The organism is Corynebacterium sp. HMSC069E04 (genome assembly GCF_001813175.1).
In the GTDB taxonomy this organism is placed as follows: domain Bacteria; phylum Actinomycetota; class Actinomycetes; order Mycobacteriales; family Mycobacteriaceae; genus Corynebacterium; species Corynebacterium aurimucosum.
Genome location: NZ_KV811624.1, coordinates 112,205 through 168,892 on the forward strand (window position 1 = coordinate 112,205; position 56,688 = coordinate 168,892).

At 60.7% G+C, this 56,688-nt stretch carries 53 protein-coding genes (2 of these 53 only partly in view); 27 read left to right on the top strand and 26 right to left on the bottom strand.

The annotated features are described in order from the left end of the window. The 7 genes from HMPREF2896_RS00555 to leuS form a co-directional block, all read left to right on the top strand. A protein-coding gene (locus HMPREF2896_RS00555; RefSeq protein WP_070716861.1) for a restriction endonuclease subunit S crosses the window boundary here: on the top strand, positions 1–679 show its 3' portion. 425 nt of this gene lie to the left of the window's left edge; 679 of the gene's 1,104 nt are visible here — the last part of the coding sequence; its start codon lies beyond the left edge, outside the window; the stop codon is at positions 677–679. After that, positions 679–1,620 (top strand): restriction endonuclease, encoded by a 942-nt coding sequence (locus HMPREF2896_RS00560; protein ID WP_070716865.1) that lies wholly within the window; start codon positions 679–681, stop codon positions 1,618–1,620. Before HMPREF2896_RS00555 ends, HMPREF2896_RS00560 begins: the two co-directional genes overlap by 1 nt. Before the next feature lie 15 nt (positions 1,621–1,635). Further along, positions 1,636–3,075 carry an ApeA N-terminal domain 1-containing protein gene (locus tag HMPREF2896_RS00565; RefSeq protein ID WP_070716869.1) on the top strand — a complete coding sequence of 480 codons (1,440 nt, stop codon included), beginning with the start codon at positions 1,636–1,638 and terminating at the stop codon, positions 3,073–3,075. Between the two features lie 76 nt (positions 3,076–3,151). After that, positions 3,152–3,679: an excisionase family DNA-binding protein gene (locus HMPREF2896_RS00570; RefSeq protein ID WP_070716945.1), complete on the top strand. Its 528-nt coding sequence runs from the start codon at positions 3,152–3,154 to the stop codon at positions 3,677–3,679. Next, positions 3,672–4,244: a PIN domain-containing protein gene (locus HMPREF2896_RS12255; RefSeq protein ID WP_210388726.1), complete on the top strand. Its 573-nt coding sequence runs from the start codon at positions 3,672–3,674 to the stop codon at positions 4,242–4,244. The genes HMPREF2896_RS00570 and HMPREF2896_RS12255 overlap by 8 nt, the downstream gene beginning before the upstream one ends. 151 nt (positions 4,245–4,395) lie before the next feature. Further along, a complete protein-coding gene (locus HMPREF2896_RS00580; RefSeq protein WP_246823945.1) occupies positions 4,396–8,112 on the top strand; it encodes a type I restriction endonuclease subunit R in 3,717 nt (1,238 codons plus the stop codon). 83 nt (positions 8,113–8,195) lie between these two features. Then, positions 8,196–11,045 (top strand): leucine--tRNA ligase, encoded by a 2,850-nt coding sequence (leuS, locus tag HMPREF2896_RS00585; RefSeq protein ID WP_070716877.1) that lies wholly within the window; start codon positions 8,196–8,198, stop codon positions 11,043–11,045. Between the two features lie 168 nt (positions 11,046–11,213). Here leuS and HMPREF2896_RS00590 read toward each other — a convergent pair whose 3' ends face one another. The 4 genes from HMPREF2896_RS00590 to paaZ all read right to left on the bottom strand — a co-directional run bounded on the left by HMPREF2896_RS00590 (position 11,214) and on the right by paaZ (position 17,127). Beyond that, positions 11,214–11,507, bottom strand: a complete 294-nt coding sequence (locus HMPREF2896_RS00590; protein ID WP_246823947.1) for a type I restriction-modification enzyme R subunit C-terminal domain-containing protein — start codon at positions 11,505–11,507, stop codon at positions 11,214–11,216. A gap of 469 nt (positions 11,508–11,976) precedes the next feature. Further along, the gene (locus HMPREF2896_RS00595) at positions 11,977–13,260 is read right to left on the bottom strand and encodes a hypothetical protein (RefSeq protein WP_070716879.1); all 1,284 of its coding nucleotides are present in this window, start codon (positions 13,258–13,260) and stop codon (positions 11,977–11,979) included. Between the two features lie 27 nt (positions 13,261–13,287). Further along, positions 13,288–14,988 carry an FAD-binding dehydrogenase gene (locus tag HMPREF2896_RS00600; RefSeq protein WP_070716881.1) on the bottom strand — a complete coding sequence of 567 codons (1,701 nt, stop codon included), beginning with the start codon at positions 14,986–14,988 and terminating at the stop codon, positions 13,288–13,290. Between the two features lie 60 nt (positions 14,989–15,048). After that, complete coding sequence (gene paaZ / locus HMPREF2896_RS00605; protein WP_070716886.1) at positions 15,049–17,127, bottom strand: phenylacetic acid degradation bifunctional protein PaaZ; 2,079 nt, start codon at positions 17,125–17,127, stop codon at positions 15,049–15,051. A gap of 102 nt (positions 17,128–17,229) precedes the next feature. Here paaZ and HMPREF2896_RS00610 point away from each other — a divergent pair, with 102 nt between their 5' ends. Then, positions 17,230–17,637, top strand: coding sequence for a PaaI family thioesterase (locus tag HMPREF2896_RS00610; RefSeq protein WP_070444647.1), 408 nt, complete (start codon positions 17,230–17,232; stop codon positions 17,635–17,637). A 33-nt stretch (positions 17,638–17,670) separates the two neighbouring features. On the opposite strand, the gene HMPREF2896_RS00615 is transcribed toward HMPREF2896_RS00610, so the two are convergent. The 10 genes from HMPREF2896_RS00615 to HMPREF2896_RS00660 all read right to left on the bottom strand — a co-directional run bounded on the left by HMPREF2896_RS00615 (position 17,671) and on the right by HMPREF2896_RS00660 (position 25,812). Next, a complete protein-coding gene (locus HMPREF2896_RS00615) occupies positions 17,671–18,522 on the bottom strand; it encodes a 3-hydroxyacyl-CoA dehydrogenase family protein (RefSeq protein ID WP_070716893.1) in 852 nt (283 codons plus the stop codon). A 28-nt stretch (positions 18,523–18,550) separates the two neighbouring features. Beyond that, positions 18,551–19,318, bottom strand: a complete 768-nt coding sequence (locus tag HMPREF2896_RS12920) for an enoyl-CoA hydratase/isomerase family protein (RefSeq protein ID WP_070716896.1) — start codon at positions 19,316–19,318, stop codon at positions 18,551–18,553. After that, positions 19,319–20,515, bottom strand: a complete 1,197-nt coding sequence (locus HMPREF2896_RS12925; RefSeq protein ID WP_070444653.1) for a thiolase family protein — start codon at positions 20,513–20,515, stop codon at positions 19,319–19,321. Positions 20,516–20,571: 56 nt separating this feature from the next. Continuing rightward, complete coding sequence (locus tag HMPREF2896_RS00630; protein ID WP_070711350.1) at positions 20,572–21,348, bottom strand: enoyl-CoA hydratase/isomerase family protein; 777 nt, start codon at positions 21,346–21,348, stop codon at positions 20,572–20,574. An 11-nt stretch (positions 21,349–21,359) separates the two neighbouring features. Next, a complete protein-coding gene (gene paaE, locus HMPREF2896_RS00635; RefSeq protein ID WP_070444657.1) occupies positions 21,360–22,520 on the bottom strand; it encodes a 1,2-phenylacetyl-CoA epoxidase subunit PaaE in 1,161 nt (386 codons plus the stop codon). Continuing rightward, positions 22,520–23,059, bottom strand: a complete 540-nt coding sequence (gene paaD, locus HMPREF2896_RS00640) for a 1,2-phenylacetyl-CoA epoxidase subunit PaaD (RefSeq protein ID WP_070444659.1) — start codon at positions 23,057–23,059, stop codon at positions 22,520–22,522. Before paaD ends, paaE begins: the two co-directional genes overlap by 1 nt. A 27-nt stretch (positions 23,060–23,086) precedes the next feature. Continuing rightward, positions 23,087–23,923 carry a 1,2-phenylacetyl-CoA epoxidase subunit PaaC gene (gene paaC, locus HMPREF2896_RS00645; protein WP_070444661.1) on the bottom strand — a complete coding sequence of 279 codons (837 nt, stop codon included), beginning with the start codon at positions 23,921–23,923 and terminating at the stop codon, positions 23,087–23,089. Continuing rightward, positions 23,920–24,207: a 1,2-phenylacetyl-CoA epoxidase subunit PaaB gene (paaB, locus tag HMPREF2896_RS00650; protein ID WP_039672784.1), complete on the bottom strand. Its 288-nt coding sequence runs from the start codon at positions 24,205–24,207 to the stop codon at positions 23,920–23,922. Before paaB ends, paaC begins: the two co-directional genes overlap by 4 nt. Before the next feature lie 48 nt (positions 24,208–24,255). Further along, on the bottom strand, positions 24,256–25,242 hold the full coding sequence (gene paaA / locus HMPREF2896_RS00655; RefSeq protein ID WP_070444663.1) for a 1,2-phenylacetyl-CoA epoxidase subunit PaaA: 987 nt from the start codon (positions 25,240–25,242) through the stop codon (positions 24,256–24,258). Positions 25,243–25,353: 111 nt separating this feature from the next. Then, on the bottom strand, positions 25,354–25,812 hold the full coding sequence (locus HMPREF2896_RS00660; RefSeq protein WP_070716897.1) for a hotdog domain-containing protein: 459 nt from the start codon (positions 25,810–25,812) through the stop codon (positions 25,354–25,356). A gap of 110 nt (positions 25,813–25,922) precedes the next feature. Between HMPREF2896_RS00660 and HMPREF2896_RS00665 the strand changes: the two genes are divergently transcribed. The 5 genes from HMPREF2896_RS00665 to metS all read left to right on the top strand — a co-directional run bounded on the left by HMPREF2896_RS00665 (position 25,923) and on the right by metS (position 31,702). Further along, a complete protein-coding gene (locus HMPREF2896_RS00665; RefSeq protein WP_246822960.1) occupies positions 25,923–26,543 on the top strand; it encodes a TetR/AcrR family transcriptional regulator in 621 nt (206 codons plus the stop codon). A gap of 367 nt (positions 26,544–26,910) precedes the next feature. Further along, entirely contained in the window at positions 26,911–28,176 is a 1,266-nt protein-coding gene (locus HMPREF2896_RS00670) for an AMP-binding protein (protein WP_253287237.1), read from the top strand. A 108-nt stretch (positions 28,177–28,284) separates the two neighbouring features. After that, entirely contained in the window at positions 28,285–29,610 is a 1,326-nt protein-coding gene (locus tag HMPREF2896_RS00675) for an MFS transporter (protein ID WP_070716901.1), read from the top strand. A 279-nt stretch (positions 29,611–29,889) separates the two neighbouring features. Then, positions 29,890–31,509 (top strand): sodium-dependent transporter, encoded by a 1,620-nt coding sequence (locus HMPREF2896_RS00680; RefSeq protein ID WP_070716903.1) that lies wholly within the window; start codon positions 29,890–29,892, stop codon positions 31,507–31,509. A 25-nt stretch (positions 31,510–31,534) separates the two neighbouring features. After that, complete coding sequence (gene metS, locus HMPREF2896_RS00685; RefSeq protein ID WP_070444675.1) at positions 31,535–31,702, top strand: methionine/alanine import NSS transporter subunit MetS; 168 nt, start codon at positions 31,535–31,537, stop codon at positions 31,700–31,702. Between the two features lie 46 nt (positions 31,703–31,748). Here the strand turns inward: metS and HMPREF2896_RS00690 are convergent, their stop codons facing one another. After that, on the bottom strand, positions 31,749–32,714 hold the full coding sequence (locus HMPREF2896_RS00690) for an MDR family oxidoreductase (protein WP_070716905.1): 966 nt from the start codon (positions 32,712–32,714) through the stop codon (positions 31,749–31,751). An 86-nt stretch (positions 32,715–32,800) separates the two neighbouring features. Here HMPREF2896_RS00690 and HMPREF2896_RS00695 point away from each other — a divergent pair, with 86 nt between their 5' ends. After that, on the top strand, positions 32,801–33,373 hold the full coding sequence (locus HMPREF2896_RS00695) for a VanZ family protein (protein ID WP_070444679.1): 573 nt from the start codon (positions 32,801–32,803) through the stop codon (positions 33,371–33,373). 3 nt (positions 33,374–33,376) lie between these two features. Here HMPREF2896_RS00695 and HMPREF2896_RS00700 read toward each other — a convergent pair whose 3' ends face one another. The 3 genes from HMPREF2896_RS00700 to HMPREF2896_RS00710 are packed head-to-tail and all read right to left on the bottom strand — an operon-like array spanning position 33,377 to position 36,155. Beyond that, a complete protein-coding gene (locus tag HMPREF2896_RS00700) occupies positions 33,377–34,393 on the bottom strand; it encodes an NAD(P)-binding domain-containing protein (RefSeq protein WP_070716906.1) in 1,017 nt (338 codons plus the stop codon). Beyond that, complete coding sequence (locus HMPREF2896_RS00705) at positions 34,394–35,014, bottom strand: response regulator (protein ID WP_070444682.1); 621 nt, start codon at positions 35,012–35,014, stop codon at positions 34,394–34,396. Then, entirely contained in the window at positions 34,989–36,155 is a 1,167-nt protein-coding gene (locus HMPREF2896_RS00710) for a histidine kinase (RefSeq protein WP_070444684.1), read from the bottom strand. Before HMPREF2896_RS00710 ends, HMPREF2896_RS00705 begins: the two co-directional genes overlap by 26 nt. A 115-nt stretch (positions 36,156–36,270) precedes the next feature. Here HMPREF2896_RS00710 and HMPREF2896_RS00715 point away from each other — a divergent pair, with 115 nt between their 5' ends. The 3 genes from HMPREF2896_RS00715 to HMPREF2896_RS00725 are packed head-to-tail and all read left to right on the top strand — an operon-like array spanning position 36,271 to position 38,794. Continuing rightward, positions 36,271–37,266, top strand: coding sequence for an ABC transporter permease (locus HMPREF2896_RS00715; RefSeq protein WP_070716909.1), 996 nt, complete (start codon positions 36,271–36,273; stop codon positions 37,264–37,266). Beyond that, positions 37,266–37,916, top strand: coding sequence for an ABC transporter ATP-binding protein (locus tag HMPREF2896_RS00720; RefSeq protein ID WP_070711345.1), 651 nt, complete (start codon positions 37,266–37,268; stop codon positions 37,914–37,916). Before HMPREF2896_RS00715 ends, HMPREF2896_RS00720 begins: the two co-directional genes overlap by 1 nt. A 53-nt stretch (positions 37,917–37,969) precedes the next feature. Then, complete coding sequence (locus tag HMPREF2896_RS00725) at positions 37,970–38,794, top strand: YwaF family protein (protein ID WP_070716911.1); 825 nt, start codon at positions 37,970–37,972, stop codon at positions 38,792–38,794. Positions 38,795–38,933: 139 nt separating this feature from the next. On the opposite strand, the gene HMPREF2896_RS00730 is transcribed toward HMPREF2896_RS00725, so the two are convergent. Beyond that, a complete protein-coding gene (locus HMPREF2896_RS00730; protein ID WP_070716914.1) occupies positions 38,934–40,535 on the bottom strand; it encodes an NAD(P)H-hydrate epimerase in 1,602 nt (533 codons plus the stop codon). Positions 40,536–40,545: 10 nt separating this feature from the next. Next, positions 40,546–41,361 (bottom strand): Fpg/Nei family DNA glycosylase, encoded by an 816-nt coding sequence (locus tag HMPREF2896_RS00735; RefSeq protein ID WP_070716917.1) that lies wholly within the window; start codon positions 41,359–41,361, stop codon positions 40,546–40,548. A gap of 77 nt (positions 41,362–41,438) precedes the next feature. Here HMPREF2896_RS00735 and HMPREF2896_RS00740 point away from each other — a divergent pair, with 77 nt between their 5' ends. After that, positions 41,439–42,935: a DUF1846 domain-containing protein gene (locus tag HMPREF2896_RS00740; RefSeq protein ID WP_070444695.1), complete on the top strand. Its 1,497-nt coding sequence runs from the start codon at positions 41,439–41,441 to the stop codon at positions 42,933–42,935. A 221-nt stretch (positions 42,936–43,156) separates the two neighbouring features. Then, positions 43,157–44,086 (top strand): oxygen-dependent tRNA uridine(34) hydroxylase TrhO, encoded by a 930-nt coding sequence (locus HMPREF2896_RS00745; RefSeq protein WP_070444696.1) that lies wholly within the window; start codon positions 43,157–43,159, stop codon positions 44,084–44,086. On the opposite strand, the gene HMPREF2896_RS00750 is transcribed toward HMPREF2896_RS00745, so the two are convergent. The 3 genes from HMPREF2896_RS00750 to HMPREF2896_RS00760 form a co-directional block, all read right to left on the bottom strand. After that, positions 44,083–44,565 carry a hypothetical protein gene (locus HMPREF2896_RS00750; RefSeq protein WP_070444698.1) on the bottom strand — a complete coding sequence of 161 codons (483 nt, stop codon included), beginning with the start codon at positions 44,563–44,565 and terminating at the stop codon, positions 44,083–44,085. The two genes, HMPREF2896_RS00745 and HMPREF2896_RS00750, sit on opposite strands and share 4 nt — an antisense overlap. Before the next feature lie 11 nt (positions 44,566–44,576). Then, complete coding sequence (locus tag HMPREF2896_RS00755; protein ID WP_070444700.1) at positions 44,577–45,560, bottom strand: universal stress protein; 984 nt, start codon at positions 45,558–45,560, stop codon at positions 44,577–44,579. Positions 45,561–45,643: 83 nt separating this feature from the next. Continuing rightward, complete coding sequence (locus tag HMPREF2896_RS00760; RefSeq protein ID WP_070444702.1) at positions 45,644–46,123, bottom strand: MarR family winged helix-turn-helix transcriptional regulator; 480 nt, start codon at positions 46,121–46,123, stop codon at positions 45,644–45,646. A gap of 170 nt (positions 46,124–46,293) precedes the next feature. On the opposite strand from HMPREF2896_RS00760, the gene HMPREF2896_RS00765 reads away from it, so the two are divergent. The 8 genes from HMPREF2896_RS00765 (at position 46,294) to dnaB (ending at position 54,189) form a co-directional block, all read left to right on the top strand. Beyond that, positions 46,294–46,653, top strand: coding sequence for a DUF5318 family protein (locus HMPREF2896_RS00765; protein WP_070525641.1), 360 nt, complete (start codon positions 46,294–46,296; stop codon positions 46,651–46,653). A gap of 76 nt (positions 46,654–46,729) precedes the next feature. Then, the gene (locus HMPREF2896_RS00770; protein WP_070716921.1) at positions 46,730–48,946 is read left to right on the top strand and encodes a transglycosylase domain-containing protein; all 2,217 of its coding nucleotides are present in this window, start codon (positions 46,730–46,732) and stop codon (positions 48,944–48,946) included. Positions 48,947–49,009: 63 nt separating this feature from the next. After that, positions 49,010–50,365 (top strand): glycosyltransferase family 87 protein, encoded by a 1,356-nt coding sequence (locus tag HMPREF2896_RS00775; protein ID WP_141754742.1) that lies wholly within the window; start codon positions 49,010–49,012, stop codon positions 50,363–50,365. Continuing rightward, entirely contained in the window at positions 50,362–50,544 is a 183-nt protein-coding gene (locus tag HMPREF2896_RS00780) for a hypothetical protein (protein ID WP_070644733.1), read from the top strand. The genes HMPREF2896_RS00775 and HMPREF2896_RS00780 overlap by 4 nt, the downstream gene beginning before the upstream one ends. Before the next feature lie 147 nt (positions 50,545–50,691). After that, positions 50,692–50,982 carry a 30S ribosomal protein S6 gene (gene rpsF, locus HMPREF2896_RS00785; RefSeq protein WP_210384564.1) on the top strand — a complete coding sequence of 97 codons (291 nt, stop codon included), beginning with the start codon at positions 50,692–50,694 and terminating at the stop codon, positions 50,980–50,982. Between the two features lie 51 nt (positions 50,983–51,033). Beyond that, positions 51,034–51,621, top strand: a complete 588-nt coding sequence (locus HMPREF2896_RS00790; protein ID WP_070444711.1) for a single-stranded DNA-binding protein — start codon at positions 51,034–51,036, stop codon at positions 51,619–51,621. 46 nt (positions 51,622–51,667) lie between these two features. Continuing rightward, positions 51,668–52,120, top strand: a complete 453-nt coding sequence (rplI, locus tag HMPREF2896_RS00795; protein ID WP_010187895.1) for a 50S ribosomal protein L9 — start codon at positions 51,668–51,670, stop codon at positions 52,118–52,120. Between the two features lie 644 nt (positions 52,121–52,764). Further along, a complete protein-coding gene (gene dnaB / locus HMPREF2896_RS00800; protein ID WP_010187892.1) occupies positions 52,765–54,189 on the top strand; it encodes a replicative DNA helicase in 1,425 nt (474 codons plus the stop codon). 1 nt (position 54,190) lies between these two features. Here dnaB and HMPREF2896_RS00805 read toward each other — a convergent pair whose 3' ends face one another. The 3 genes in view from HMPREF2896_RS00805 to HMPREF2896_RS00815 are tightly spaced (at most 28 nt apart) and all read right to left on the bottom strand, a layout consistent with a single transcriptional unit that may run on beyond the window. Beyond that, on the bottom strand, positions 54,191–54,655 hold the full coding sequence (locus tag HMPREF2896_RS00805) for a VanZ family protein (protein ID WP_070716925.1): 465 nt from the start codon (positions 54,653–54,655) through the stop codon (positions 54,191–54,193). Positions 54,656–54,683: 28 nt separating this feature from the next. Further along, positions 54,684–56,018: an MFS transporter gene (locus tag HMPREF2896_RS00810; RefSeq protein WP_010187889.1), complete on the bottom strand. Its 1,335-nt coding sequence runs from the start codon at positions 56,016–56,018 to the stop codon at positions 54,684–54,686. Between the two features lie 11 nt (positions 56,019–56,029). After that, positions 56,030–56,688 carry the 3' end of a heavy metal translocating P-type ATPase gene (locus HMPREF2896_RS00815; RefSeq protein ID WP_070716930.1) on the bottom strand. The gene runs 1,513 nt beyond the window's last position, so only the last 659 of its 2,172 coding nucleotides appear in the window; its start codon lies beyond the right edge, outside the window; the stop codon is at positions 56,030–56,032.

A 56,688-nucleotide genomic window follows, 5' to 3' on the forward strand; every position in this document is an offset into this window, starting at 1 on the left:
TTTGGATGAGGCGAGGGTACAGACTAATCAGTCCGACGAAGCAGGAACTCTCTTGAGCACGATGACTTCCAGTTGGTTGTCGACACGCTCGCAGAGTGTTCCGGGGGTGAAGCTTTCGGAATTGGGTACCTTCCGAGGCGGAATGACGCCTTCTAAGAAGAATCCTGAATTCTGGGGCGGTGGCGTTTACTGGTTTACAACGAAGGACTTGAAGTTTGGGGAAGTTGACGAGTCTGAAGAGCGGATAACCGATCGTGCGCTTGAGGAAACATCGGCATCGCTAATTGGAGAGCCATCCATTGCCTTTTCTCTAAGAGGAATGTCTCTTGCACACCGCTTACCAATGAGCTGCATTCCTGGCGAGGCGACAGTCAATCAAGATTTGAAGGCATTTGTACCTAACCAAAGTATGGATCGTGACGTCATTTTCCATCTGGTCAAACTTAAAGAAATGGAACTACTTTCCAAAGTTTCAACTTCGGCCCACGGCACCAAGAAATTGGACTTTCGTCACTTAAAGGAACTTGAGATTCCTGATCCTAGCGGTGAATTCGGTTTCGAAGTACGACGAGTGTTGGAACAGATTAGAGACATGCAGGAGCAGATTCGCAGAAGGCAAGCGGCTTCGGCAAAGCTCTTTCAAGTTCTATCGACCCGCGCATTCCAAGGAGAACTCTAATGGCTGTCGAAAGATGGGAAGCTTACTTGACCTCGGTGTTGGAAGCTCTTAATGCGAATGGAGCTGAGCTTCGACGTCGGGAGCTCATCGAGTTAACTGCGTCTTATGCGGGCATTACTGACGACGAGCGGCTTGAGACCATTGCGTCGGGGCAGTCGCGCTTTGAAAACCGTGTTGGGTGGGCGTTGACATTCCTTAAGAAAGCGAACGCCATTACTTCACCGGCACGGGCGCGCTTTCAAATTACAGACTTTGGCCGTGACCTTTTAAAGCGCTATCCATCCGGCTTAACGGAAAAGCAGCTGTTGGGAGAGATTGCGGGTACGGAAGCGGCGCTAACGTGGCGGGGCCGGAATCCTGGGCGTAAGGCTGGGGACGAGGTAAGCGCTGATAAGCAAAGCGTACTTCCAGAGGCTGAGAGCGAGTTAGACCCGGTAGAGCAAGTGGAAACCGGCGTGTCACGCAACAACGAATTCGTGGCTGGTGAGCTGCTGACTCGGTTGCACGACAATGAGCCGGCGTTCTTTGAACAGGCAGTGCTGGACTTGCTCATGGCCATGGGATATGGCGGAACGCAGGGCAAGGCCACGCGTACGCAGTTATCCAATGATGGTGGAATCGACGGAATTATTGACCAGGATGCGCTGGGGCTGTCTCGCATTTACGTGCAGGCTAAGCGGTATGCGTTGGATAAGAGCATCGGCCGACCGGCTATTCAGGGATTCGTGGGTGCGCTGCAGGGGGCGCAGGCGGATCGAGGGGTGTTCCTAACTACAGCGACTTTTTCAGATAAGGCGCAAGAGTATGCGGATGCGGTGTCGTCACGCGTCGTTTTAATCGACGGTGACAGGTTGGCGGAACTGATGATCCGCTACGGCGTGGGCGTGCAGGTCAAGAGGACTGTGGCGCTGGTTGAGGTGGATGAGGATTACTTCGAGTAGGTAAGGGAACTAGATATGGCTGAACCGAATGGCGAAGCAGCCGATATTTGGTCGGGTGTGTGGACGATAGGGCCTGACGCTGAGGAAATTCCAGGGGTACTGAAATATGCCCCGCTTGAGGGGTTTGAGCTGCTTTTGCCTGGGGGTGCATTTCGGGAAATGTACGAACACAAAGGGTTCGGTGAATCCAAATTCACGCCAGGAGTTGAGGTAGCCATGATCGGTCCTGCTGATGGTCATTTCCCGGCAATTTGGGGCGTAGTTGAGGGGCGCAAGGTGACCCTCTTTGATTTTGAGCTCAAAAGACAGGCAACCTACGGATTAAGGTATCAAGAGGCAGCCTATAAAGGTGATCTTCTGGTTTGGGGCGCTCACGTGAAGAGCAAAGATGAGCTTTGCATCTGTGAAGCATCTTTCGCGGCGGAGTACTTGCACCTGCTGGTTGAAGATAGTCGACGCCTTGAAGTGACGAGAGAATCTGACTCTGAGGGAAAGCGAAGCTTTACTGTTATCGGTGAGTGGGGCCCTGCGTCGGCTGTTTTAGGGAAGATTCAACTTAATGATTCGGACGCCTCGCTCAAGGTAGTGACGCACGCCCCAGTACTCGAGCACTCAAGAAAAGAATACTTTGCAACTGCCACTAACTCGGTAGCTCTTAGTCATTCTTTTTCGGAAAAAGCTAGTATTCGGCGAGTGCTCGAGATTAGTCGAGATCTGTCTCGGATTTTGACGTTAGTTCGAGGGAAAAATGCTGAAGTTTACTCAATATACTGCGCTTTGGAAGGGGAAGGTAAGACAAAAGAGTCGGTCGAGCTTATTCAATCGAGGAGGACAGCAGCGGAAATTCGAGCCAGCGGACGGCTCAGTGATGAATTCGCTTTTTTCCTCGGAATCGACGAATTTCTAACGGTTTGGAGCAAGTGGCTAGAGTTCGCCGCAGATGGCTCACGTCTGCTCGGTCTACTTATCGAGTTGAAGACTGGCCAGTCGTTTTTGGAATCAAAAATCCTGCTTAGCGGAGTTCTTGCGGAGGCTTTCCATACCCAAGTTTTTGGCACTTGCTCACCAGAATCCGAATCTAAGTTTGAGGCGCTGTTTCCCCAGGGTGAGGCCTATGAACTTAGGAAGGATAAAACAAAGCGGCCAACTTTTAAGCTCCGATTGCTCGACCTTTACATGCGTCTGCCAGAGGAGCTGAGAAATCACCTTTTGCCGGAAGGGCTTAAGCAGTGGCTCCGTTACCAAACAACAATGAGGAACAGTGTCGCGCACGCTGCACAAATAAAGGATAATGAATGGCAGGCGGCATTTGACGCACATACGTTGACCATCGCAGTGGTTGAAGCGCATGTATGGCTTATGTCAGGAGTACCTCTATCGCGCTTGCTTATGGAGTCGGGCGTGAAAGCGCAAAGCGCTGCGACCAGGATGTCACGGTTAAAGCTCTCTGAATAGTTCTCTTTGAGGTCCCGTTGTAACGTTTGGCGGGAAGATGCCTTTCGAATATTTCGAATTGCTATATGATGGTCTCATGACTGACGTACGGAATCGCCCTCATACGACACTCCCGCCGCACGACCTAGAAGCAATGCTCGACGTGAGCAGGTTCTTGGACCAGCTGGAGGGACCTGCTGCGCTTGTGGGGCCTGACGGACAGACGGTAAATCTGCCCGAAGAAGCATTTAGCGTGCTGGCAGACGTTGTCCGGGCGATGAGACAAGGAAAGGCCATTACCCTTGCGCCCGTAGACCAGTTGCTCACGACGCAGGAAGCAGCAGATTTTCTGGGCATTAGTAGGCCGACTCTGGTGAAAAAACTTGAGGACGGGTCGATAGCGTTCGAGCGTCCCTCAGGAGGCAGGCATAGGAGAGTTCGGCTCGTTGACTTACTGCAGTACCGGGATGAGCAGCGGACTGAACGTCGTAAAGCACTGCGAGAGCTAGCGTCTGAGGCCCAAGCTGCCGGGGCCTATGACGTAAATGCCGCAGACGCAGCTGACATTGCGCAGATCCTCAAGGATGCCCGTAAGGAAGTGGCAAAGAAGGCGCGGCGTGGCTAAATTTTCAGCGCTTCTTGATGCGTGCACGTTGGTGCCGATATCGCTTGCAGATACCTTCCTGTCGTTAGCGGAAGCTGGGCTTTATCGCCCACTATGGAGCGACCGGATTCTGGAGGAAACGCAGCTTGCGGTGAAAAGGATTCACCCAGAACTTTCGCCGGAGTCCGTCGAGCGGCGAATAGCCGTGATGCGAGACTTCTTTGAAGACGCCAATATCACCGACTGGGAAGTACTCGAAAGCGTAGTTTCCTTGCCAGATCCTGATGACGCGCATGTCCTGGCAGCTGCCATCCAAGGTCGGGCGGATGTCATTGTCACGTTCAACGTCAAAGACTTTCCGCGGGATGAGCTCCAGCGATTTGGCATTGATGTGCAGACACCGGATGAATTCCTGCTCAACCAACTAGATCTCGATCCAGATGAAGTCTTAGATTGCCTTGTCCGACAAGCTCATGCCTTGCGTTATCCACCCGTACAACTAAAGGAACTTCTAGGCAGTCTCGAGCGATTGAATCTCCCAGGGTTCACGTCTGAGGCTCGAAGGCATTTGTGGCGAGTGCGATAAGTGAAGCCCGATGATGGCTTTCCCGGTGTGGTGAAAGTGTTATTTTGGCATTGATGAGGCGGAATTAACCTTTAAGCTAGACGTGATGTCGGCCCGTGTTGTCAGCACCCTGTGATGTTAAAGATTTACCTAATAAAGTCGGAACACCAAAATGAATGCTCCTACTCCACCCCATGATTCCCGCGGTGCCGCTTCAGGCGGACCTACCCGCAGCAGCAATTTCGGTTTTGTGCGCTACGTCTGGCCCACGGCGTATGAGGAGTGTCTGAAGGTAGAGCGGTTCGTGGATGCGGATCCGGTGATTTCCTGCTTCTATGCGCGCAAGGTACTGGAGCGGGTGGTGAACCACATCTGGGCATTCCGGAGCTTAGGTGATACTCGGTATCTCAGCTTGGCGGAGATGACCAGGGACCGTGGTTTCCTTCAGTGCGTGAAGAACGAGACCATTCTGCGCAAGATGACCATCTTGCGTAAGAGCGGTAATGACGCCGCGCACGCCGATGACATGGAGGGCAAGCAAGCGCCGGCCACCCCGCAGAAGGCGCGGGCAGTGGTAGCGCATTTGTATGACCTTATGGCGTGGGCGGTGCGTTATCACTCGGCTAACCCGAAGGCCGCGCCGGGCCCGCAAGCGACTTTTGATACCAGCCTGCTGGGCCAGAGCGCAGCTGATGCTTCTGGCATCCACGTTGCTGGGCGCTCCCAAGCGCAGACCGCCGCGTACCTCAAGAAGCTGGCGCAGCAGGATGAGGAGCTAAAGAAAAACCGGCTGCTGCTCGATGAGGCGCGGGAAGCTGCCCGCGATGCGGAGGAGAAGCGTCTTCGTGAGGCGGCCCAGTTCGAGCTCAAGCGGCGGAGTGCGGAGGTTCGCGCGAAGGCGGATCTCGCCGATGCGCAGGAACAAGCCGAAGCAGAGCGTGCGGCTGCACAGCAGGTAGAAGAGAAGCTTGCTGCCAAAATTGAGGCGCTTGAGGCGAAGCTAGCCGAGCAGGAAGCGGCCGCGGCTGAGCGCGCCGGGGCGGGAGCACAGCCTGATGCGCCTTTGGCGATCGGTGAAGCCGAGACTCGCCGACAGCTCATTGACCCGATGCTGGAAGTGGCCGGTTTTAGTGGTGACTCCGTCACCCGGGAGCTTGAGCTACACGGCATGCCTAACACGTCCGGTGTCGGTTATGCGGACTATGTCCTGTGGGATGATGACCGCACACCGTTGGCCGTCATCGAGGCGAAGAAGTCCATGGAGTCCATGAGCGTGGGCTCCCACCAGGTGAAGCTGTACGCGGACTGCATCGAGCGCGAATACGGAATACGGCCTGTCATGTTGTGCACTAATGGTTATCACATCGACCTGATCGATGATGCGGCCAACCTTCCTGGTTCTGGTGCGGGCTATCCCGCCCGCGAGGTGGAGGGCTTCCCCACCGCGCAGCAATTGCGCCGCATGATTGGCCGGCGCACCATGCGCACCCTGTTGAGCGAGACGCCGGTAGACACGGACATTGCTGGCGGCGGCGCCCGTGCGTACCAACTCGAGGCCATCCGTGCGGTGACGGAGACGTTGGAGGCGCGGAGGCGTCGCCAAGCATTGCTGGTCATGGCAACAGGAACTGGTAAGACGCGTGTGGCCGTGGCCACCGCCAAGCTGTTGCGTCAGGCCGGCTGGGTGGGCAAGGTGCTGTTCCTGGCGGACCGCACTGCCTTGGTCAACCAGGCGCACAAGGCCTTTGTGAGCATGTACGCGGAGTCCACGCCCGTGAACCTCATCAAGAATCCTGAGCAGGTGGGTGATGTGTATGTCACCACCTACAACACGATGATGAATCTCATCGGGGATGACGGTGACAAGCCGGCAAGGTTCGGGCCTTTCGACTTTGACCTCATCATCGTGGACGAGGCTCACCGCTCCGTGTACAACCGCTTCAAGCGGATCTTGGAGTACTTCGATGCCTACGTAGTGGGGTTGACGGCGACGCCGAAGAGCGAGATTGACCATGACACGTATGCACTCTTTGAGATGGAGGATAAGACTCCGTCCTTTGAGTACGGACTTGATGAGGCCGTGGCAGACGGAAATCTTGTTCCCTTCAAGACGGCTCGGCAGGACTCGCTTTTCCTGCGGCGGGGCATGTCCTATGACGAGCTTTCCCCGGAGGAACAGCTGGCATGGGACACGTCCGACTGGGGTACCGATGAGGACGGCGGGCGCTTGGATCCGCCTGGTCAGGTTTCTTCGGCGGAGATTAACCGCTACCTGTTCAACAAGGACACCATACGCAAGGTCCTGAAAACCGTGGTGGAGAACGGGATCCGCGTGGGCGGCGACCAACTGGGCAAGACCATCATCTTCGCCCGGACTCAACGTCACGCGGAGCTCATCAAGCAAGTCTTTGACGCTACGTTCCCGGAGTATTCGCGCACTGGAGCCTCCGTGATTACCACGCACACGAAGTATGCGCAGTCGGCATTGGACGACTTCGCAGATCCGGACGGGGACGTCAACATCGCGATTTCGGTGGACATGCTTGACACCGGCGTGGACGTGCCCGAGGTGGTCAATCTTGTGTTCTTCAAACCTGTCTACTCCCCCACCAAGTTCTGGCAGATGGTGGGCCGAGGGACGCGACTGCGCCCGGACCTCTTCGGCCCGGGGATGGACAAGACGCACTTCCTCATCTTCGACTTCTGCGGCAACGTGGACGAGTTCTTTAAGGGTGAAGCCCGTGAATCGGCCACGGGCCGACCACGGTCGCTGTCGGAAAAGCTCTTTGATGCCCGCGTGGGGTTGCTTGCTCAGTTGGATAAGCACGCTACGGCCCCAGAGATGCGCGCCGAGCTTGCTGATTCCCTTCACGGCTCGGCGGCGTCTATACCGCTAGGCCACATCATGGTCCGCCCCAGCGACAAGGAACCCTTGTTGCGATACCGCGAACGCTCTGCGTGGGATGAGCTAAGTGAAGAGAAGGCTGAGCAGCTGCGCCGCCATATTGCGCACTTGCCGCTGGACACGATGAAGGACTCTGAGACAGCTAAGCGCTTTGACCTGGTGATTTTGAAGCTCCAGGTGGGGCTGCTCGACCACAGCCCGGAGTTCGCGGCACTGCGCGAACGAGTCGAGAGGATGGCGAATGACCTCATGGCCGTGAGTTCCACCATCCCCATGGTGGCCGAACGGCGGTCCTTCCTCGAGCGCGCGCTCGATCCGGAGTGGTGGAATAACGTGACGGTCGAGGACCTCGAGACCATCCGCATCGGCATGCGTTCGCTCATTCAGTTTGTGCCCAAGGGAAAGCGCAACGCCGTCACCCTCGACATCCAAGATGAGATGGGTGAGCTCACGATTGATGATGAGATGCCGGCGCGGCTGCCCGGCACCGGTTCCTACCCCACCCAACTGGAGCAACGCCTGCGCGAATTGCTGCAGGAGCATGCCAACGACCTGGCGATGATCAAATTGCGCAGTGCACGGACGCTTAACGCAGAGGACGTCGCAGCGCTGGAGGCGATGGTAGCCCAGGCAGGCGGGGGAAGTGGGGGCTCCACGGAAAGCGTCGACAAGCTGCGGGAACGCATGGGTGGAGACAGTATTCCTGCCTTCATCCGCCGCTTGGTGGGCCTTGACGAGGCGGCAGTCCGGGAGCAGTTTGCAGACCTGCTCAGTAATACGTCTTTCAATGCTGCCCAAATACGCTTTATCAAGATGCTGGTAGATGTGCTGGTTCACAACGGTGGTGTGGCCTACGAGGAGATCTTCCAGCCGCCCTTTGATGAAGAGGGTTCCGTCATCGACATTTTTCACAACAAAACCGACGTCATTGTCGATCTACGCAAGCGCCTTGAACGGATTGAAGCGACGGCGCAGGCTACCTAGTTACTACCATGCCTCAGAACAGGAATACGGTCCGGCTGGGTCTAACTGGGGAGATGTCCGTGCGGTGACTACACTGTCTAACCATGACTAACCCGAGCGATAACACCACCCACCGCTACACGCCGGAGCTCGCCGCGCAGATTGAAAGTGCCTGGCAGCAGTACTGGAAGGATAACGGCACCTTTAATGCGCCGAACCCAGTTGGGCCGCTCGCGGAGGAGGGCAAGGCGCTCCCCGCGGAGAAGATGAACATTCAGGACATGTTCCCCTACCCCTCCGGCGCGGGCCTTCACGTGGGCCACCCACTGGGCTATATCGCTACGGATACCTACGCGCGTTATCAACGCATGCTGGGTAAGAACGTCCTGCACACGCTGGGCTATGACGCCTTTGGTCTGCCGGCAGAACAGTACGCCATCCAGACGGGTACGCACCCGCGCACCACGACGGAGGCGAATATCAAGAATATGCGCCGCCAGCTGGGTCTTCTCGGCCTAGGTCATGATCCACGCCGCTCGGTGGCCTCGACTGACCCGGAGTTTTATAAGTGGACGCAGTGGATCTTCCTGCAGATTTATAACTCCTGGTTCGATGAGGAGCAGCAGAAGGCGCGCCCGATTTCTGAGCTCATCAAGGAGCTTGAGGTGGGCAAGCGCACTACCAAGGACGGCCGCTACTACGCAGATCTGAGTAAGGAAGAGCAGCGCAAGGCACTCGATGAGTTCCGCCTGGTCTACCTGTCCAACTCCACCGTGAACTGGTGCCCGGGCCTGGGCACGGTGCTGGCCAATGAGGAGGTCACCGCAGAGGGCAAGTCTGAGCGCGGTAACTTCCCGGTTTTCCGCAAGAACTTGTCGCAGTGGATGATGCGCATTACTGCCTACTCCGACCGTCTTCTCGATGACCTGGAGCTTCTGGACTGGCCGGAGAAGGTCAAGTCCATGCAGCGCAACTGGATTGGCCGCTCCCGTGGTGCGGAGGTCAGCTTCCACGCCGAGGGCTACAACATCGACGTCTTCACCACCCGCCCGGATACTCTCTTCGGCGCGGAGTACGTGGTGCTGGCTCCGGAGCACGAGCTTGTCGACGCCCTCCTCTCCCCCATCCCCTACGAGGATGATGTGGATGAGCGCTGGACCTTCGGCCACGATGATCCGAAGGAGGCCGTAGAGGCCTACCGCGCCTCCATTGCCGCGAAGTCCGACCTGGAGCGCCAGGAGAACAAGGAAAAGACGGGTGTCTTCCTGGGTACCTATGCCACCAACCCGGTCAACGGCAAGCAGGTCCCGATCTTCATCGCGGACTACGTTCTGACCGGCTATGGCACCGGTGCCATCATGGCGGTCCCAGCGCACGATACCCGTGACTACGAGTTTGCTACCGTCTTTGGCCTGCCGATTACTGAGGTAGTCGCTGGCGGCGACATCACCAAGGAGGCCTACACGGAGTCCGGCAAGGCCGTAAACTCCGCCAACGATTCCCTGGACATCAACGGCATGCCCAGGGATGAGGCCATCGCCGCCATCATCCCGTGGCTAGAGGAACAAGGAGTGGGCCACGAGAAGATCCAGTACAAGCTGCGTGATTGGCTGTTTGCCCGCCAGCGCTACTGGGGCGAGCCCTTCCCCATCGTCTATGACGAGGCCGGCCAGGCCTACCCGCTGCCGGAGTCGATGCTGCCTATCGAGCTGCCGGAGGTAGAAGACTACAAGCCGGTCTCCTTCGACCCGGATGATGCTGATTCCTCCCCGCAGCCGCCGCTGGCCAAGGCTCGCGAGTGGGTCGAGGTGGAGCTGGACCTGGGTCTTGGGGATGGCCCGCAGACCTACTACCGCGATACCAACGTCATGCCGCAGTGGGCAGGTTCTTCCTGGTATCAGCTGCGCTACATCGATCCGACGAATGACGAGATCTTCTGCGACTTGGAAAACGAGCGCTACTGGACGGGCCCGCGCCCAGAAGAGCACGGCGCTAACGACCCGGGTGGCGTTGACCTCTACGTCGGTGGCGTTGAACACGCCGTGCTGCACCTGCTCTACGCCCGCTTCTGGCACAAGGTCCTCTTCGATCTGGGCTACGTGAGCTCCAAGGAGCCCTACCGCCGCCTGTACAACCAGGGCTACATCCAGGCCTATGCGTATACCGATTCCCGCGGCGTCTACGTCCCGGCCGCGGAGGTAGTAGAACGCGATGGCGCGTTCTACTACGGGGATGAAAAGGTCAACCAGGAGTACGGCAAGATGGGCAAGTCCCTGAAGAACTCCGTGGCCCCGGATGATATTTGCCGCGACTATGGTGCCGATACCCTGCGTGTCTACGAGATGTCGATGGGCCCGCTGGATACCTCCCGCCCGTGGGCCACCAAGGACGTCGTCGGTGCGCAGCGTTTCCTGCAGCGCCTGTGGCGCCTAGCCGTCGACGAGAACTCTGGCGAGCTGTGCACGACGGACGCAGAGCTTTCCGAGGATGACTTGAAGCACCTCAACCGCACCATCGCCGGTGTGCGCGATGACTATGAGAACCTGCGCCTGAACACCGTGGTGGCCAAGCTCATTGAGTACGTGAACTACCTGACCAAGGCCTATCCGAAGGGCGCGCCGCGCGCGGCGGTGGAGCCTTTGGTCCAGCTGGTCTCCCCCGTTGCCCCGCACATCGCGGAGGAGCTGTGGAAGCGCTTCGGCCATGAGGAGACCATCACCTATGAGGCCTTCCCGGAGTTCGAAGAAAAGTACCTCGTCGACGACGAGATTGAGGTTCCGGTGCAGATCAACGGCAAGGTCAAGGCCCGCGTCATGGTGCCTGCCGACGCCGACCAAGCCACCGTCGTGGGCGTGGCAAAGAGCGATGAGCGCATCGCCGAGCTGACCGCGGGTAAGAACGTGGTCAAGGAGATTTACGTTCCGGGCCGCATGGTCAACCTCGTTGTGAAGTAACTCGCCCCAAGAAAGCGCCGTTCCTGCGGTTACTCCGGCACCGCCTCTGAGGTGCCTCAGGAACGGCCTTAGGGGCACCTCATTCACGCTGTGTTCAATCCGCGCTCTAGGCGCTCCTTGATGCCATGGATGGTGGCCACGTTGCCGTCAAAGGCGTCGAAGGGGGAACTATAGTTGTCGTAAGGTGCTCTCAAAGAGCTCCGCGACAGTGACGATTCCGTTGTGGACTAACCCGCCGATGATCTGGTTCATGAAGACCAGCTGCACCGAGTTCAGGCGTGCGCCGTCCATCATGTCCGCAAACGCGGAACGCGCCGCGGATTCGTCCAACCCGATGATGGTGCGGACTAAGCGGGGAAGGCCCACGCCGAGCTGTTCCTCCAGGGCGGGGGAGGCCGCGACTAAATTCCCCAGCTCATCGGCTAAATCCATGACCACGGCCTTGCGCGTGTCACGGTCCATGCCATTAGTAAAAGCTATCTTCTATTAAGTAGCCATATGTAATTTTCGGGGCGGCGCGACTTTTAGGGTTTAAGGCGCAAATGACGGTACGTCCAATTCTGCAGGTGGAATTCATACTCATTCCTTCTTTCAAAATTGCTGGTTGTATGCGGTTGGCGCTCCTTCTTTGAGTCCCAAACATGGACGTGCGCATTCCCTCGAGCGTGAATTTTCAAAAAATCCCTTGCCTGGTTCACCTCTCTTCGATATCCATTTCCCAGGAAGTTGTTTTTCTGAGGCTTGAGTGTCGTGAAAAACAACTCTGAAACAACTTTGCCAACAACTGTGTCTAGTTTAGAGCTCCCCTTTGTTGTGAAAAAGCAGGTCAGACAGGTTGTTGCTGGTTGTTTGCAGTTGTTTCGAGGTTGTTGTGAGTTGTTCGCGGTAGTTGTAGGCAGCGGCATGCGGCCTGGAGGGGGCTGAACCAGGGCTAATCCAGCTCTTGGTTCAGCTCCTGGCGCACCTTGGCGATGATCTCGCCGAGGAAGCCCTCGCACCCATCGGTGATGTCAGGGAACGTGGAGTCATCCTCGATGACGCCGAGCGTGAATAACAGATCGCGGGTGATGGCGTGTGTGTAGTCGTATTCCGGGTTGAACTCCCACTCCCCCCGGAATAAATGGACTAGTTCAAAGGAGAGCTGAGGAATCCCCTCCGGCTCGGCGTAGGCATAAGGGATGTTGTGCATGATGACCTGCGTGGCCCAGAGCGGATCGCTCATCGCCTTGCGGCCATATTTGGTGAGCTTGATCTGCGTCGTTGTGGTCTTGAGCCAATCCAGGTCCGTGAGGAATCCCCGCAAGTTCAGCAGCGGTTGGTGGTAGTCCTCGCGCTTGACATCATCAAAATCATTGGGGCTGTTGAGGCCCTCCTTGAGGCGGGCGACGGCCGCCTGCTTCAGGTAGCCGGCCCCGGTGAGGCGCGGAAATTCTTCGATGACCTCGAGGTATTCGCGCACCCGCTGGCCCACGTGGGCGGCGATGGCGTCATCAAGCGCCGGCAGCTCGTAGTCGGGGCGCAGCTCCGGGTAGGCCTCGTGGATTTCCGCGCGCCATTCCTCCAGCATCTCCGAGGACGGCACCGGGATGTCTTCGAAAGGAGTGGAGCGGAAAGGATCGAGGGGGAGATCCCCAGGCAGCGCGGGCTTGGTGCCGCCTTCCAGATTGGCGGCCTCCGTGCCCATGGTGGCCAGGCGCTGCGCCACGGCCGGCGGGAAGAACGTGGTGAGGCGCTGATGGATTTGGTCCAGTGTGTAGTTGGGGAAGAGCGCGAAGATGCGCTCCATGCTGTCCGTGGGTACGGCCATGTAGGCCATGGTCGCCTGGACATCGAGGCCCACCTTGAACATCGCCTCGGCGCTGCCCAGCTCACTCATGAGATCGGGGCCTTCACCGGCGATGAGGGCTGGCAGCCCCATGACCACGCGTGAGGTGTCCGCCACGCTGATGCTGATATTCCATGCGCCGTCTGAGGGGTGGTAGTGCGCTACTTCCCGGAATGTTTCGAAAAAGTCCTGGTCAATGATGGTGAGGACGTCGATCGGTGTGCCTTCTTCACCCACGAGGATGCCCGGATGGGAGGGCTCGAGGCCGAGCGCGGCGTGGACGATGATCATCATTTCGCCCACGGTGAGTTCGGCGGGGGCGGCGACGAAGCGGGACGTGGTGAAGAAGGGATTCTCCACGTCGATGCGGACGTTCCTGGCGAGGTTCATAGTGCCCGACAGTATTAGAAAACCGTGCTATTCGCGCGCCAAAGCTTCGCCCACGCGCTTGCCAGAATGGATGCAACCGCCCAGGAAGGTGCCTTCCAGCGCATTTTTGCCGTGCATGCCGCCACCGCCGAATCCGGAGGCCTCGCCGCAGGCGTAAAGACCGGGGAGGACTGAGCCATCGGGGTTGAGGCACTGGCCATCCAGGTTGGTCTCCAGCCCGCCCAGGGTCTTGCGGGTGAGGAACTTCAGGCGCACCGCGATGAGTGGGCCCTTGGTTTCATCCAGGATGCGGTGTGGGGGAGCAACGCGGATAAGCTTGTCGCCCAGGAAGCCGCGGGCAACGCGGAGGTAGTTGACCTGGGCGTCTTTGCTGAAGGGATTATCCAGCTGGGAATCACGATCTTCCAGGACTTTTCTAAGTTGGGTTACATCAATGGTGGGGGAACCCTCTGGTGCAATGCGGTTCATTCCGGCGACAAGATCCTCCAGGTTGTCTTCCACGACCCAGTCGATTCCGTTGTCCATGAAGGCTTTGACTGCCACGTGTGTGCCAGGACCTAGTTTGCCGGCGAGCTTCTTGAACTCCTTGTCCGTCAGGTCTGGGTTCTGCTCCGAGCCGGAGAAGATGAACTCCTTGTCCACGATGGCCTGGTTGAGCACGAACCAGGAGTAACCGTGCCCGGTCTGGCCAATGTGGGCCAAGGCCGCAAGGTTATCGGTGCCGGGGAAAAGGTTGGTGGGCAGGCGGTTGCCTTCGGCGTCGAGCCATAGTGCTGACGGTCCGGGGATAATACGGATGCCGTGGCCGGGCCAGATGGAATTCCAGTTGGTCATGCCCTCGGTGTATGCCCACATGCGGTCCGTGTTGACCACCGAGGCGCCCGCCTGCTGGGCGATGTCTATGCCACGGCCGTCGACATGCGCGGGAACGCCCGTGACCAGTTCCTCCGGGCATTCGCCCCAGCGCTGCGTCGGCCACATGCGGCGGACCTTGTCCAGGTTGCCGCCGATGCCGCCGGTGGCGATGACGACAGCAGAGCCGCGCAGCTCGAAGTGCTTGACCACTTCTCTCGAGCTCGCCTCACCGCGTGGCTGGCTGGTGGGGGAGAGGACGCTGCCGCGCACGCCGACGACGCGCGGGCTGCCAGCGTCGTCGTTTTCGACGACGAGCTCGTCCACGCGGTGGCGGAAATGGAATTCGACCTGGCCTTGTTCTTCTGCTTTAAGGAGCGGCTCGCGGAAGACGCGCACGACCTCCGGGCCCGTGCCCCAGGTGAGGTGGAAACGCGGGACGGAGTTGCCGTGGCCGGAGGCATCGCCCGAACCGCGCTCGGCCCAGCCGATGGTGGGTAGGACGTTGAGGCCTAGCCCTTTGAGGTACGTGCGTTTCTCATTAGCGGCAAAGCGTACGTATTCGCGGCCCCATTTCGCGCCCCAAAAATCGTGCCGGTCATCCTCGGTCACTGGGTCATAGTCGGCAGAGTTGGCCCAGTCGCGCCAGGCCAATTCTTCGGCGTCCTTGACCCGCATCATCTTCTGCTCGGGGGAGTCGACATAAAACAGCCCGCCGAGGGACCAGAAGGCCTGGCCGCCTAGGTTATTGCGGTTTTCTTGTTCGAGGAAGATGACGTGCTTTCCGCCCTTGAGGGCCTCATAGCCGGCGACCATGCCGGCGAGGCCGCTGCCGACGATGATGACGGAGCCAGTGACCAAGTTAGTTTCTTTCATGACAGTAATGATAAAAGAAACCGGACTCGATTGTGTGACTTGGCTCGCACATTATCATCTTTACGCCGAGGCTGTGCCCTCGGCGTAGGTCGTGTTCACCTTCTCCACGAGGGTCAACACATCGTAGGTCGCCACAATCTCATCCTCCTGGTTGTAGAGCACGGCATCCCAGCAGACCTCGCCGTAGTCATCGGTCACGCGCGGGGTGATGCGTTTGGCGGTCAGTTCCACGCGGATGGAATCGTCATAGGTGACCGGCGTAATGAAGCGCAGGTTCTCCAGGCCATAGTTGGCCAGGACCGGGCCCGGCGCAGGCTCCACGAAGAGGCCCGCAGCCCAGGAGACCAGCAGGTAACCGTGTGCGACGCGGCGCGGGAAGAAGGGATTGGCCGTTGCGGCCTCCTCGTCAGTGTGGGCGTAGAAGGTATCGCCGGTCTTCTCCGCGAACTCGAGGATTTCCTCGAGGGAGACGTGGCGCAGGTCGGAGGCGAACTGGTCACCGATCTGTAGCGTAGCCAGGTCCTTGCGGAAGGGGTGGGTGCCCTGGCCATTCTCCACGTCGGCGCGGGTCACGCGCTGCACGGCCGCGCCGCGGTGCCACTGGCCCGTGATGGCGGTGAGGTGATCCGGGGTGCCCTGAATAGCGGTGCGCTGCATGTAGTGCAGGATGCCACGCACACCACCCAGTTCTTCGCCGCCGCCGGCGCGACCCGGTCCGCCGTGGACGAGGTGCGGGAGGGGAGAGCCGTGGCCGGTCGAGGTCTTCGCATCATCACGGTCAAGGAAATGCAGGCGGCCGTGGTGGGCAGCAATGCCGAGTGCGTACTCGCGTGCCAGCTGCGGGTCATGCGTAATAACGGAGGCAACCAGCGAACCAGAGCCCAGGGCGGCGAGCTCGATGGCCTCGGCGGGGGAGTCGTAACCCAGGAAGGAGACGACGGGGCCGAAGGCTTCGGTGTCGTGGACCGCTGGGGTGCGATTATCGGCAAAGCGCAGGATAGTGGGGTTGAAGAACGCGCCCTCGGCCTCCTCGCCGCCGTAGACTACCTCGCCGCCGCCGGCCTTGAGCTTCTCGACGGCCTCCGCGACGTCCTGCTTCTGATCCGCGGAGACCAACGGACCCATGGTGGCGGAGGCATCGCGCGGATCGCCCACGACGACCTTGTCGCGCAGGCGTGCGCTGAGGGCTTCAATGGTGGCGTCGACAAGCGCATGCGGGACGATGGCGCGGCGGATGGCGGTACACTTCTGACCCGCCTTCGAGGTCATCTCGCCGAAGACTGCCTTGACGAAGGCCTCGAACTCCGGGGAGTCCGCGGTGACATCGGTACCCAGAATGGCAGCGTTGAGGGAGTCAGCCTCCGCGCTGAACTGGATGCCGCCCTCGATGACGTTGTGGTGTGCGCGCAGGGTATTCGCGGTATCGGCAGAGCCGGTAAAGGCCACGTGATCGCGGTAGTCCAGGTGATCCAACATGTCGCGGGCGGAGCCGGAGATGAGCTGCAGGCTGCCTTCCGGCAGGATCCCGGAATCGATCATGAGGCGAACACAAGCCGCGGTGATGTAGCCGGTCGGCGTAGCGGGCTTAACAATCGAGGGCACGCCCGCGATGAAGGCCGGGGCAAATTTCTCCAGCATGCCCCAGACGGGGAAGTTGAAGGCGTTGATCTGTACGGCTACGCCAGGGATGGAGGTGTAGATGTGGCGGCCGATGAAGGAGCCGTCCTTGGAAAAGACCTCTGCCTCGCCGTCCGGCATGACGGTGGAATTAGGCATCTCGCGGCGGCCCTTCGAGGAGAAGGTGAACATGGTGGAAATGCCGCCGTCGATATCGACGAAATTATCGCGCTTGTTGGCGCCGGCCTTGTTGGCCAGTTCGTAGAGCTCTTCGCGGTGATCCTGGAGGTAGATCGCCAGCTCCTTGAGTTTGAGGGCGCGCTCGTGGAAGGTGAGCTTCTGGAGGCCTTCGCGCCCGGTGCTGCGGGCGTAGTCGATGGCGCCGGCGATGTCGAGGCCTTCGGCGCTGACTCGAGCGATGACTTCTCCAGTGGAAGCATCGTGCACGTCAGCGACGCGTGAGGGGTTGTCCGGGGTGAGCCACTGGCCGGAGAGGTAGCTGGGGACGAGGGCTTCAGTCATAGCGAAAAGTTTGGCCTTTCCATTAGTTTCCGAACGGTTGGTCAGTAAATACAGGCTAGTATAGGCTGCGTCACATTTCTAGGATTAAGTAAGGAGTACGGCATGACCGCAGAGGTATGGAAGATTCAGTTGGGTGAGCTGGACAAGAAGATGGGTGTTGAAATCCTGGAAGAGTCGGCCCAGCGAGTGGTGGCCACCATGCCGGTCGAGGGCAATACCCAGTCCTTCGGGCTGCTCCACGGTGGGGCCATGGCGTGCCTAGCGGAGGCCGTTGGTAGCTGGGCGGCGGTGATTCACGCTTCGACGCTGGGCAAGGTCGCCGTCGGCGTGGACATCAACGCAACGCACCACGCTTCCGGGCGCGCGGGTCTGGTCACGGCGACGGCCACCGCCATCAAGCTGGGCAAGACGCTGTGCTCCCACGAGATCATCATTACAGATGACGAGGGGAGGAGGCTGTGTACGGCGCGCATCACTAACGCGCTCGTGGCGTCGAAGGACAAGAAGTAGGAGCGCTAGGAAATAGTGGAGGGGGAGTGCGGCTTATTCGGAGTAGTCGTAGAAGCCCTTGCCGGACTTGCGGCCCAGCTCCCCGCGGGCGACCATGTCGCGCATGAGCTGCGGCGGGCTAAAACGCTCACCTAGCTGGGATTCGAGGTATTCGGCGATGCCGAGGCGCACATCAAGGCCTACGATATCGGTCAGCTCCAGCGGGCCGATGGGGAACTTGTAGCCCAGCACCATGGCGTTGTCGATATCGCGCGGTGAGGCCACGCCTTCCTCCACCATGCGGATGGCCTCCAGCGCGATGGCCACGCCGAGGCGGGAGGAAGCGAAGCCGGGGGCATCCTTGACCACCACCGCGGTCTTGCCCAAGCCCTCGACCCAGTCCTTGGCGGTGTCCACGAGCGCCTCCGGCGTGGACTCGGCAACAACCACTTCCACCAGTTTGGAAGCTGGGACCGGGTTGAAGAAGTGCAGACCAATGACGTCGTTGGGGATGCTTTCTGCCAGCTGCGATACCGACAGTGAGGAGGTATTGGTGGCGACGACAGCCTCTGGGGCCGCTTCGGCGATATCCCGGAAGGCGGCCACCTTGAGATCCATCGATTCTGGAACTGCCTCAACCACGAGGTCGAAGCCGGCGAAGGCGGAGGCGGTGGTGGAAAAGCTGAGACGCTCATCCCAGGATTCGAAGGTGCCGTCCGCCCCGCGGTCGAGGGAGCCGCGGATGGCCTTGTGCACGCGCTCGCGAGCGGCGGCCACGGCGTCGTCGTTGATATCCACTACGGTCACGGACGCGCCGGCGGCGAGAAGGGCGTGCGCGATGCCCGCGCCCATACGGCCGCCGCCGAGAACGCCGACCTTGGCAGGAACCTGCAGTTCTGAGGACATGAGTTGATTCTCCTTGTGGGTGGAAGGTTTATTTCTTGCGGTCCAGGAAGGCCTGCATCCGCTCAAACTTGGCGGGGGACTCAAAAAGCACGGCCTGGGCGATGTTGTCCACCGCCGGGTGCGCTGCATCAGGCATAGAGATGAGCTGCTTAGTCAAACGCACGGCCAGTGGTTCTTGCTGGGCGATGCGCTCGGCTAGTGCCAGGGCGCCGTCGACCAGCGCATCCGGCTCGTGCAGCTCGCTGACCAGGTGATTGGCCAGCGCCTCCTCGCCGTTGAGGATGCGCCCGGCCAGCAGAATCTCCTTCGCCAGCGGGGTGCCCACGCACTCCTTGAGGCGCCAGGTGGCACCCGCGGCGGCAGCGATACCCAGGCCGGCTTCAGGCTGGCCAAACTTGGCAAAAGGAGTGGACACGCGGAAGTCGGCGGCTAAGGCCAGCTCCAATCCGCCGCCGAGGGCGTAGCCATCCACCGCTGCGATGACGGGGGCGGGCAGCGAGGCGATGCGGTGGAAGATGCCGGAATTGATGCCGCGGAGGGCGTCCTCGCGGCGGCGCTCACGAAGCTGCGCGATGTCCGCCCCGGAGGCGAAGATCCCGCGGGGGCCCTTCGGGGTATCCACGGTGCAGCCGGTGATGATGAGGATGCGGGGATCGGACTCGAGCTGCGCGCAGAGTTCGTGGAACTCCGCCACCATCTGCTCATCGATGGCATTGCGGACGGCGGGGCGGTTGAGCTTGGCGAGGACAATCTCGTCATTCTCACCGCGCGTCGAAATCTCAATGGCAGTAGTCATTTAGACCCTCTCAATCGCAATTGCGGTGCCCTGGCCCACACCCACGCACATGGTGGCGATGCCGCGGCTCAACCCGTCCGTTTCCAGGCGGTTGAGCAGGGTCAAGGTGATACGGGAACCGGAAGAACCCAGCGGGTGGCCCAGCGCGATGGCGCCGCCCCAGGTATTAACCTTGTTCTCATCCAAGCCCAGCTCGCGGATGCAAGCGATGGACTGGGAGGCAAAAGCTTCGTTGAGTTCGACGGCATCCACGCTGTCCAGCTCCCAGCCGGCGCGCTCCAGCACGTCGCGGGTAGCCGGGATGGGGCCGGTGCCCATGATCTCTGGGCGCACACCGCGTGCGGAGTTGGCCACCACGCGGGCGCGGGCGGTCAGGTTGTGCTTCTTGAGGGCCTCGTCGGAGGCGACAATGACGCAGGAGGCGCCGTCGTTCAGCGAAGAGGCGTTACCTGCTGTGGTGACGTCACCCAGGGAGGTCACCGGGCGCAGCTTGGCCAAGACCTCCATCGTGGTGCCCGGGCGGGGGCCTTCGTCGGTGTCGACGACGGTGACGTTGCCCTTGCGGTCGGTGACCTCGATGGGCACGATTTCCCTGGCAAACTTGCCGGCCTCGATGGCAGCGAGCGCGCGCTCCTGGGAACGCACTGCGAAGGAATCGGCGTCCTCGCGGCTAATACCAAAGACGTTGGCCACCTCCTCGGCGGTCTCCGGCATGGAGTAGGTCATCTTCTCCTGCTCCGCGAACTTCGGGTTGGCAAAGCGCCAGCCAATGGAGGTATCAAAAACCTGGCCTGGCTTAGCAAAAGGCTTGTTTGGCTTCTCCATGACCCAGGGGGCGCGGGACATGGATTCGACGCCACCGGCGATGACAATATCCGCCTGGCCGGACTCCACGAGGGCGGTGGCCAGGGCAATCGAGGACATGCCCGAAGCGCACAGGCGGTTGACCGTGATGCCCGGTACGGTGTCCGGGAACCCGGCGAGCAGCCAGGACATGCGAGCAACGTTGCGGTTCTCTTCGCCGGCGCCGTTAGCGTTGCCGATGATGACTTCATCCACCGCGGAGGGGTCGAGTCCGGCCTCCTCCACCGTCTTCTTGATTGCGGTGGCCATGAGGTCATCTGGGCGAACCGAGGATAGTGTGCCGCCGTAGCGGCCCACGGGGGTGCGGAAGCCGGATACCAGGTATGCAGTCATGTGATTCCTTAGCTGTGGTGGGTTAGCTGTCGTGTGTTCTAGAAGGTCTGGAGGTTTTAGCGGCCGTGGAAGACCGGCGGGCGCTTCTCGTTGAAAGCGGCGAAGCCTTCGTAGTAGTCCTCGGTATCGCAGAGCTTTCCCTGAGCGATGTTCTCGGCATCGACGCTGGACCACAGTCCGGTGCCGTTATCGCGGATGTCCTGGACCAGGGTGCGGCTGGTGAGGAAAGCTTGGGTGGCGCCGTGGGCTGCGCGCTGGGCGACGCCCTGGGTAAACTCCAGCAGCTCCTCCGCAGGTACTGCGCGGGAGAAGAGCCCCGCGCGCACTGCCTCCGCGCCGGAGATGAGGTCACCAGTGATGATGAGGTCCATCGCGCGGTGCGTTCCTAGGCGCTCGACGAAGAGGGAGTGCCCACCTGAATCGAGAGTGGCGCCCAGGTTGGCAAACGGGGAGCCGAACTTGGCGTCTTCGGCGACGTAGACGACGTCACAGGCCAAAGCGAGACCGAGGCCGACACCCAGGCAGGGGCCGTGCACGGCGGCGAAGGTGGGGGCAGGAAAGTTGTCGATCTTCTTGAGCACGGGAGTGACAACGTCCGCGAGGTAGGCAGTGGCATCGTCTTCACGCGGGTTGAGCCCCTTGATGTTACGGCCCGCGCAAAAGCCTTTGCCCTCACCGCGCAGGATGAGCGCGCGGGGCCTAAGCTCTGCGGCTTCATCGAGGGTGCGGGAGAGCTCGGCAAGGTCCTCCTCCGCGAGGGAGTTCAGGGCCTTCGGGTTGTTGAGTACGAGCTCGACGACTCCGGCTTCGGCGTCGTGGTGCAGGTCGATCATGTGTGTTTCTCCTAGGCGTCGAAGTCGAGGACGATGTTCGGGGTGGTGGGGCGCGACTGGCAGGTCAGGATGTAGCCGGCCTCGACCTCGTCGGCCTCTAAGGCGTAGTTCTCCGCCATGTCGACCTCACCCTCCACCAGCTTGGCGCGGCAGGTGCCGCATACGCCGCCGGCGCAGGCGAAGGGGACGTCGGAGCGCACGCGCAGGGTGGCGTTGAGCAGGGATTCGTTGGCAGAGACCGGGGACTCAACGGAGCCGGAGAGGCCATCGAGCTGGAAATTAATGCTGACGTTATCGCCTTCCGGATCCACCTCGACGTGGCGCCCAGCCTGGTTCTGGTCTCCGGAGGGCTTGCCGGTGGTGAACAGCTCGTAGCGCACATCCTTCTCACCGACATCACGGCTGGCCAGCTCATCGCGTACCAGCTGCACCAAGTCGAAGGGTCCGCAGAGGAACCACTCGTCGACGTTGTCGGTGCGCACCACGTTATCCAGCAGGGTCTGAAGTTTTTCAGCGTCGATGCGCCCGGAGAATAGCGGATTGACGCGCTGCTCGCGGGAGAGGACGTGGTGCACGGCAAAACGCGTGGGGAACTTGTCCTTGAGGTCACCGATCTCTTCGGCGAACATGACGTCACCGCCGCCTTTGTTGGCGAAGATGAGCTCAAAAGTGGTGTCGGGGGAGCTGTGGAGCACCGTCTGCGCAATCGCCATGATCGGCGTGATGCCGGATCCCGCAGCGATGGCCACGAGGTGCGGATTCTCGAGCTTCTCCAGCTCCTCGCGGACAGCCTCAGGATTGTTCAGACCGGTCAGGTGGGTCTTCGAGGTGAATGCGCCCTGCGGATTCATGACATCCATGGTGTCGCCGGGCTGCAGAGTGTCGTTGGCCCACGTGGAGAACACGCCACCGCGGTCGCGCTTGATGGCGACGCGCAGCACGCCGTCGCGAGGCACATCGCAGATGGAATAGGAGCGGCGGACTTCTTGGCCGTCGATAGTTGCCCGCAGCGCAACGTACTGGCCGGGGATGTAGTCATAGTCGTCCTGGAGCTCCGGAGGAATAGCGAAGGAAACCTCCACGGAGTCTGAAGTCAGGGCGCGCACCTCGGACACGGTCAGGGTGTTGAACGTGGCCTTCTTCTTTGCGGGGGCAGACGGGGTCGTGGTCATTAGTGCACCTTGAAGTAGTCGAAGGGCTCCAAACAGTCCTGGCAGTTATAGAGAGCCTTGCAGGACGTGGAACCGAATTGGGCAAGCTTACGTGTGCGGCGGGAGCCACAGTGGGGGCATTCGATGGCCGGCGGCGGTTCGAGCGTGAGCGGGATAGGACCTTCCGGCGTGGCCCGGGTTGTACCGCTGGGCGGGGCAATGCCGTAGTCCTTGAGGTTTTGCCGGCCGGTCTCCGTCATCCAATCGGTGGTCCACGCCGGGTGGAGAACGAGGTCGACACGCACCTTGGCGTAGCCGGCGTCGGTCAGCGCTGTGGTGATGTCCGTCGTGATGTGCTCCATGGCGGGGCAGCCGGAATAGGTTGGGGTAATCGTGACCACCGCAGTATCGCCTTCCAGGCGTGCATCTCGGAGAATACCAAGGTCAGCGATGGAAATAACGGGGATTTCCGGATCGGGCACCTCGGCGGTGACGTCCCACACGTGGGCGTCGTCAGGCTGCGTGGGGCGCAGCGGGTGGGACTTATCTGTGATGGACACGGTGAAACCTTGGTCCTTTCCTTTTCTCTACCAGGTCGCGCCGGGGTGCTGGCGAGCTAGGGACTGCATCTCCGCGAGGATGAAACCGCGGTGCTCGGAGAAGCGTCCGGTGCGCTGCCCGGAACGGGCTTGCTTGACCTCCGGGATAGCCAGACCTGCCTTGTCTAAGACGTAGGCGATGCGCTCATCGAACTGCTCGCGCAGGCTCGACGGCAAGACGGCGATGCCTTCTGCCGCCAGCTTCTCGTGGAGCGGGAGATCCTCGAAGAGCTCGTCAAGGTAGGGCCACATGTACATCAGGCCCTCCGTGATACGGCGGTGAGACTCCTCGGTGCCGAGGCCTAGGCGCAGAACCCATTGGTTGGCGTGGTCGACGTGGTACTCGACTTCCTTGATGGCCTTGGCTGCGATAGCCGCAATGGTTTCATCTTTCGACTCCAGCAAAGCCGTGTAGAGCCCGTATTGGTAATAGGAAAAGAGCAGCTGGCGGGCGATGGTGTAGCCGAAGTCGCCATTCTCCTGCTCGACAAGGCGGGCGGAGCGGAACTCCTCCTCATTGCGGAAGTAGGCCAAGTCATCCTCGGTCTTGCCCCATGCGGTGCCGGCATAGGTGAGGAGGAAGCGGGCATGTCCAATGAGATCGAGAGCGATATTGCCTAGGGCGATATCCTCCTCCATCTCTGGTGCCCGCGAAATCCACCAGCCCAGGCGCTGGGCCAGGATGAGGGCGTCATCGCCCAACGTGAGCGCATAGCGCGCCGTGTCCTCGGGTGCGACTGCGCCGGAGGCGGCGATGTCTTCTGCGGTGATGCCGTTGCCCTGCGATTGCTTGGTCGCAGAATCGGCGGCTGCAAATCCGGTCACAGGTGCGGCACTCCTTCCGACTTGTCGTAGTACGTGGCGTGGCGGTAGCTCTTACCTTGCGGGGACTCGAAGAATCCGCCCTTGGAATCAGGGTCGGAAGAGGCAATGGCCTCGCTGGGTACGACCCAGACGGAGGTGCCTTCGTTGCGGCGGGTGTAGAGGTCACGGGCGTTGCGCAGGGCCATCGTGGCATCCGGTGCGTGGAGCGAGCCGGCGTGGACGTGAGAAAGGCCGCGGGAGGAACGTACGAAGACCTCCCACATGGGCCAGTTAGAGCTAGACATGGAATCTTCCTTAAGGTCTCGAAACTGGTTGGGCAGTGTGCTTAGGCGTTAAGCAATGAGCGAGCTATCAGCCGAGTGGTGCTTCTCGGCGTAGGCTGCGGCAGCCTCACGGACCCAGGCGCCATCGGCATGCGCTTGGCGGCGACGCTGCATCCTCTGCACGTTGCAGGGACCCTCGCCCTTAATGACGGCCTTGAACTCGGACCAGTCAAGCTCACCAAAGTCATAGTGGCCGCGCTCCTCGTTCCACTTCAGGTCTGGGTCCTCGAAGTGCAGGCCAAGGGCCTCGGCCTGTGGAACGATCATGTCCACGAAGCGCTGGCGCAGCTCATCGTTGGAGAAGCGCTTGATGTTCCATGCCATGGACTGCTTGGAGTTGGGTGAGTCATCATCCGGCGGGCCGAACATCTGCAGTGCCGGGCCGTAGAAACGGTTGATGGCTTCCTGAGCCATCTGCTTCTGCTCGGGGGATCCGTGGGACAGCTCGTAGAGGATCTCCCAGCCTTGACGCTGGTGGAAGGACTCTTCCTTACAGATGCGCACCATGGCTCGGCCGTAGGGAGCATAAGAGGCGCGGCAGAGCGGCACTTGGTTGCAGATGGCAGCACCATCCACCAACCAGCCGATGGCTCCGATGTCGGCCCACGTGCGCGCCGGGTAGTTGAAGATCGAGGAGTACTTGGCGGTGCCGTCGAGCAGCTGCTGTACCAGCTCGTCGCGCGAGGTGCCCAAGGTCTCCGCAGCGGAGTAGAGGTAAAGACCGTGGCCGGCCTCATCCTGCACCTTGGCCATGAGGATGGCCTTGCGCTTGAGTGAAGGCGCGCGGCTGATCCAGTTGGCCTCCGGCTGCATGCCGATAATTTCGGAGTGCGCGTGTTGGGAAATCTGGCGCGTCAAAGTCTTGCGGTAAGCAGCCGGCATCCAGTCGGTGGGCTCGATGCGGGAGTCTTCGGCGATGAGCTCGTCGAAGCGCTGCTGTGCTTGTGCTTCATCCGCGGCCGGAACGGCGGTGAGTGTTTTTTCTGATGGGGTCATGGGAGGAATCGTTCCCTCTCTACTCAGTGTCGGCTGGGTGATACTTACTGACTGGTTGGTCAGTATATGGGCCATGTGTGAGCTATGTCAACCACGTTTGTGAGCTGCGCCCTACTTTGTGCGATTCTCGGGCTTGGTGGGCAAGACGCGGAACGTGCCGCGGAACTCGGCAATGGGCTTGCCTTTAATGCTGAGGGTGACGTCGACGACGCCATTGCGGCCCCAGGCTTGGCGGGTAATTCCGACCCCGTCAACGACGTCACCTTCGAAGGCGGGGGCGATGTAGTGGATCGAGTTGTGCGCGGCCACGGCCAAGTCGCCGCCGGCATTGCAGGCGCCGGCGAAGATGGAATCGGCGAACATGTACAAATAGCCGCCTTGTGCCGTACCGTGCCCATTGCACATTTCAGGGCGGATGGTGAAGTGGCCTTCACACCTGCCGAGGTTCAGCGCGGTAATTTTCGCACCAATTTCCGCAGTGGCGCGGTCGTCATCGAACATGGCGCGTACGTGGCTGAACTCGGGACCTTCGGCGACGCCGGGGGCGAGGATGGGGTGCTCGGTGCTCATGGGAAATCCTCCTTGGGAAGGGTCTTCCGCAGTGCTGCCGAGGGAGCGAAAAGGGGTGTGGTGGCTCACTAGTCTAACGGTGCTCGGGGCTCTCTGCTTGAATGGACTGCGTGAAGAATGAGAAATCCGCTGTCCAGGGCGCGGCCCGTGGCCGCCCCGGCTACTCCCGTGAAGATGTCATTCGTGCAGCCGTTCGTGCTTTTACTGCCCGCGGCTACGACGCCACGTCGATGGATAACGTGGCGAGCGAATTGGGGATTTCCAAGTCTGCGCTGTATCACCACATCTCGTCGAAAGAAGAGATCTTGGAACTGACGGTAGTGCAGGCGCTCAGCCGTTTGGAGGCGGTCGCGGAAGAGATGGCCGCGGCCGATGTGTCGGCGGGGGAGAGGGTCCGCGGGCTGTTGCGTGGCTCGATTGAGGTGCTGTGCTCCGACCCGAAGTCTGTTGCACTCTTGCTCCGTTTAAGGGGTAACTCCGAGGTGGAGCGGAGTGCGTTGGAGCGCCGCCGTACGCTGACGCGTTCCGTGGTTCCGCTGGTGGAGGCTGCTCAGGAGGAGGGGGCTATCCGCTCCGACATTGAGGCTCCGCTGTTGACCCGCATGATTTTCGGAATGATCAACTCCACGTCCGATTGGTATGAGCCGGAGGGGCGGCTTGATGCCGAGGAGCTGGCCAGCACCTTTGAGCGTGTTGTTTTTGGCGGCCTAGCTCCGCAAGCGATGGGCTAGTCGCGATGGGCGAGTAACTGATCGGCTAGTCGGAGGCGAGCGTTTCGCTCCGCCGTTGGGGCTCCATATGGGGGTGGGGGCTTCTTTTGGCTGTGAAACCGCCGTGGCCTGCGATGATGTGTTGCGCATCAAAAACTTAGCCTAATTGTGTTGTCTATCACCACACTGGCCTGTAGTGTACGTCACAAGACTTACCCAACCGAACGGTAAGTAAGTTTCGCACATGTTGTGCGTTGTCCCAGCTAACCAACTTCTTGCAGCACTTTCGATGGAGCTTGAGGGGTGTGGAGTTTCCCTCTCCTCGAAATGAAAGGCAAATGACGTGACCGCAACGTTTGACATTTTCTCTGACCACCACGGCCCGCAGATGGGCATTGAGTACGCCTCTCGCGATGAGATCATCGCGCTGCAGACCGCGCGCGCGAAGAACGAGCTTCGCCACGCGTACTACAACGTCCCGCACTACCGCCGCGCGTTTGATGAGAAGGGCGTTCACCCGGATGACTTCAAGGAACTCTCGGACTTTGCGTTGTTCCCGTTCACCGACAAGGAAACCCTTCGTGCGGAGTACCCCTTCGGAATGTTTGCCGTAGGCCAGAACCAAATCTCCCGTATCCACGCTTCTTCCGGCACCACGGGTCGCCCGACCGTCGTGGGATACACCGAGAATGACGTGCGTATTTGGGCCGAGCTCGTCGCCCGCTCGCTGCGGGCAGGCGGCCTGCGCAAGAGCGATAAGGTCCAGATCACCTTCGGCTATGGCCTCTTTACCGGCGGCCTGGGTGCCCACTATGGTGTCGAGGCCCTAGGAGCCACGGCGATTCCGACCTCCGGTGGTCAGACGGAACGCCAGATCCAGATCATGCAGGACTTCCAGCCGGACGCAATCCTGGGTACGCCGTCCTACGTACTCAACCTCCTCGACCGCATGCGCAAGGAGGGCCTAGATCCGCGCGAATCCTCCCTGCGCGCCGGCGTTTTTGGCGCCGAGCCGTGGAGCGAAGGTATGCGTCGCGAGCTCGAGGAGGGCTTCGGTATTACGGCCACCGATATCTACGGCCTCTCCGAGGTGATGGGCCCTGGCGTGGCTCAGGAGTGTGTGGAGACCAAGGACGGTCTGACCGTCTGGGAGGACCACTTCTATCCAGAGATCATCGATCCGGAGACCATGCAGCCGGTTCCGGACGGTGAGTACGGTGAGCTGGTTATCTCCTCCCTGACCAAGGAAGCCTTCCCGATCATCCGCTACCGCACCCATGACATCACCCGCCTGCTCCCAGGCACCGCGCGGTCGATGCGCCGCATCGACCGCATCTCCGCCCGTAACGATGACATGATCATCCTGCGCGGCGTGAACTGCTTCCCGTCGCAGTTCGAGGAGATCATCACCGAGGACCGTCTGCTTCGTCCGCGCTACCAGTGCGTGCTGAGCAAGCGCGGCCGCATGGACCACCTCACCCTAGTGGTTGAGCACTCCTCGGACGCGACCCCCGATCAGATCGACGCTTCTGCCCAGTGGTTGAAGAAACAGATTAAGGAGCGCATCGGCATCAGCGTTGGCGTCGAGATTACTGACCACGTTGATTGCGGTGAGGGCAAGGCCAAGAGGATCGTCGACAACCGCGATCAATAGACCGCTCTCGGTTCTTCGGGCGTGCCCAGCTCACTATTTGTCTCCTTAGTTCACTGGCTTTAACTGTATCCGCCGTGCTTCTGCACCCATAGAGAAAAGACTTCCACTATGTCTGCACCAGTCACCCAACAGCCTGCCCAAGGGCCGGGAATTACCACAGAGCACAAGCGCGTGCTCGCCGGATCGATGGTCGGCACCACCATTGAGTGGTTCGACTTCTTCATCTATGCCCAGGCCGCCGGCCTGATCTTTGCCACCCAGTACTTCGATCCGGTCTCCAATGAAAGCGCTTCGCTCGCGCAGATCATTTCCTGGGCGTCACTGGGTATCTCCTTCCTCTTCCGCCCCCTCGGCGCCATCCTGGCCGGTCACTTGGGTGACAGGCTCGGGCGCAAGCCGGTCCTCGTCGTCACGTTGGTCGGCATGGGCCTGGCCACCATGCTGATGGGCGTGCTGCCCACCTACGCCTCCATTGGCATGGCAGCGCCTATCTTGTTAGTGGTCTTGCGCATCCTTCAGGGCCTCTCCGCCGGCGGCGAATGGGGTGGTGCGGCGATGCTGGCCGTTGAGCACGCCCCGCAGGGCAAGCGCGGACTGTTTGGTGCTTTCCCGCAGGTAGGAGTGCCCCTCGGCATGTTCCTAGCCACCATCTTTATGCTGGTGCTCTCCGCCGTCCTGACCCCGGAGCAGTTCCTCGCATGGGGCTGGCGTATCCCGTTCCTGTCCTCCGTCGTGCTCATTCTTCTGGGCTACCTGATCCGCCGGGCGGTGGAAGAGTCCCCGGCCTTCGCGGAAATGGAGGAGCTGAAGGAAAAGTCCACCGCACCGCTCGCGGTCCTGTTCAAGGGGCACCTGGGAACCGTCATTAAGTGTGCGCTCATCTTTGCCGCCAACAACGCTATTGGTTACTTCGTCATCGCCTACTTCACCGCTTATGGCACGAAGGTGGTGGGTTATACACGCCCTCAGGCCCTCGCGGTAGCCTTGGTTGCGTCGATCGGCTGGTTCATTGGAACGCTGTACTTTGGCCACTTCTCCGACAAGGTTGGGCGCCGCACGACGTTTATTGGCGGCTACGTTGTCTTGGCGCTGTACATCACCCCGGTGTTCTTGGCGGTAGATTCGGGCAACGTCATGCTTTTCGGTGCAGCTGTGTTCCTGCTGGGCGTCATCTTGGGCGCGAGCTACGGCCCGCAATCAGCGATGTACGCGGAGATGTTCCCGGTTAAAGTGCGCCTGTCGGGCGTGTCCATCGGCTATGCCTTCGGTTCCATTATCGGTGGCGCCTTCGCCCCAATGATTGCGGAGATGCTCTACTCCAAGTTCGAGACTTCCATGGCCATCGCTGCTTATGGCATTGTGATTTCTATCGTCTCCCTTATTGGTGTGCTCGCCGTTCCCAAGGGGATTCAGAACCGCGATCTGCACGTCTAGTCGCGTCACATCCTTTTCTGCCCTTTACCCTTCATCGCTCAGCCTCCTTCCGGATTCATCGTTGCGGACAGGTGCTAGGCGTTGAGGGGCAGTAGTGGTTTTGGGGTCCTAGCCATGGGGTTTAGGCAGGAGTAATGATCTAGAAATAAATATTCAAAACGGTACCTATAGGTTGGCAGTTAGGCTATGCTTCTCGCTAATACTCGTCGTACGCGGCCCGTATAAACAATTCCTAGGGTCTCGCCGTGCGCGATATTTGCTCAAGAAGAAAGTTCTCTCATGACCACATCAACCCCGCATAAGACTCGCTCGACACGCGATACTTTTAATACGCGCTTTGTCTTCCTCATGGCCGCCATCGGATCCGCCGTTGGCCTAGGTAATATCTGGCGCTTCCCCTACGTTGCTTATGACAACGGTGGCGGCGCCTTCCTCATCCCGTACATGGTTGCCTTGCTCACCGCCGGTATTCCTATCCTGTGGTTCGACTTGGCCATTGGTCACCGCTTCCGTGGTTCTGCACCGCTAGCATTCCGCCGTATCAGCAGCCGCTGGGAGGGAATCGGTTGGTTCAAGGTAGGCGTGAACTTCTTCATTGCCATCTACTACGCTGCCATCATTGCCTGGGCGGCGCTCTACACCATCAAGTCTGTGAACCAGGCGTGGGGCGAGGATCCATCAACGTACTTTATGAGCGACTTCCTCCAAGCAAACCCGGAGGCAACCTACTCGGGCCACGTCGTCCCCGCCATTCTCGGCGTCATGATCCTCGTGTGGATCGTCTGCATCGCCACGTTGGCCACGAGCATCAACAAGGGCATCGGTAAGCTGACCTCCATTTTCCTGCCGGTCCTGGCCGTCATGTTCATCATTCTGGTGATCCGCGCCTTCTTCCTCGACGGCGCCGCCGAGGGTCTCAACGCCTTCTTCACTCCGGATTGGTCCGTGCTGAGCAACCCATCGGTGTGGATCGCCGCCTATGGGCAGATTTTCTTCTCCCTGTCCATTGGCTTCGGCATCATGATCACCTACGCCTCCTACCTCAAGCCGCGCACCAACCTCACCAATACGGGTCTGGTTACCGCCTTTGCAAACTCCTCCTTCGAGGTTCTCGCCGGCATCGGCGTTTTCGCCACCCTGGGCTACATGGCTGCCCAGCAGGGCGTGGCCGTGGATGAGGTGGTGTCCTCCGGTATCGGCCTGGCCTTCATCGCTTTCCCGACGATCATCAACCTCATGCCGCTCGGCGGACTGTTTGGTGTCCTCTTCTTCGGCTCCCTCTTCCTGGCTGGTGTGACCTCGCTGATTTCTATCATGGAGGTCGTCGTCTCTGCTGTGGCAGATAAGTTCAACGTCTCTCGCCGCGTTTCTGCCATCACCGTTGGCGGCACCATGGCGGTCGTGTCCTGCTTCCTGTTCTCCACCTCCTCGGGCCTGGTCACCCTGGACATCATGGATAAGTTCACCAACAACCTGGGCATCGTCTTCGGCTCCATCTGCGCCCTGGTGGTCGTCGGCTGGGTCACCGGTCGCCGCCGCGAGATCCAGCAGCACCTCAACGCCGTCTCGCACTTCAAGGTCGGTGGCTTCTGGCAGTTCCTGACCTTCATCGCCACCCCGCTGCTGCTCGTCTACTTCTTGGTCAACGAGATCATCACGATTGCCCGCGATGGCTATGAGGGCTACTCCTCCACCCAGATTGGGCTCTTCGGCTGGGCAGTGCTGGGCGTCATCCTGCTCGCCAGCTTCGTCATGCCGCTGGTGGCCTTCCGCGGCAACAAGTACCTGGACGGAATGGAGACCTCGGACTACGGCGTTCCTGTGGGCGGCCGCCCGGCCGGCACACCGAACCCGCTTGCCACGGGTAAGCCTGCCGCACCGATCACGGACGACAAGTAACGGCTATTAAGAAAGGAGAACGACAATGACTACAAGCGCAATCCTGCTCTTCATTCTCTTCGTCGTCGTCATCTGGGGCGGACTGGTGGTGTCTTCCATCTGGCTGGCTCGCAGCGACGATAACACCACGGGCGAGCTGGGTGATACCCCCGGCACTGACGACGAATCCCTGTCGCACCGCGTACACCACTAAAAGGGAGCGGGCGGCACACCGCTGCCCAGATTAAATCTGTCCCAGCCTATATCGCGACCACCGTGCGCCCATGTCGGGAGCCCGCGCGGAGCTCTTGAGCGGCGGTGGTAACATCAGCCAGCGGAACCGTTTCGGTAATAGAGTTCAGCATGTCGAGGTCGAGGTGTTCGTCGAGAAGCTGCCAGGCCTCCTCGCGCACCTCGCGGGGCGCGTCGACCGAATTGCCGCCGGCCAGCACGATGCCGCGCAAAATGAACGGCAGCACCGAAGCGGGAAGGTCCGGGCCGGCTGCCATGCCGGTGGCCGCAACCACACCACCCCAACGCACCTGCGCCAGCACATTCGCTAGGACGGTGGAGCCGGCGGTGTCAATGGCGCCGTCGTACAGCGCCTTCTGCAGCGGACGGCCGGTCTCAGACAGCGCTGCGCGGTCGAGCACGTGATCCGCGCCGAGTGAGGTGAGGTAGTCCGACTGGGATTCCACGCGGCCGGTGACGGCGGTGACCTCGTAGCCGGAAGACTTGAGCAGCTGGACCGCGATGGAGCCCACGCCTCCGGTGGCGCCGGTCACCAAGACATGGCCCTGCGTGGTGCCGTGCGTGCGCAGCTGGTTCACGCAGATAGCGGCGGTGTATCCGGCCGTGCCGATGGCGGCGGCATCGTGAGCGCTGAAGCGTTGGGGCACGGGGATGGTGGCTTCAGCGTTGACGCGCTGGCGGGTGGTGTAGCCGCCATGGCGGAATTCGCCCAAGCCATCGCCGCAGGAGACGACAAGCTGGCCGGGGTCCAGGCGAGAATCAGAAGTCTCCGACACAGTGCCCACGACATCGATGCCGGGGACGAGGGGATTGATGCGCATGACCCCTTTATCGCCCTCCAAGGCCATGGCGTCCTTGTAATTGAGGGAAGAAAACTGCACATCCACGACCGTGTCGCCTTCCCCGAGCAGGGGCTGTTCTTGGAAGGAATGGGTTACTCCGGAATCCGCGCGGGTGACAATGAGTGTGCTCATGGGCACTATCGTACAGAGGATGTGAAGCAGCGTTTTCTGGCTTTTGCTTCAGCTGGCTTCCAGAGAACATAGTTAGGGTGAAGCGCATGACTGGGATAGAAGCTCAACACCCGCGCAATAGACTGCGGCCCGCGCCGGATTCATATCCGCACCTGCGTCGTGATTCCTTCCTGGTCACGGCCCTGTCCTTGGTGGTCGTGATGTTGGCGACGGTGGGCAAACCCTTTATGGATATCCCCGGCGTGGTGGATGGTTCCGCACATGCGGTACGCCAGGTTAATACACAGCTCTTTGGTGGTTTTGAGAACGCCTCCGTGTGGTACGGCGCGTGGACCGATCTGATAGGAAACATCGCTCTTTTCATGCCGCTGGGCGCGGCGATCTACGTGGCCGGGCGCGACCGTGCCAGGATTCGCTGGGGCCTGGGCGGGGCGATGCTGATCGGCCTCGTAGTCAGCCTCTGCATTGAAAGCGCCCAGTACATCTTTGCCCTGGGCTTTAGCGATGTCGATGACCTTCTCTACAACACCGTGGGCTCTGTTTTCGGCGCCGCACTCATGGCGCGTATGGGGCGCGAAGAACAGATGAAGATCCTGCGCCGCCTAGGTTTTCTCCTTGCGCTGGCAGCGGTGGTGCTCCTCGCCATGGTGGCGTTGTAGCGCCTAGTGGGTAGAGCGAACGAGCTTGGCGACGTCCCCTGCTACCTGCCGCGCATAGGGTGACACACCAGTAATCGTGGCCGAGCCCGGACCAGTCCACGAGCCATAGCCCACGGGGAAGAAACCTTCCACCGTGGGCTTTCCTTCTGCCAACAGCCCAGGGAACGGGCGTAGCGCTGGGCGGAAGCCGGTGGCCCAGATGAGGTCGCTGAAGCCCTGCTCGGTGAGTTCATTGAGGGAATCGAACATTGGGGTAGTGCCCAACAGCCCGCTATCCCGGGCCTTGAGGACGGGCGGAACCATGACGATATCGCCGAGCTCCGACTCCGATCCGGGATCGGGCTCCCCCTTTGCTAAGGCGAGCATACGCTGCCGGTTGCGGCTAAAGAGCACGCGGCCATCCACGTCATCCGGCATCCACCGCGGCGGATGCGTGGTAAACCACGTGGTGTCCACGCCTTCCAAGGCAAGCTCGGCGGCGATTTGGGCACCCGAGTTGCCTGCGCCCACGACGGCGACGCGCTGGGTTTCTGGCTGCGTTCCGGGGAGAAACGGCGCAGGGCCGGGGTAGTTCGCCGTGTGCCATTGGCGGCCAGCAAATTCACCGGGGTAGAAGGGGATGAACGGCGCGGACCACGTGCCCGTCGCGGCCACGACGGTGCGGGAGCGGAACTCACCGTGAGTGGTGAGAAGGCGGAAGAAGGGGTCGTCGTCAAGCACGCGCTCTGCCGCCACCCCGTGCCGGACCGGCAGGTCATAGCGCTGCTCATAACGGGTGAGGTAGTCCACCACATGGGAAGCCGGCGGGAAACCCGGGTAAGAAGGCATGGGCCAGCCGGGCAGCGTGGAGGATTGGGCATCGCTAAAGAGCGTGAGTGAGTCCCACACGTGCTGCCAGGCCCCGCCGGGGGAGGAGTTGGCATCGAGGATGAGGAAATCGAGCTTCTGACGGCGCAGGTAATAGCCGGTGGCCAGGCCGGATTGGCCGCCACCCACGACGATGCAATCGTACGTATGCATTTATTGGATGAGCTTCCGTTCGCGGGCAGCGGAGACGGCCGCCGTGCGGGTTTCTACGCCCAGCTTTTGATAGACGTGAATCAAGTGGGTCTTGACCGTGGCCTCGGAGATGAAGAGCTGCTGGGCAATTTGCTTGTTGGAAGCGCCTGTGGACAGCGCCTGCAGGATCTCCAGCTCGCGCGCGGACAGCGCGGTCTCCGGTTGCGCCAAGCGCTCCGCTAGGAGGTTGGTGACCTCAGGGGCCAAGGTGCGCTTGCCCGCGGCCGTGTCGAGCACCGCGGTGTGAAGCGTTTCTTCGGGGGCGTCCTTGAGCAGATAGCCTAATGCGCCGGCCTCCACGGCGGCCAGAATATCCGCCTGTGTGTCATAGGTGGTGAGGATGAGCACCGGTGGCCCATCGAGCTCGCGCACGCGCCGGGTGGCGGCGATGCCATCGACGTCTGGCATCTGAATATCGCAGACAACCACATCGATGTGGGGAACATCAGCATCCGTCAGCTGCTCGACGGTCGAGCCGTCGGAGCCTTCCAGTACCACCTCGATGTCGGGGAAGGCGTTAAGAATCGCGCGCAGCCCGGCGCGGACCACGGGGTGATCATCGATGAGCATCACGTTGACCATTGCTGCTGCTTCCTGTTGGGATTCGCACCGCGAGCGCGGTGCCGGCGGGTGAAGATTCTACCTGGACGCTGCCGCCGACGCTGCGAACACGCTGCTCCAGGCCGGTCAGCCCGAAGCCACGTGGCCCTTCGATGCCGCGGCCGTCGTCGACCACATCGAGGATGATTCCATCCTCGAAAGAGCCGAGGGTGACCACGGCCTTGTCGGCATCGGCGTGTTTCATGACGTTGGTCAGCCCTTCCCGCGCGGCGCGCAAGATGACGTGGGAAAACTCGGTGGGGACGTCGGCGCTTCCGGTGAGCTTGAGCCCGAAGCGGGTGCGCAGCCCCAGGCCCTTAGCTTGGGCTTGGAGCTCATCCACGAGGGAGCGCAGTTCCGCGTCGAGGGAGGAGGCAGGGGCTGCGAGCTCTTTGACGAAGCGCCGAGCCTCGGCCAGATTATCCTGGGCCACCTTTTCAATGAGTGCGAGCTGCTCGGTCACGTCCTGTTGCGCGGACGTGTTCTTGGCGGCGCGGCTGAGCAGGACGATGGAGGACAGCCCCTGTGCCACGGTGTCGTGGATTTCGCGGGAGAGCCGCTCCCGTTCCTCAAGGCGCCCGGCTTGGTGCTCGCTGGCCGCCAGCTCCTCCTGGGTCTCACGCAGCTGCTTGGCGACGGCCGCGTGGTGCGCCGCCTCCGCCTGAACCCGGCGGGCGGCGTGGTAGACGGCCACGGCGAAACAGGTGCCAATGAACGGCCCGATGGCCGCGGCCGCGGTCCAGAATTGCGGGTGGATCCACGCGGGGACGAAGGCGGCGACGGCCCACAGCACCACGCTGGCGACGATTCCTGGCCAGAAGGGAAGCGCATGGATAAAGACGAAGACCAGCGGGAACTCGAGCCACATGAAGTCTTGGGCGTGCACCATAAGCCCGATCCACAGCAGGCACAGGGCGGCGAGCCACAGCGTGGTGGGGACGGGGCGGGTGATGGTGCGAGAGCCGAAGATGGCAAACCCCGTGTAGACCACTGCGAGTGCGATGGAGAGGCCGAGGGCGCGGGCGTCGAGACGGCCATCGGCCCATGCGCGCAGCACTCCAAACACGAGGAGAAAACCGAACATGGTGTGCAGTCCCACGGTCCACAGTTTGTTGCTCATCATCACGGCAGTCCAGCTTATCCGCTGGCTGGTCGAGGGCGAATCAACCAACTGGTTGAGTGGAGGTTCAACTGGCTACCCGATTACTTTCAGCGCACGCACACGCAGGATTAATAGTATGTTCCTGGCATTAAGAGAGATAGTCACCGCCCGCGGTCGGTTCTTCCTGATCGGCGGCGTCGTGGCTCTAATTACGTTGTTGCTCGTTATGTTGTCCGGCCTGACCCAAGGCCTGTCCAAGCAGAATACTTCCGCCCTTGAGGCACTCGGGGAGCAGACTCCGAACGTGACCTTCTCGACGGAGGACCCCTCCTTCACCGAGTCGGAGATCTTTGCCGAGGATGTGCCTGCCTCTGGCATTCCGCTCGGTACTTCGCAGACCAAGCTGGAGGGCCACGGCGGCGTGGCGGTCTTCGGCCTGCCCGAAGGTACCCAGATTCCTGGCTCCAGCACCGTGATTCCGGAGGAAGGCATGGTCTTGAGCCAATCCATCGATGAAGAGATGAACGCGCCCTCCCGGGGCACCCTCGGCGGTGTGGATTTGGACGTCACCGCGGTGGTTGAGGATGAGTACTACTCCCACTCCCCGGTGGTGTGGGTCTCTACCGAAACCTGGCAGCAGGTCTCCCATTCTCCTGAGGACATGGTGGGCGTAGCCGTGTTGACCCCGGAGCCGACCGATACCTCCGTGTCCATGAGCAAGGCCCTGTCCGGTCTTCCGGCTTATAGCTCGGAGCGCGGTTCGCTGCTGACCATGCAAGCCTTCCTCTATGGGATTTCCGCGCTGGTCACCATCGCTTTCCTGAGTATCTGGACTATCCAGCGCACCCGTGACCTGTCCATCCTGCGCGCCCTTGGCGCCAGCGTGAAGTACCTGCTCAAGGATGCCATCGCGCAGGCCGCCATCATCCTGGCGATTGGCGTGGGGGTCGGCGCGCTCGTCGGCTGGCTGCTGGGCCTTGCCGCCCAGGGCGCTGTGCCCTTCGAGGTCTCCGCCATGACCGTCATCGTCCCCGCACTCGGCATTTGGCTGCTCGGTATCGCCGGTGCCTTTCTTGCCACCCGCCGCGTATCCAAAATCAATCCGCTTGACGCCCTAGGAGGCAACGCCTAATGACTACCACTGCTTCTGCCCCTGCACTGTCCCTTCGCGATGTCGTGGTGACCTACCCGGATGGTGAGTCCCGCGTCACAGCGCTGGATAATGTCAGCCTGGACGTCAAGCCGGGCGAGCTCACCGCCGTCATCGGTGAGTCTGGGTCCGGCAAGTCGACCCTGCTTTCCGTAGCCGCCGGCCTCATTGAGCCGGACTCCGGCACCGTGGAGCGAACTGGCTCCCGCGGGCTCATCTTCCAGCAAGCAAACCTGCTAGCCGCCCTGACGGCGCGCGAACAGCTGCTCATCATTGACCACATGGAGGGCCGCAAGCCGCGCCAGGATCGTGCTGATGAGCTGCTCAGCTTCGTGGGCTTGGAGGGCTTTGGCAACCGCCGCATGAACCAGCTTTCTGGCGGCCAGCGCCAGCGCGTCAATATTGCGCGCGCGCTCATGGGCCAGCCTTCCGTGTTGCTTGCGGATGAGCCCACCTCCGCCCTCGATTCCAAGCTTTCGCGCGACATTGCCAAGCTACTGCGCGGTGTTACCGAAGACTTCGATACCGCAACCCTGTTTATTACCCACGACCGCAGCTTGCTCGACTATGCCGACACTGTGGTCGAAGTCAAGGACGGAAAGCTTTCCGAATACTCCGAGCTAGCAGCCTAGGAACCTCCTCATCTCTCACATGTTCATACAAAGGGGTAAATTAATACCCCGTTATGATTCGACCCCGCAAGCCCCGAGTAAGCCCAACTGACTACCCGCGCATGCAGCAGTGGACTGCGCTGCATGCGCTCATGTTGAGCATTACCGTGGTGGCCTGCGGGGTCTTTATCGTCGCTGCTCGCAGAATTAAGGGAACCTCCCGCGAGACCTTTATCCGCCGGATGGTGGGCTGGGCCTTGCTGGTGGCGGGTACTGCGTGGACGATAATCTCCCTGGACCCGAAGCAATTCGATATCCGTGAGTCTTTGCCTTTGCACCTGTGTGACGTGCTGCGTCCGATCCTGGCGCTGGGCCTCATTACTGGCAACGAGCATGCCCTGACCTTGACCTACTTCTGGGGCATCATCCTCAACCCGCAGGCCATCATCACCCCGGATGTCATCTACTACTTTTCCCCGCGCTGGCTGCGGTTTGCCACCTACTGGTTTTTCCACATCGTGGCACTTGCCGCGCCCCTGGCACTAACCTTTGGTCTTGGTTACCGCCCCACCTGGAAGGGGTACCGCTTCGCCGTCAAGGTCACGCCCGTGTGGATGGCACTGGCCATGGCGGTCAATGCGAAGACCGACGGGAACTATGGTTTCCTTAACCACGCGCCGGGCAGTCCCTCCATCATCAACCTATTCGGCCCATGGCCCGGTTACATCGTGGTGGAGACCCTTGCCGTCGCGGCAGCATGGGCGGGGATGACGTGGCCGTGGGAAAGCACCTCGCTGCGCCGCGGCACGGTGGCGGTCGGCCCGCGCGGGCTCATGCGCAAGTCCGTCGGTACTGCGTCCGGGATCCTGCGCCGGGCCACGGTACGTTTTCGTAGATAGTGGCCCGGAAATCGCAAAATTCTAGGGCTTCGTTGCGAAAACGTACCAAGACGGCGGCGGCCAGGCACGGATCGATCAAATAAGACCCCAGATCGTATTTTTGGGGTGCTATTTGATCGAAACGTACTCAGCGGCGGAGCTAGCGCTCGGCGTTGAGGAGCCGCGCGATGGCCTGCGGGATGGCCGCGGCGATCTGGGAGGCAGAACAGGGCGCGAAGCCCTCGGGGGTCTCGGCCGCGATGGCCGCTGCGTGGGCGTGGATGGCGCCGGCGTGGAGAACTTCGGTGATGATTTCGGTGGGGGACGGGGAGGAAGCGGTGGCGGAAAGCTGGGCGATGACAGCGCCGAGGATCCCGGAGAGCACGTCCCCAGAGCCGGGGGTCGCGGCAAAGGAGTGACCGGCGTTGAAGGAATACAAAGGCTGGCCCGGCGCGGTAACGCGGGTCAGTCGGCCTTTGAGCAGGATGATGCTGTTCAGTTCCTCGGCTAGCTCGTGGAGGGCGCGGCTCCAGCCGGTGGCCGCATCGGGAGCAGAGCCGAAAGCGGCCTCGTAGAGGCGGCGGAACTCGCCTTCATGCGGGGTGAGGATGATCATCGGGTGTTCGGTGACTGTCTGGCGCAAGGAGGTGTTGCGTGCCAGAAGCGTGAGGGCGTCGGCATCGATAACGGTGGGCAGTCCCTGGGACAGGATTGTGCGCAACTCGGTGGCCGCCGCCGTATCGGTACCGCGGCCGGGGCCCACGACCCAGGCTTGGGCCTGTCCGGCGGAGGCCACGTCGGGATGGCAGACCAGCTCGGGCAGCAGAGATGTGATCGAGTTATCGCCGATGAAGCGCACCATCGAGGGGGTGGCACGCACCGCTGCGGTGGCGCAGAGGATCCCAGCACCCGGATAGGTATCGCTGCCGGCAGCCAGAGCAACGACGCCCCCGGAATACTTATCCGAGCGCGCGCCTGGTGTGGGATCAACGATGGGGCCGGTGCAGCCAACCGGCCAGGGGCGGGAAGCGCGCCCGCCCGGCAGATCGAGTTCGCCCGATTGCCACGCAAAGGCCGTCGGAACGGAAGGCTCGTGAGCGATGAATGCCGCTGGTTCATCCAGTTCGGCGAGGGTCTCGGCAAAGGAGGACGCGCCGGGCAAGAAGAGATCAGAGACCACGACCTGCCCGCATTCGGCGGCCAACGCGTGGCCGAGACGCGGCGAACCGAAGGTGACGGTGACATCGGCGTTAACGGCATCCGCAGCACACACTCCCGTGTCGGCGTCGACGCCGGTGGGCATGTCGACGGCTAAGACTACGGCCCCGGCAGCGGTGGCCTTGCGGTAGAGCGAGAGCGCGGTGCCGCTTAAGCCCCGGGCGGAGCCGAGGCCAGCGATGGCATCGATTACCAGTGAGCTGTCTGAGGGCGCGCTGCCGTTAGGCAGCGCGTCGGCAGAAAGGACCGTACCACCGGCGGCACGGAACGCAGCGAGGGCCTCCTCGTGGCAGCGTTCCGGAACCAGGGCATGGACCGTAACCCCGCGCGCAGCCAGCTCCGCCCCGGCAAAGAGCCCATCCCCGCCGTTGCCGCCGGAGCCAGCGAGAATGAGCACCGTCCCAGGCTGTTGCTCCAGCATCACCCACGCGGTTTCTGCCACTGCCGCGGCGGCCAGCTTCATGAGCTGATCCTCATGAGACTGTTGTTCCAGCAGTCGGTTCTCAGCGGCACGAACAGTGGTAACGGTATAAGCAGGGCGCATAACCCACACCCTAGCGCGCGGGTTGGCAGGTGGGGCACCAAAAGAGGTTGCGGCCCTGCATGACCTGCTCCCGGATCTCGGTGCCGCAGACGTGGCAGGGTTGCCCGGCGCGGCGGTAGACGTAGACCTCACCGCCATGATCATCTTTGCGGGGCTCGCGGCCCATGGCCTCCGGGGTATGGGCATCGCGGACCGTATCGATGCGGCCGTGCTCGACGCCGTAGTTCATGAGATCGACCAGGTCAGACCAGATCGCGTCAAACTCCGCACGGTCGAGCTGGTTGCCCGGAATGAAGGGGGAGAGCCCTTGGCGGAAAAGGGCTTCTGCGCGGTAGATATTGCCCACCCCAGCGAATAGGCCCTGGTCCATGAGCATGGCACCGATGCTGCGCTTTGAAGCATGCACGCGGGCCCATAGGGCATCGGGGTCGGCGTCCTTCCGGAGTGGATCCTGGCCCACCTTCGCCACCTTGGCCTGGTACTCATCCTCGGTGATGAGCGTGCAGAACTGCGGGCCGCGCAGGTTCGCGGCTGTCGTTCCGTTATCAATGCGCAGCCGGATTTGCCCCCACACATCGGCAGAAGGCTCAAAGCGCAGGGAGCCAATGAGGCCTAAATGGATATAGATAACGTGACGCGGGTTATCCGCATCGAAGTGGAGAAAGAGATGCTTGCCAAAGGCTTCGGCGAGTAAGAGGGGTGAGGCGCTGACAAGCGCGGCCTCCGCAGCGAACCGGCCTTGGGGGCTGCTCACGGCTAGCGGCTTGTTACGGAAATCCGCATTGAGTGTGCGGGCAAGGCGGTGAATAACGTGTCCCTCAGGCATGTCAGGAAGTCTACGCGGGGGCTATGCTGCTGTAGACTTTTCGGGTACTACCCGTTGAACGGAAGGGCCTAAATACTATGGGGCGCGCGCTCGGTTTTGATCGTGAAAAATATATTGAACTGCAGTCGGAGCATATCAACGCTCGGCGCAAAGAAATCGGCGGGAAGCTCTACCTTGAGATGGGCGGCAAGCTTTTCGATGACATGCACGCCTCCCGCGTTCTACCCGGATTCACCCCGGATAACAAGATTGCCATGCTCGAGCGCATCAAGGATGACGTAGAAATCCTCGTCTGCATCAACGCCAAGGACATCGAGCGCCAGAAGATGCGCGGTGACCTGGGTATCCTCTACGAAGATGATGTGCTGCGGCTTGTCGACGTCTTCCGGGACCGCGGCTTCCTGGTCAATAACATTGTCATGACCCAGCTCGAGGATGGCAATAGCCAGGCGGAGGCCTTCATCGAGCGCCTTGAGCGTTTGGGGCTCACCGTGGCGCGCCACCGCATCATTCCGGGCTACCCCGCCAACATCGACCTCATTGTCTCCGAGGATGGCCTGGGCAAGAACGACTACGTGGAAACCTCTAGGGACCTCGTCGTGGTCACCGCGCCGGGGCCTGGCTCCGGCAAGCTGGCCACCGCGTTGTCGCAGGTCTACCACGAAAATCTGCGCGGTGTGCCAGCGGGCTACGCCAAGTTCGAGACCTTCCCCATCTGGAATCTGCCACTCGATCACCCGGTGAACCTGGCCTATGAGGCGGCCACCGTGGACCTCAACGACGCCAACGTTATCGACCACTTCCACCTCTCCGCGCACGGCGAATCCACGGTGAACTACAACCGTGATGTCGAGGCTTTCCCGCTGCTGAAATCCCTGCTGGAGCGACTGACCGGCACCGTGCCCTACCAGTCCCCGACGGACATGGGTGTGAACATGGTGGGCTTTTGCATCACCGATGACGAAGTCTGCCGCGAAGCCTCCCAGCAGGAGATCATCCGCCGCTACTTCAAGACTTTGGTGGAGGAAGCCCGCAACGGCCTCGACACCACGCAGTCTGAGCGCGCGGCCGTAGTCATGGCGAAGGCCGGCATCAAGTCCACCGACCGTCCGGTTGTGCTCCCAGCGCGTGAGAAAGCGGAGGAGACCGACGGCCCGGCAGCCGCGCTGCAGCTTCACGACGGCACCATCATCACCGGCCGCACCTCCCCGTTGCTGGGCTGCTCCGCAGCCGCGCTGCTCAATGCACTCAAGCACCTCGCTGGCATTGATGATGACCTGCACTTGTTGTCCCCGGAATCCATCGAGCCCATCCAGACGTTGAAGACAAAGCACCTGGGTTCACAGAACCCGCGCCTGCACACCGACGAGGTGCTCATTGCCTTGTCGGTATCGGCGGCGAAGGACGAGAATGCCCGCCGCGCGCTCGATGCACTGAAGGAGCTTCAAGGCTGCGATGTTCACACCACCACCATCTTGGGTTCGGTGGATGAGGGCATCTTCCGCAACCTGGGCGTCCTGGTGACCTCCGATCCGGTCTTTGCCCGCAAGAGCGCGCTGTACCAGAAGCGTTAAATCCCACTCGCCGGACGTTGACTGAAAGCGCCACCACGTAAGGCATTTCCCCAGACCTAAAACCCGCAACCTGCAGGTGGGCGTCGCCAAGCGCTTGCCGACGCCCACCTGCCCACCTGGGAGTTTCGGGATCGAGGTCTGGGGCTTTGGCTTAAAAGCGGTTGTAGTGCTGGGCCCAAAAGATTGGGGCTCTTGCCACTAGCAGGCCTAGACTTGCGGGCGTGACTATTGGCAAGATTCTCCTCTACTACTGCTTTACTCCCATCGAGGACCCCACCGCGATCATGCTGTGGCAGCGATCCCTGTGCGAGAAGCTCGGGCTCAAGGGCCGCATCCTCATCTCGGAGCACGGTATTAACGGCACCGTGGGCGGGGACATGGATGCGTGCAAGCGCTATGTGCGCGAAACCCGTGAGTACCCGGGATTTAAGAAGATGGAGTTCAAGTGGTCCGAGGGTAGCGCGGAAGACTTTCCGCGCCTCTCGGTCAAGGTCCGCGATGAAATCGTGGCCTTCGGCGCGCCGGGCGAGCTCAAAGTGGATGAAAACGGCGTCATCGGTGGTGGTGTCCACCTCAAGCCCGAAGAGGTCAACAAGCTGGTGGAGGAGCGCGGCGAGGAGGTCGTCTTCTTCGACGGGCGCAACGCCATGGAGGCGGAAATCGGCAAATTCAAGAATGCCGTGGTGCCGGACGTGCGCACGACCCACGACTTCATTGCTGAACTTGAATCCGGCAAATATGACTGGATGAAGGATAAGCCCGTGGTTTCCTACTGCACGGGTGGCATTCGTTGCGAGATCCTCTCCGCCTTAATGAAGAACCGAGGCTTTAACGAGGTTTATCAAATTGACGGCGGCATCGTCCGCTATGGCGAGAAGTACGGCAACGATGGCCTGTGGGAAGGCTCGATGTACGTCTTTGACAAGCGCATGCATCACGAGTTTGGCCAGGGCTTAGAGGATCCGGGCTTTATTCAGCTCGGCCACTGCGTGCATTGTGGGAAGGGGACGAATACCTTCCATAACTGTATTAATGAGGACACGTGCCGCAAGCAGGTGCTCATCTGCGATGACTGCATCCAGCACGTGGAAACGCAGCACTGCGGCCGGCCGGATTGCGCCGAGGTGGCTGCCGCCCAAGCGCAGGGTTAGTTTTCGAGCACCGGGGCCAGCAGGATCTGGATATCGTTGATGCACCAGATCATGAAGTTGCCGGCCATGACCCAGAAGATGGCCATCCAGCCGCGCCAGCGCACGTAGGCTTTGAGCTTGCGCACCATGATGACTGCGCAGCCGATCATGCCAATGAACGGGATGATTAGCGTCGTCGTGGCGAACACGGTGCGCTGGGTCCTCGTGCAGAGCCAAGCGGCGTATTCGGCCTGGAGGCAATTGGTTGTGGTCCCGGCGACCTTGAAGAGGCCCGCGAGGAGAAGCGCATAGAGCGCCGAACCGACGAGGATGAAAATCATAAACCACAGCGCTTGGCGCGAGGAACGGCGGTTGGCCTCGGCGACGGTGAGGGGATCGGGTTCGTCGGCAAGCTCGTCAAAGCTGCGGGGCTCTGGGCGAGGCAGGTTCGTATAGTCCGCGTCGGACGTGAGATCGTTTTCGGGGTGCTCGGCTGCCATGGTTTGTCAGTCTAACGTGCTTCTTTATCGTAGGTACTGGGACAGACCAGTACTGGAACGCCCAAGTGGGGAAGCAACTCGGTGGCGGTGCTGCCAATGAAGACGCGTTCGATGGGCCCCATGGGAGCGGAACCCAAGCAGAGCAGGTCGCCCTTCTTCCACTTCAGTGAATCCACCGCGCCGGACCAGCCATGGCCACTGCCGATGGCCGTCGTGACCGATACCTCCGGGTAGGTCTCCGCGATGAGATCGTGGGCGCGGTCCAACAGTGAGAGCGAGTGCTCACGCCAATTCGGTGCATCGGGGGGAAAGGTCGGAGAATATTCGAGGGGGACGTCGACCAGCCCCTTGGCGGAAAACGCCAGGATACGCAGGGGGATTCCGCCGCGCTGCGCAATGCATGCGGCATGCAGCAGGGCGGGGTCGTCGGCATTGCCCAAGTCCGTAAAGGCGAAATTGATGCGGGTGACGCCGTGCTTGGACAGCTTGATACCACGCGGGATGAGCCCCACGGGGAGGGGCGAGTAGTGTAGAAGCGCGTCGGCAGTAGATCCCGAGAAGAAACGGCCCTTCGGCGCGGATTGATTGGCTCCAAGGAGGATGACGCTCGCCTTGAAGTCCTTAGCCGCCTGTTCCAAGAGCTGGGGGCGAGAGGGCCCTGCCAAGAGAACGGAGACATTCTTATCGAGCTGCTCCTTGTCCACCCCGGCTTCGTTCAAGGCCTGCTTGACAGCGCGTTCGCAGGTCGCGCGTTCCTTCTTGAACCACTTCTTGTAGGAACCGCTGAGCTTGCTGAGCGACGTCACGGTGAGGGGCTGCGAAATGGTTGAAACCACGCGAATCCGAACGGAGGTGGAACGTGCGAGCCACGCGGCAAACTCGATGGCCTCCGTGCCGGTGGAGCTAGGACTCCACGACACGAGGACGCGGAGCGGAGGGAGCTGGTCGTCCGGGGAGCATGGCCCTTCCGCAGGGTGTGAAGAATTCTTAGCCATTCAATAAAAAGTTCGGGGTCGTTTTCTTCATTATCGACCCTTCATGCCGGAAAATAAAATCCGCTCTACCGGCACTTTTTGGTCTATTTCCCTTCCATGATTGGACGGTAGACATCGGCAAGCTTGGAGATGAGATTGACCAAAGCGTCAGCGTCCTTGATATCCTCTGGGTCGAGCCAGCGTAGGATCTCAGCCAAAGCCGCCGCGCGCTGGCGGGAGACGATTGTCAGCTCGGATTCCCCAAGCTGGGTAAGGGCGACAAGTACGCCGCGGCGGTCTTTTTCATCGCGGTGTCGTTCCACGAAGCCTTGACGCTCCAATTGGTATAGCGCATTGGAGGCGGTGGGCATTCGGATGAGTTCTGCTTGCGCGATAGTACTGACACGGGAGGGGCCGCGCATGCGCAGCTGGTTCATGATGGAGACCTGCGACGTTGTCAGGGACGTGCCCTCCGTGGTGCGCTGGAAGATGAGCATGAGCTTGTTGAGCGCCGGCTGGATCTGGCGGGCGACTTCCAAGGCGTCCTCATAGGGGACCGGGGATTCAATAGTTTCTTCACTCATGGAAAGTAAGTGTAGCTAGAGATCGCCCGCTTCGGTAGTTAGTTATTTGAAAAATTAGGTTTGCTATCACGAAGTGTTTAGCGGCGCTCTAGATTGTTGGCGTCGCCGGCACTACACTGTCCGGCGTGAATTCTCCGTCTAAGGCAGAGTCGGCAAAGGTAAAGCCAGCCGTGGCCTACCGCAATGAGGTCTCCTATGAATGGGAGCGCGCGCAACATCTGCGTGAACTTCGTGCGGGGAAGCTCGGGCGCGAAGAGGTATGCGATGCCGATTTTCTCCTTCGTGCCGCGGCGAAGCACCACGGCGTCGACATGCACAAGCCGTGCCCAGTCTGCGGTGAGGACATGCGACTGACCCGGTGGGTGTACGGAGATGCCTTGAAACGCCGAGCAGGCAGCGCACGGAGCGAAGCAGAAATCGCGGAGATAGCCGCCGAGGGAATCGAATTCACCGTGCACTTCGTGGAAGTGTGTCCGGCGTGCCGCTGGAATCATCTGCTTCGAGCCGCCACGGTCTATGCTCTAGGGTAGTTTTGGCTTCCCAGTTCGCGCCGGTAAGCTGCATATATTTACAGTTTCTGTACAGGATTGATGAGGACACGGATCAGTGACCGAGAAGGAAACCTCTGGGCGAAAGGCCGGTAAACGTCGGAAGAGCCCCTCGCGCAGCGCACGACATTCATCCAGCTCTAAACGCCGCTGGCCGTGGATCGTGCTCACTGTTCTATTCGTTGTAGTGGGCATCCCCGCCCTTCTCTTCGGCTACGCGTATACGCAGTACGACGTCCCTGAGCCCGAGGAGCTGCAGCCGAGTCAGATTTCCACCATCGTCGCCGGCGATGGGGAAACGCAGTTGGCCAAGCTGGTTCCGCCCGAGGGCAACCGGCGGCAGGTGACCCTGGACGATATTCCGGATTATGTAGAGGGATCCGTGCTGGCCGCCGAGGACCGCGAGTTCTGGACCAACTCCGGTTTTTCCTTCACGGGATTGGGCCGTGCTGTCTTGGGCAAGCTCACGGGCGATAGCACTGCCGGTGGTGGTTCCACGATCACCCAGCAGTACGTGAAGAACACGCTGGTGGGTGACGAATACTCCTACGTCCGCAAGATTCGTGAGCTCATCTACTCGGTGAAGATGACCAACGAGTGGTCCAAGGAAGAAATCCTCAACGCCTACCTCAACACGGTCTACTTCGGCCGTAATGCTTATGGCATTGAGGCCGCGTCCAACGCTTACTTCAACAAGGACGCTAAGGATCTCACCGTGGAGGAAGGCGCTATGCTCGCCGGCCTCATCCAGTCCCCTTCCGTGTTGGATCCGTGGGTGGATGAGGAACGCTCGCAGGCTCGTTGGAATTACGTCATGGATGGTCTCGTCGAGATGGGCGAGCTGGATTCGGCTGAACGCTCCCAGATGGGTTTCCCAGAGACGCGTGACCCGGGTGAGTACTCTGCCTACACCGAGGCGCCCGGTGCTTATGGGCACATCAAGAACCAAGTCACCGGCGAGTTGGCACGCGTGGGAATCACCGAAGACCAGCTGGCCACCGGTGGCCTCAAGGTGACCACCACCATTGACATGACCGTTCAAAACGCGTCAACCGACGCCGCCCACGAGCAGCTTGCCGTGCTGCAGGAGGACGCCCGTGCCGCAGCCGTGACCATCGACCCAGCAACGGGTGCTGTGCGCGGTTACTTTGGCGGCGATGACTCGAATGGTTGGGACTACGCCAACTCCCCGCTGCAGACCGGCTCGGTCTTTAAAATCATGGCGCTGGCCGCGGCCCTCCAACAGGGTATTGACCTCAATACCTATTACTCCTCCGCTCCCTACCAACTGCCTGGTTCGCAGACCGTGACCAACGTGGGCGGCGGCTGTGGAAGCTGTTCCATCGCTGAGGCGCTGAAGAATTCTTATAACACGTCCTTCCTGCGCCTCCAGGATGACCTGGACAACAAGATGCAGGATACCGCGGACATGGCCCACGCGTTGGGCGTCGCCCGCAGCCTGCCGGGGATTGAGAAGACCCTGACGGAGAACGGTGGAACGCCGTATGAAGGCATCGTGCTGGGCCAGTACCAGTCCCGCCCGCTCGATATGGCAACCGCCATGGCCACCTTGACTAACCAGGGCGTGTGGCACCAGCCGCACTTCGTGCAAAAGGTAGAGAACGCCGCCGGTGAGGTCCTCTACGAGAATCCGACCGATGGCGGTGAGCGTCGCGTCTCCGCCAACGTGGCTAATAACGTTATTTCTGCGATGCAACCGATTGCCGCATGGTCGAATGGTGCATTGGCTGGTGGACGCCCGTCGGCGTCTAAGACTGGTACCACTCAGCTGGGTGATTCGGGCACCAACAAAGATGCCTGGATGGTTGGTTCCACGCCGCAGCTGGCTACAGCAGTGTGGGTAGGCACAGCCGATAACACCTCCGCAATCTTTAATCAGTGGGGCGGAATCATGTACGGCTCGGACGCGCCGACGAAGATTTGGAAGTCCATCTTGGATACCTCTCTGGCCAACGTCGAGCAGCAGTCCTTCCCGCAGGCGTATCCGATTCACTATGGCGTCGGCAGCTGGGGCTCCGGGTATGTCTATGACCCGAGCCAGAGCACCACGTGGAATCAGGCGCCGGCAAGCCCGGAGAACGAGGGCGACGAGGAAGCGTCAGCCGAAGACGGCGAGCACCACGATGAGGGTCAGGGTGAGACCCCAGACCATCCAGCGCAGCCTGAGCAACCGGCCGAACCCGCAGAGCCCGAGGTCCCTTCACTTGATGACATTCTCAACGGAGATGGACTCGACCAATTACTTGGTCAATAGGAGATTGATCGCCCGGTGAGCTATCACACTACTTCGCGGATCGTGTCTCTCTCATCTGAGTCTATGACCCATAACGCGGTCGACGCCCTGGGTGGGCCGACGGGGCGCTTTGCTCGTTCGGCTTATGCTGGGTGGTGGACACCCTTGCGCGTGGTTATCACCCTGGCGTGGACGTTTTTGGCGTTTGGGTTTTTGAGTAAGGCAACCTGTGCGGGCAGTCGCCGGGGCGAGGATGGCCTCATCAGCCTGAACTGGGATGGCAACCGCCAATACACGGCCTTTTGCTATAACGACATCGTCCCTCTCTATGGTGGGCGCGGACTCGATCAGCCGGGCTTCCCCTATGCCTATTCCTGGGTTGAGGGCGATCTCACCCGCTACATGGAGTACCCAGCACTGGCCGGCCTCTTCCAGGGAGCCGTCGGGTGGCTGGCGCGCACCACCTATCCGGCCGTCGAGTGGCTTGGGATGGCAGATGTCAGCTGGTACTTCGGACTGACCGCGTTCATCATGTCTCTCGTGTGGGTCGGCACCGTGGTGATGGTTTTTCAGCTCACGGGGAACCGGGCATGGGACACCATCCTCATGGCGGCCAGCCCGCTCGTGGTTATTCACGCTTTTACAAACTGGGACATTCCGTCGGTGGCCTTCATGGTGGGTGCGCTACTCGCAGTGACGAAGCGCAAGAATTGGCTTGCCGGTATCCTCATCGGCCTTGGCACGGCCTTTAAATTGTGGCCCCTGTTTATCCTGGGTGCGTTTTTAGTGTTGGCCATCCGCCATAAACGGTGGGCACCTTTCTTCAAGATGATCGTGGCAACCGCTGTGACGTGGCTCGTGGTGAACCTTCCCGTGGCACTGGCCTACCCCGAAGCGTGGGGCGAGTTCTTCAGGCTCAATCAAGAGCGCGGTGCGGAGTGGACCACGATCTATGCGCTGTTGAGTCGCGTGACGGGCGTGGGCTTCGAAGCCGAATTCCTCAACACCTTCTCCCTCGTGGCCTTCCTAGCGTGCTGCGCTGCCATCGCCATTATGGGGCTTACTACGCCGCGTGCGCCACGGGTAGCTGAGATGATCTATCTCATCATCATAGCCTTCCTGATCTTCAACAAAGTGTGGTCGCCGCAGTACTCACTGTGGCTCGTCGTACCGGCACTTTTGGCCCTGCCACGTTGGCGCCTCATCTTTAGCTGGGCGCTTGCCGACGCCCTCCTCTGGCCCATCCTTACCTGGCACATGCTTGGGGCTGAGAATAAGGGCCTGCCGCACGAGATGCTGGATATCGCCGTGATTACTCGTGATGGCTTCATCATTGCCATCGGTGTGCTGATCATCCGTCAGATGTGGGGCAAAGCGGAAGATAAGGTCCGTGCGGCGCACGGCGGTAGGGATCCATTGGCGGGGGATTTTGCGCTATGACTATGACGATCCTGGGCATCATCTCCATCACGCTGGGTTTTATCTGCGTGTTGAGCGCCTATTACCTGTTTCAACGCTCTCAAGACCGCACCTGGCCCATTGTGCTGGGGCTGCTGGCTCTCTTGTTCCTCACTGTGATTCCTGCTGGTGCGGCGATCTTTGTCGCGGCGACACACTAGATGTGGCCGAGGAGATAGGGGATTTCCTTTTCCGCCGGTCAGTGCGGTACTGTGTGAGGGTTGCTTGACGCAACAGACCCTCCTGTCATATCCGCAAAGGTGATATGGCCGATACCAATTACTAGACCATAGGAGGTGATGAGGTCCGTGCGTCACTACGAAGTCATGATCATTCTGGATCCTAATCAGGATGAGCGCACCGTAACCCCGTCCCTAGACAAGTTCCTCGAGGCAATCCGCAAGGATGGCGGCAAAGTCGAAAAGGTTGACGTGTGGGGCAAGCGCCGTCTTGCATACCCGATCAACAAGAAGGAAGAGGGCATCTACGCAGTCGTGGAGCTGGAGTGTGAATCCCACTCCGTTCTCGAGTTCGATCGCCGTCTGAACCTGAACGACTCCATCCTGCGTACCAAGGTTCTGCGCACCGACAGCAAATAGCGGATACTGGGTTTCGAGCAATCCACGTAACCGATATTAAGGAGTAAAGACATGGCTCAGGGAGATACCAACATCACGGTTGTCGGCAATATCGTTGCTGACCCGGAACTGCGCTTCACCCCGGCGGGTGCCGCAGTAGCGAATTTCCGTGTTGCCTCCACCCCGCGTCGCTATAATCAGCAGACTTCCCAGTGGGAGGATGGCGAGGCCATGTTCCTCACCTGCAACGTGTGGCGCCAAGCCGCAGAAAACGTTGCGGAGACCCTGACCAAGGGCATGCGCGTTATCGTTAATGGCCGTTTGCGCCAGCGCTCTTACCAGACTCGTGAGGGCGAGAACCGCACTGTTTTTGAGATTGAGGTCGATGAGGTCGGCCCGTCCCTGCGTTATGCAACCGCCCAGGTTAACCGCAAGTCCGGCAACGGCGGCGGCAACTATGGCGGCCAGCAGCAGGGTGGTGCTAACTACAGCGGTGGCAACCAAGGCGGTTTCTCCGGAAACCAGGGTGGTTTCTCTGGAAACCAGTCCCAGTCCTCTGCCCCGCAGCAGTCCCAGCAGTCGGCTCCGAGCAACGATCCGTGGAATTCGGCACCCCAAGCAGGAAGCTTTGGTGGTGCGGATGCAGAACCCCCGTTCTAAAACTGTCACGCAAGTATTCATTTAACTCAATTGAAAGGCAGGGATCATGAAGCTGATCCTCACCGCTGCCGTTGAGAACCTCGGCGCCCCCGGCGAAATTGTAGAGGTTAAGGACGGCTACGGACGTAACTACCTGCTTCCGCGCGGCCTGGCTATCGTTGCCACCCGCGGTGCTGAGAAGCAGATCGAGGGCATCAAGCGCGCCCAGGAAGCTCGCGCAATCCGCGACCTGGACCATGCACGCGAGATCCGTACCCAGCTGGAGGAGCTCAAGGACGTTAACGTCCCGGTGAAGACCTCCGAGTCCGGCAAGCTCTTCGGCTCCGTGTCCGCAGAGGACATCGTGAACGCCGTTGCCGCCGCTGGCGGCCCGAAGCTGGACAAGCGCATTGTTGTGCTTCCCAAGGGCCTGGTCAAGAAGACCGGCAACTACCAAGTCGAGCTGAAGCTGCACGCTGACGTTATCGGCAAGGTGAACTTCTCGGTCGTCGCTGCCTAAGAACTAAGGCGCACGACGGTCACCCTCCGTCCGCCCGCGTGTGAGGCGCGGCGCCGGTACGCAGGACGTGACCTTAAGACAACAGCAAGGCTTGAGGCCGTGCTCCTCCCACTATGTGAGGTGGTGAGAGGAAGCACGGCCTCAGGCCGTTTTGTGGGCTTTTGGGGATAGAGATTTGGGGAAAGACTCAAACTGTGGATAACTCGCACTATCTGTGGATAACTCGGTGGTGAGTTAACGGTGAATTTACTCACGGCGCACGGTGTTAACCCGCTGGTAGGGGCGATATTCAGTTGGGGGGCCTACTTTTCCACCGGTTTTGTGCGGATTTTCACACTAGGAAAAACCTATCCTGACCAGTGGAAATAATCATCGCAGGTCACAGCGCTGCAAAGTTATCCACAGCCCTGACCTCTGTCTTTGCACACCGTGTCTTTGCTGACCTGGGAATTCCACAGGTCTCTGTGGATAACTATGGGAGTTATGCCCAAGGGGTAGTGTCTTGACCCTCAGCTAGACTGTTGTGTACAACGCGCGGTTGCCGCTCGGCACTGCATCGAAGCCTGGCCGTCCGGCGCGGAGAAGAGTGAGGATTTCAGGCACACGGCCAGGGTGGGATTAATGAACGGTGGGATTAATGAGCAATGACTAATGCCAGTTTTGATGATGACCAGGTTCCACCACCACCGGAGCCGGTAGAGGAGGAACCCCGCCGCTCCTACCGGCAGGAGGAGCCTAAGCGTTACGGCGAATTCCGTCAGCCGCCCGCGGACCGTGAGGCAGAACAAGGCGTCCTTGGTGCTATGCTCCTGAGCCCGAACACGGTCATGGAGGTCATTGAAGAGCTGGAGCCGGAGGATTTTTACTATCCTGCGCACACGCTCATCTACCAGGCCATGATTGACCTTTATGCCGCAGGCACCGACATTGATGCGGTGATTGTGGCGGCCCGACTCGATCGATATAACAACCTCGAGCGCGTTGGCGGTGCGCCCTACCTGCATACCCTGTTGGCCACGGTGCCAACCGCTGCCAACGCCCGCTATTACGCGGAGATTGTCGCGGAGAAGGCGGTGCTGCGCAAGCTGGTGGACGCTGGAACAAGAGTCGTCCAACTCGGCTTCCAAGGCTCCGAAGACATGGAGATTGAGTCCGTGCTGGACCGCGCCCAGCAGGAAGTTTTCGCTGTCGCGCAGAAGAAAACGACCGAGGATTACCGTGCGCTGAGTGATCTCATCGATCCCACCATTGATGAACTCGCCGCCCTGCAACAAAACGGCGTGGAGTCCGGCGTGCCCACCGGTTTCATCGACCTCGATAACCTGACCAATGGTCTGCGTGCCGGCCAGATGATCATCGTCGCCGCCCGCCCTGGCGTTGGTAAGTCCACGCTGGCCATGGACTTCATGCGCTCGGCATCACTGCAGCATAACAAGACCTCCGTGGTCTTCTCCCTGGAGATGTCTGCCTCAGAGATCGTCATGCGCCTGTTGTCTGCGGAGGCGGAAGTGAAGCTGTCGGATATGCGCGGTGGCCGCGTGTCCACGGAGGATTGGGCCAAGATCGATGACACCCTCAACCGCATCCAGGATGCGCCTCTGTTCATCGATGATTCCCCGAACCTCACCATGATGGAAATTCGCTCCAAGGCCCGCCGCCTCAAGCAGCAGCACGGTCTAGACCTCATTGTGCTGGACTATATGCAGCTGATGTCTTCAGGCAAAAAGGTGGAGTCCCGCCAGCAAGAGGTTTCGGAGTTCTCGCGCCAGCTCAAGCTGTTGGCCAAGGAGCTGGAAGTTCCGCTCATCGCGATTTCGCAGCTGAACCGTGGTCCAGAATCCCGTACCGATAAGAAGCCGCAGCTGGCGGATCTGCGTGAATCCGGCTCGCTTGAGCAGGACGCCGATATGGTTATGCTGCTCTACCGCCCAGACTCACAAGACCGCGATGATCCCCGCGCCGGTGAGGCGGATATCATCCTGGCCAAGCACCGTGGCGGCCCGATCGACACGGTGAAGGTGGCGCACCAGCTGCACTACTCCAAGTTCGTCAACATGGCGCACGGTTAAATTACAGGTCCACGACAGCGTTGGGGTCACCCAACCGTGGGCCGAGGATGACCAAGACCAAGAAGACCGCAGCCGCGGCGAGCGCCAGCCATCGCCACACCGGGAAGAAGCGCTCGCCACAAAGCCGGGCGAATGCCGCGCCGATGAGCACGCCGATCGTATTGAAGATGAGGTCATCAATATCAGTGCGTCCTAGCGCGAAGGCATACTGGACTGTTTCCAGTGCCAAACTCAGCGCGAATCCCCACGCGGCCGTTGCCTTGATTGATCGGCACATGCTGAAGACGAGCATGCCGAAAGGAATGAAAAAGGCGGTATTGCCCGCATACTCAAAAAGCGGGCCAAACCAGGTGCCTCCGGAGAACTCATCAAGTGGCACCAAACGCAGGTCACGAACTCGCTGGTTCTCCGGCTTCCAGAGGTAGCCAATCTGATAGAAGGGCTTAAGCGTGGTGAGCGCGGCCATGACCGCGATCCACGCGCCAAGGGCGACCCTATTGAGCAAGGGTCCTGCCCTTGAACTCTGGCAGTGTCAGTGCTGCTACAGCTGCGAGGCCGAAGGCTGCTGCGAACAGCGCGAAGAGCGAGCCCGTTCCTGCCACCGCGATGAGCGGCGGAACGATGAGCGGTGCCAGGATTGATGCGAGTCGGCCGAAGCCAGCTGCCGCACCGGTACCGCGCCCGCGCAGGGCGGTGGGGTAGAGCTCCGGGCCGATGGCGTACAGCGCACCCCACGCGCCAAGGTTGAAGAAGGAGAGCAGGCAACCGGCCAGGATGATCATGGCTTCAGTGTTAGCGAAACCAAAGAACCCGGCCGACAGGGCGGAACCCACGAGGAATATCGCTAGGGTCGAGCGGCGGCCCCAGACCTCGATGAGCCAGCCGGCTGCGGCGTAGCCGGGTAGCTGGGCGAGAGTGATAATCAGCGTGAAGCTGAAGGACTTCACCAGGGAGAAGCCATCCGCGACAAGCAGTGACGGAATCCAAATGAAGGCGCCGTAGTAGGAGAGGTTGACGCAGAACCAGATGGTCCACAGCGCCAGCGTGCGCCCGCGCAAGGACTTTGACCAAATGCTGGTGGCGGTGACATCTTCCTCGGAGTAGGTCGGTGCCGGGGTCGTGCGGTCAATGTCCGCCTCGTCTACCTCGGCCTCAAAGGAAGCGACGATTTCTTCTGCTTCCTCGTGGCGGCCCTTCGACTCTAGGAAGCGCACTGATTCAGGCAAGTGAAGGCGTACATAGAGAGCGTAGAGCGCGGGCACCATGCCGAGCGCTAGGGCCCAGCGCCAGCCGCTTTCCGACGCCCCCACCACGAACGTTCCAATTACCGCAGCGAGGATCCACCCCACCGCCCAGAAGGCCTCCAGCAGAACGACCATGCGCCCGCGCACCTTGAGCGGTGCGAACTCGGAAATCAGCGTGGAGGCCACCGGCAGCTCAGCGCCGAGGCCAAGTCCGATGAAGAAGCGCAGGATGATGAGGAGCGTGAGGCCCGTTGCCAGGGCAGAAGCGCCCGTGGCAAGGCCATAGACCAGCAGGGTCAGAGCAAAAATGTGGCGGCGGCCGAACTTATCGGCCAAGAGGCCGCCGAAGGTGGCGCCCAAGGCCATGCCGATGAAGCCCACGGACGCCAGCCATGAGGACTGGGTCGGTGTGATCCCCCAGTGCACGGCCAAAGCGGCCATGATGAAGGAGATGAGGCCCACGTCCATGGCGTCGAGCGCCCAGCCGATGCCGGAGCCGAAGAGGAGACGTTTGTGTTTTCCAGTGACGGGAAGGCGGTCGAGCCTTTCCGTGCGTGAGATAGAGCGATGATCAAGACGATTCATGCAGGCTAAGCTTACTCCTCGGGGGTAAAGCTTTTCAGCCGCAGAGAATTGGTCACCACAAAGACTGAGCTCAGGGCCATTGCCAACCCCGCCAGTAGGGGGTTGAGCAGGCCAAATGCTGCCACAGGAAGAAGAATAATATTATAGGCGAACGCCCAAAATAGGTTGCCCTTGATGATGCGCAGGGTGCTGCGCGCGAGTCGCACTGCCTCGGCGACGGAGCGCAGGTCGTTGTTCATCACCGTGATATCGGAAGCTTCGATGGCCACGTCTGCTCCCGCGCCCATCGCGATTCCGAGGTCCGCCTGCGCGAGCGCTGCGGCGTCGTTGACGCCATCGCCCACCATCGCCACGGTCCGCCCCTGCTCCTGCAGTCGAGCGATAGCCTCTACCTTGTCTGCCGGCATGACCTCCGCTGTCACGTTGGCATCATCAATGCCAACGGCTCGCGCCACTGCACGCGCCGCGCCGGCGTTATCCCCGGTGAGTAGGTGAGGTGTAAGTCCTAGCTTGTGCAGTGCCGCGATGGCGGTGGCGGAGGATTCCTTGATGCGATCCTGCAGCTCGATGGTGCCTGCCAGGGTGTCATCGACGTAGACGCCGACCTGGGTCCCGGTGCCCTCATAGCCCGCAGGCGGCCGGCCGACTCGCACGTGCGCGCCCTCAATCG

Excerpts from the sequence above, each read along its gene's own strand:
- HMPREF2896_RS00700 (WP_070716906.1), bottom strand. The coding sequence starts at position 34,393 with ATGCATACGTACGATTGCATCGTCGTGGGTGGCGGCCAATCCGGCCTG.
- rplI (WP_010187895.1), top strand. The coding sequence starts at position 51,668 with ATGAAGCTGATCCTCACCGCTGCCGTTGAGAACCTCGGCGCCCCCGGC.
- HMPREF2896_RS12920 (WP_070716896.1), bottom strand. The coding sequence starts at position 19,318 with ATGACTACTGCCATTGAGATTTCGACGCGCGGTGAGAATGACGAGATT.
- HMPREF2896_RS00725 (WP_070716911.1), top strand. The coding sequence starts at position 37,970 with ATGATTCGACCCCGCAAGCCCCGAGTAAGCCCAACTGACTACCCGCGC.
- HMPREF2896_RS00735 (WP_070716917.1), bottom strand. The coding sequence starts at position 41,361 with ATGCCTGAGGGACACGTTATTCACCGCCTTGCCCGCACACTCAATGCG.
- HMPREF2896_RS00580 (WP_246823945.1), top strand. The coding sequence starts at position 4,396 with ATGAATGCTCCTACTCCACCCCATGATTCCCGCGGTGCCGCTTCAGGC.
- HMPREF2896_RS00670 (WP_253287237.1), top strand. The coding sequence starts at position 26,911 with ATGGGCATTGAGTACGCCTCTCGCGATGAGATCATCGCGCTGCAGACC.
- HMPREF2896_RS00590 (WP_246823947.1), bottom strand. The coding sequence starts at position 11,507 with ATGGACCGTGACACGCGCAAGGCCGTGGTCATGGATTTAGCCGATGAG.
- HMPREF2896_RS12925 (WP_070444653.1), bottom strand. The coding sequence starts at position 20,515 with ATGACTGCATACCTGGTATCCGGCTTCCGCACCCCCGTGGGCCGCTAC.
- HMPREF2896_RS00730 (WP_070716914.1), bottom strand. The coding sequence starts at position 40,535 with ATGCGCCCTGCTTATACCGTTACCACTGTTCGTGCCGCTGAGAACCGA.
- metS (WP_070444675.1), top strand. The coding sequence starts at position 31,535 with ATGACTACAAGCGCAATCCTGCTCTTCATTCTCTTCGTCGTCGTCATC.
- dnaB (WP_010187892.1), top strand. The coding sequence starts at position 52,765 with ATGACTAATGCCAGTTTTGATGATGACCAGGTTCCACCACCACCGGAG.
- paaE (WP_070444657.1), bottom strand. The coding sequence starts at position 22,520 with ATGACCACGACCCCGTCTGCCCCCGCAAAGAAGAAGGCCACGTTCAAC.
- HMPREF2896_RS00690 (WP_070716905.1), bottom strand. The coding sequence starts at position 32,714 with ATGAGCACACTCATTGTCACCCGCGCGGATTCCGGAGTAACCCATTCC.
- HMPREF2896_RS00595 (WP_070716879.1), bottom strand. The coding sequence starts at position 13,260 with ATGAACCTCGCCAGGAACGTCCGCATCGACGTGGAGAATCCCTTCTTC.
- leuS (WP_070716877.1), top strand. The coding sequence starts at position 8,196 with ATGACTAACCCGAGCGATAACACCACCCACCGCTACACGCCGGAGCTC.
- HMPREF2896_RS00805 (WP_070716925.1), bottom strand. The coding sequence starts at position 54,655 with ATGGCCGCGCTCACCACGCTTAAGCCCTTCTATCAGATTGGCTACCTC.
- HMPREF2896_RS00695 (WP_070444679.1), top strand. The coding sequence starts at position 32,801 with ATGACTGGGATAGAAGCTCAACACCCGCGCAATAGACTGCGGCCCGCG.
- HMPREF2896_RS00565 (WP_070716869.1), top strand. The coding sequence starts at position 1,636 with ATGGCTGAACCGAATGGCGAAGCAGCCGATATTTGGTCGGGTGTGTGG.
- HMPREF2896_RS00790 (WP_070444711.1), top strand. The coding sequence starts at position 51,034 with ATGGCTCAGGGAGATACCAACATCACGGTTGTCGGCAATATCGTTGCT.
- HMPREF2896_RS00810 (WP_010187889.1), bottom strand. The coding sequence starts at position 56,018 with ATGAATCGTCTTGATCATCGCTCTATCTCACGCACGGAAAGGCTCGAC.
- HMPREF2896_RS00675 (WP_070716901.1), top strand. The coding sequence starts at position 28,285 with ATGTCTGCACCAGTCACCCAACAGCCTGCCCAAGGGCCGGGAATTACC.
- paaA (WP_070444663.1), bottom strand. The coding sequence starts at position 25,242 with ATGACCCCATCAGAAAAAACACTCACCGCCGTTCCGGCCGCGGATGAA.
- HMPREF2896_RS00680 (WP_070716903.1), top strand. The coding sequence starts at position 29,890 with ATGACCACATCAACCCCGCATAAGACTCGCTCGACACGCGATACTTTT.
- HMPREF2896_RS00760 (WP_070444702.1), bottom strand. The coding sequence starts at position 46,123 with ATGAGTGAAGAAACTATTGAATCCCCGGTCCCCTATGAGGACGCCTTG.
- HMPREF2896_RS00740 (WP_070444695.1), top strand. The coding sequence starts at position 41,439 with ATGGGGCGCGCGCTCGGTTTTGATCGTGAAAAATATATTGAACTGCAG.
- HMPREF2896_RS00630 (WP_070711350.1), bottom strand. The coding sequence starts at position 21,348 with ATGATCGACCTGCACCACGACGCCGAAGCCGGAGTCGTCGAGCTCGTA.
- HMPREF2896_RS00570 (WP_070716945.1), top strand. The coding sequence starts at position 3,152 with ATGACTGACGTACGGAATCGCCCTCATACGACACTCCCGCCGCACGAC.
- HMPREF2896_RS00755 (WP_070444700.1), bottom strand. The coding sequence starts at position 45,560 with ATGGCTAAGAATTCTTCACACCCTGCGGAAGGGCCATGCTCCCCGGAC.
- HMPREF2896_RS00610 (WP_070444647.1), top strand. The coding sequence starts at position 17,230 with ATGACCGCAGAGGTATGGAAGATTCAGTTGGGTGAGCTGGACAAGAAG.
- HMPREF2896_RS00600 (WP_070716881.1), bottom strand. The coding sequence starts at position 14,988 with ATGAAAGAAACTAACTTGGTCACTGGCTCCGTCATCATCGTCGGCAGC.
- HMPREF2896_RS00660 (WP_070716897.1), bottom strand. The coding sequence starts at position 25,812 with ATGAGCACCGAGCACCCCATCCTCGCCCCCGGCGTCGCCGAAGGTCCC.
- HMPREF2896_RS00720 (WP_070711345.1), top strand. The coding sequence starts at position 37,266 with ATGACTACCACTGCTTCTGCCCCTGCACTGTCCCTTCGCGATGTCGTG.
- paaZ (WP_070716886.1), bottom strand. The coding sequence starts at position 17,127 with ATGACTGAAGCCCTCGTCCCCAGCTACCTCTCCGGCCAGTGGCTCACC.
- HMPREF2896_RS00715 (WP_070716909.1), top strand. The coding sequence starts at position 36,271 with ATGTTCCTGGCATTAAGAGAGATAGTCACCGCCCGCGGTCGGTTCTTC.
- HMPREF2896_RS00615 (WP_070716893.1), bottom strand. The coding sequence starts at position 18,522 with ATGTCCTCAGAACTGCAGGTTCCTGCCAAGGTCGGCGTTCTCGGCGGC.
- HMPREF2896_RS00750 (WP_070444698.1), bottom strand. The coding sequence starts at position 44,565 with ATGGCAGCCGAGCACCCCGAAAACGATCTCACGTCCGACGCGGACTAT.
- HMPREF2896_RS00780 (WP_070644733.1), top strand. The coding sequence starts at position 50,362 with ATGACTATGACGATCCTGGGCATCATCTCCATCACGCTGGGTTTTATC.
- HMPREF2896_RS00560 (WP_070716865.1), top strand. The coding sequence starts at position 679 with ATGGCTGTCGAAAGATGGGAAGCTTACTTGACCTCGGTGTTGGAAGCT.
- paaB (WP_039672784.1), bottom strand. The coding sequence starts at position 24,207 with ATGTCTAGCTCTAACTGGCCCATGTGGGAGGTCTTCGTACGTTCCTCC.
- HMPREF2896_RS00775 (WP_141754742.1), top strand. The coding sequence starts at position 49,010 with ATGACCCATAACGCGGTCGACGCCCTGGGTGGGCCGACGGGGCGCTTT.
- HMPREF2896_RS00705 (WP_070444682.1), bottom strand. The coding sequence starts at position 35,014 with ATGGTCAACGTGATGCTCATCGATGATCACCCCGTGGTCCGCGCCGGG.
- HMPREF2896_RS00710 (WP_070444684.1), bottom strand. The coding sequence starts at position 36,155 with ATGATGAGCAACAAACTGTGGACCGTGGGACTGCACACCATGTTCGGT.